Below are 52,916 nucleotides of genomic sequence, written 5' to 3' on the forward strand. Positions count from 1 at the left end.
ATCCATATAGGCGGTTGCCACAATCACACTCATTTGCGGTCTTTGTTTACGAATTTTGTTAATTAACTGCCAAAATTGGGCTCTGGAAAGTGGATCAACCCCCGTTGTGGGTTCATCAAGAATTAACAAATCAGGATCGTGGATTAACGCCGAACATAAGCTAACTTTTTGTTTCATACCACCGGACAGTCGCCCTGCCGGTCTTGATAAAAATGGGTATAATCCAGTACTACGCGTTAATTCATCAATACGGCGACGACGCTCAGCCGCATCATTACCAAACAAACGAGCAAAAAATTGCAAATTTTCTTCAACCGATAAAGTCGGATAAAGGTTTTTGCCCAATCCTTGCGGCATATAGGCAATACGTGTACAAACATTTTTACGGTGCGACTTATCTTTCATATCACCATCTAAAACATACACTAAGCCTTCTTGAATAACATGCGCACCAGCGATCAGCGATAATAAACTCGATTTACCCACGCCATCAGGCCCAATAAAGCCCACCATGCATCGCGGTGGAATGGTCAAATTAATATTATTGAGCGCACAGTTTTTTTTGTAATGTAGTGTGACATTGCTTACTTTTGCCACTGCATCATCAATGGATTTAGCTTCGTTTAATAAAACTAAATTCTTATTGTCTGAATCTGACATCTGCTATCTCCAATTATTTGGTTGGACATTTTGCAATATCAGATAAGCCAGCTGGCCATGGCGTTTTAGGATCAAGCTTAACCCAAGCCACACCAGGTAAGCCTGTTTTAACTTGAGTAATATAACATTTTAATAATTCAGGGCTTAATTGTGCTTTAACTCTAAACATCAATTTTTGACGTTCATCTTTTGTTTCAACGGTTTTTGGCGTAAATTGGGCAACGCTTGAAACAAAGGAAATTTTAGCTGAAATCGCTTTATCTGGTAACGCATCTAAAATAAGTCTGACTTCATCACCAATAGCCACCTTACCCGCGACAGTTTCAGGTAAAAAGAAAGTTAAATAAACATCATACAAATTAACTAAATTTAGTACTTTACCGCCCGACGGTAAAACTTCACCTAACTGAGCAATACGATATTGAATACGACCATCAACAGGCGCTATTAAAGTACTATCATCGATATCAGCTTGAATTCTTCTAATATTAGCGCTGGCAACATTGATTGCCGATGTGGCGCTATCAACACCCGCTTCGGCTACAGCAATTGCCGCATCAGCAGCAGTAACTTGTGATTTTGCAGAATCTAATGCTGCTTTAGCATTGTTTACTTTAGCAGTATCATCATCAAATTGTTGAATTGATATTGCGCCTTTTTGATATAGGGCGGTAGTTCGTTGTAGATGTTTTGAGGCGATATCTAAGTCACTTTCTTTTTGGCTTACACCTGCTTGTGCCGCAACTTTATCACTCATTTTTAATGCTACTTGCGCTTTAGCACTTGCCTCATTACTGACCGCTTGTCGATGTTGTGCTTGGGCTTCGTTAAGTTGTGCTTGTAAGGTATCCGTTTGCATGACAACTAAAGCTTGACCGGCTTTAACAAAATCGCCCTCATCAACATTAATTTTTTCTATTCTACCAGCTAATTTAGCTGAAATATTGATTTCAGTCGCTTCAATACGTCCATTGCCACTAATAAAATCTGATCCATATCCATCGGTTTTCAATTGTTGCCATAAAATAAAAATAACAGCAACAATGACAACTGCAATAACAATCCACTTCCTGCTTATATTTTTCATATAACACCTTATTTTTAAAACGATTCATAATAAATTTTAACGAGATAACAAATCGTTATAGTCTAATTAATTGCATTGTTTAAATAGTATCAAATGTTTATGGCAAATAATATCTGTTCATAAAACAATCGCAATAAAAGCTAAAAACTCTAATTTAAGCAGGGCGGTTTTATATATTATTAATAGTTCTGGAATTAATAACATCACTACATGACACACTAATGTATGATATACCTGTTGCTAATTGATAAGTTACCTATAATAACAGACTTATTATTTTATATTTTCAAATAATTTATTAACAATATGGTGATGTAATCAACAAATTTAATATTGAATTTAAGTCATAATCAGCTAACTATGCATTAGTTAATGTGCATATTGAATACCATCAAAACGTAAAACATCAATTGGGACAACAGGGTTATTTATATGCAAATGATAAAGTAAATGCTATGCTTATAAAATTCTTAATCGATATATCTTGATTGATTTCTTATAAGGTAATTTTATGACACTACCATCTTTTTTAACACTGTATAACGAGCTAATTTCAACACCAACAATTAGTAACGTTACTAACGAGCAATTAGATTATTCTAATAAACCACTTATCGATAAGTTAGCAAGTTGGTTTGAAGATTTAGGTTTTGTTATTGATATCCAACCCGTTCCTAATACTCGCCATAAATATAATATGTTAGCTACTTATTCAAACAGCGAAAATAAAACACAAGGCGGGTTATTGTTAAGTGGACACAGTGACACTGTTCCGTTTGACGATGGGCAGTGGACTAAAGATCCTTTTAAACTAACCGAAGAAAATAATAAGCTGTATGGGCTTGGTACCGCAGATATGAAAGGCTTTTTTGCCTTTATTTTAGATGCTCTGCGTGATATTGATCTTAAAAAGTTAACTAAACCCATTTATATCCTTGCCACTGCCGATGAAGAAACATCAATGGCTGGTGCGGCATTTTTTGCCAAGAATACCAAACTACAACCTGACTGCACTATCATTGGTGAACCAACATCGTTAATCCCAATTCGCGCACATAAAGGGTTTATCTCTAATTCTATTAAAGTGATTGGTAAATCAGGACATTCAAGCGATCCCGATAAAGGCATTAATGCTATCGAAGTGATGAATTTAGTCATTGAACGCTTGTTAGTGCTAAAACAAAAATTTAAAGAACAATATCATAATGACGGGTTCAGCGTACCTTACCCTACCCTAAATTTAGGTGTTATTCATGGCGGTGATGCGGCCAACCGTATTTGTGGTTGTTGTGAGCTTGTGATTGATATTCGTGCATTGCCCAATAACGATATTGATTCACTTTATCATGCACTTTGCGATGCGCTACAACCTGTTATGGATAAATACCCAAATCGAATCGAGATACAGTATGAGGTTGCGCCAATTCCGGGGTACGAATGTAAAAAAGATCATCCGGCATTACAGCATATTGAAAAATTAGTCGGCCATAGTGCCGAAACGGTTAACTATAGCACCGAAGCACCATACTTAAATCAAATCTCGCCGACAATTGTATTAGGACCGGGCTCAATCGAACAAGCACATCAACCGGATGAGTTTATTTCAATGGACTTTTTAAAACCAACCAAAGTAACTATAGAAAGACTAATTAAGGATTTTTGTCTTTAGTTAATTATCTCAATTCGCCGATAACCTCGGCGAAGTTCAATAAAAGAAAGTTGATTAATTAAACGCGAAAAGTTGCAAAATCGATAGCGATTTCAGTGTTAGCAAAGACATTTTTTGCTTCATTTACTAACTTGTCATTATCATTCAAATTATATCTAGGGCTAATATGCGTCATAATAAGTCTTTTTGCATTAGCTTGTTTGGCAATAGTTGCAGCATGTACGGTGGTTGAATGGCCTCGTTCAATTGCCTTTTCGGCTAAAGCATGTTCTTGTGTAGCTTCATGAACAAGTAAATCCACATCTTTAGCAAGTTCAATCGATGCCTCACACGCTATTGTGTCGCCTAAAATTGCTAATTTTCGACCGTTGTTAATATTACCTAAATAATCACTACCTTTAATGATTCGTCCATCGTTAAGCGTAATGGTTTTTCCTTTTTTCAAATCATCACAATGTGATCCCATCGGGATATTATCTTGTCGTAATTTTTCGATATCGAGATTTGCAGGCAGATCTTTTTCAATAATACGATAACCAAAACACGGCACACGATGTTGTAATAATTTTGCTTCAACTTGAAACTGATTATCTTCAAAAACAATACCGTTTTCTTCAAGTTCAATAATATTGAGCGGATAGGTTAACCAAGAATAGCTAATTTCATTAACTGTTTCGACAAGCTGCTTAATTCCTTTCGGAGCAATCAATGTTAAAGCTGATTGATTTTGCATTAAAGAACGGGATGTTAAAACGCCCGGTAGCCCAAATACATGATCACCATGTAAATGCGTTAAAAAAATGATCTCAAGTTTAGCAAGGCTAAATTTGGCTTTTTGCATTTGCATCTGAGTTGTCTCGCCACAATCAAAAAGCCATAACTTCCCCCTCTCTTGTCTAAGATCAAGCACAATACTACTTACATTGCGCTCTGCTGTTGGGGAACCAGCACTTGTCCCTAAGAAAGTTAAATTCATAAAGATTTAAACATTTTTACGCTCAATAGTTTGCTCACCCCAGAACAACTTATCGGCTTTAGTTTTAGAAAACGCAAGTTTCAACACTTCATCATTACCTTCCGACCAAATTTGTTCGGCAAGTTTTTCATCATGGTTAGCTAGCTCAAAAATCGCCTCTGCAATTTCAATCGAGGTTTCACGAACAGAAGCCCAAGATTTAATATCATGTATTTCTTTTTTATCGATGTTCATTTTGCTACTCCTTTGGATTGAATTAGATGTAAAATAAACCTATTTATTGCAAAATACAATAGGCTATATACGTTATGATAACAATTATTTCTCCAGCAAAAACTTTGGATTACCAATCACCATTATTAACCCAAAATCATACATTACCTCAATTTATTAACTCAACTAAAATACTCATTGAAGATTGCCAAAAATTAAGTGTTGAGAATTTGTCTAATTTAATGTCTATTAGCCAAAAATTAGCCGAACTCAATTATGAACGATTCAAAAATTGGCATAGTGATTTTAATCTTGAAAATGCAAGACAAGCCATACTTGCTTTTAAAGGTGATGTTTACGAAGGATTACATGTTGAAGATTTTACTGATAAAGATCTAAAGTTTGCACAATCTCATTTAAGAATATTATCGGGTCTTTATGGTATTTTAAGACCACTTGACCTAATTCAACCTTATCGTTTAGAAATGGGGATCCGCTTAAAAAATGGCGATAATACTAATCTTTATCAATTTTGGGGCGATAAATTAACTCAACACCTTAATAGCGAACTAGCCAAATCATCACATCGCACATTAATCAATTTAGCCTCAAACGAATATTTCAAAGCGATCAAACCAAAACAATTAAACGCAACTATTATTCAGCCTATCTTTTTAGATCAAAGTAAAGATACCTATAAAGTTATCAGTTTTTATGCTAAAAAAGCACGCGGACTGATGAGTCGATACATTATAAAAAATTGCATTGAAAAGAGTGACGATATTAAAAGTTTTAATCTAGAGGGCTATCAATTTGATTCAAAACGCTCAACTGACTTAGAATGGTACTTCATACGCAATCATCAATAAAATAATAACGATGGAATTTCTGACTACATTATGGGCGCAGTTTTTATCTACCCTGCCCCTTTTTATGCTAATTTTATTAGGTTTTTTAGCAGTTAAACTAGGTCGTTGGCAAAAAACAGTCACCGATAGCTTAACCAAATTTACCTTTTATATTGCATTTCCCATCATGCTATTTCAGATCATGAGTCATTTTTCTGAACATTCGCAAATCGATATAAAACTGTTATTCGTCTTTTTTGGTGGATCATTTATCGTCTTTGCGATTGGCTGCTTAATTGCATCTAAATTATTTAAATTAAATGGTTCAGAAAGTACAATGTTTGCTATGGGTAGTATTTACACCAATACCGTGTTTGTTGGTATTCCTATTATTAAAATGTTATTAGGCGATAATGCTATCCCCATTGTTGCCATTATCGTTATCTTTAATGCGTTAATTTTATGGACGCTTGCGACGGTTTCTATTGAATTTGTGCAAATGGGAAAATGTTCAACTAAAGGGCTTGTTAAAGCCTTTAAAAATGTTTCAAAAAATCCCATTATTATTGGAATTTTTACGGGCATTGTAGTGAATTTTATTGGTTTACCGTTACCTAACTTTATCGATAAATCAACAAAAATGGTGAGTGAGATGACAGCACCTCTTTCATTAATTGTTTTAGGAATGGGACTGGCTGAATATAAAATTCGAGATAAACTTTTAATTACAACAGCTATCTGCACATTAAAATTGACTGTGTTACCTATTGTTACTTATATTGTAGGTAAGCTCATCGGACTACCAACTTTAGAATTGCAAGTGGTGGTATTACTCAGTTCGGTTTCAATTGCGATAAATTGTTATATGATGGCAAGGCAGTTTGAAGTGTTGCAAGGCCCTATTGCTTCAAGCTTATTAATATCAACGACGCTATCTTCTATTACAACGCCGTTAATTTTATCAATTATGACTCATTTACCTTAAACGTTTATTTGTAGCAAAACAGCAGATTGCTTACACTTCATGATTCAAATAACCCGCTAATAATGCATAAAGCGTTTTACTTAAAATCAACTTATTTGGTTTAACCATATTATAAAAGTGAATAAATCATTTTCTATCTTTTGAATCTAACAAATAAAATACTACAGAGTCTTAATTAATCACCAAACGGTATAGAATCCTGAATATTTTTTACAAAACATATCACCTGAAAAATGACTGTTTGGCTTGCCGTCTTAATAGTTCTTTAATCTATTTTTCAATTTTAATCAGATGGTTAATGACATAATTGATGGTTTTATAGCGTTTATTGCTACCGGTTAAGAAGACAAATAGTTTCAATCAGGCTTTTTTAGCAGGTTACAAATGGTTGGACGACTCACCAAAACGTTTAGCCAAATCAGTGGCGGTTATTTTTCTTTATAATATAAGCCCATATCGCCAATCTTTGATTTGCGTTAGTTCTGTTATTTTATGTCTATTTATGACGGTCGCTTCTTAAATTACTGTCAATAACGCGAGTAATTCCTACAGATTATTGTTTTTAACTTAATGAGCGATTTTTAACTTTGTAGTGTAGCAGTAGTGCCAACATAATGACTACACTACCTAATATAAAGCGTACCCAGTCTAGTGATTGGTGCCAAATCACCACATTCACCAAAATCCCTGTTGGAATAACCATATTATTCATAATAGCCAAAGTACCCGAATCCACTTTAGTTGCACCATAATTCCACAAAAAATAACACACACCAGAAGCAACTACGCCAAGCCAAATAATAATTCCCCATTGCAAACTAATTGTTGGTAATTTTGATGCATCACCAAACAACAGCCAGCCTAAAATAGCAACAACCACAGCCCCTAAATAAACCCACGCAAAAGCTTGATGTTGGGGCATTGGATAAACTTCCATAATCCTTTTATATCCTACTTGACCTAATGCAAAAACGATATTAGCGCCCTGGATCAATAAAAAACCAATAATAAAATTAGCACTAATATGATCATAGCGAATAATAGCCGCGCCAACTACCGCAATAATTGCCATTAAAAGATAGCTAAGTCTTAATGGATGATGCTGCAATAAATCATAAATAACTGTGACATAAATTGGTGTAAAAATAGTAAATAACAGAACTTCAGGCACCGAAATATATTGAAAAGAATTATAATAAAAAAAGTACATAATCCCTAATTGACATGCCCCCACTCCCATTAAAAGCAACATCTGCTTAAAAGAAATATTTTTAAAACGTAAAAATGGAATAAAAGTCATAAAGGCAAGTAGCACTCGCATCACAACAGCAAACCAAGAATCCACTTGTCCACTTAAATAAACCGCAATAAAACTAAATGAGAATGACCAAATAATTGTTACAAAAATAAGGTAAAACATTATTGATTAATATAAAGAATGATAGATAGTCTGATCGTATCAATTCATATAACACTTGTAAACCTTATGATATATGAATTGATTACAACTGTTAAAATAATGATAAATGAAAACATTTACTTATTGATTAATTGTTTTTTCTATATATAAATATTTGTTTTCATCTGTTATTAACGTATCGTGATAGATGTAGTGTAGTTTCTACTTATTTTAAATAAAAAGTTATTATTTTTTATTATAAATTGAAATAAAAGCCTTCGGATTGATGTAGATTTCATCCCATTGAACCATAACGGCATTTACAATTGGTAATTGCTCATCGCCCGTGGATTTATTGTCAAAAACAAGCTTTTTGCCTTTATCAAACATAGAAATCAGTGCTAGTCCATGATCAATATAAAAATGACTAACTTAGTTTTATCCAGTATTAGCATATAGTAACCAGCTGTTCCCCCCATTCCTCCCCCCTATATAAGAATAACCTTATATAAATTATTGGATTAAATTTTGTATGAATATATTTTTATCAATTTCATTTATTATATAAAATCAACCCTATTGTCAGTTAAATTCCTATTGCTACATAACAACCTGTAACTTATAACATGATTAAAGTTTTTTAGTTAATCATCCCTATTAGCAAACTTGATAAATCGTACCACTCAGTTGGTATTCTTGTTCAATTAGGGCTAGCTCTTCTTTGGAACCCGCTTTCGAGGCTTTGTCTAACCCTTCAATTTGCCTTGAGGTGACTTTAATGCGCGGTTCAACATCCATAAAACTTCTGGCATCGTCTCGACTGTAATCTATATATCTTAAACCCGCTTTATTTAATGGCCTGTCCGTTCCATACTCCATAAAATGGCTGATCCAGTTCCAAGCATAAGCAAATTGGTTGGTTTCACCAATATAGATATATTCAATCGTTTCATGACTGTTTGGCTTACAAGCTACGCCAAACAACATATGGAGTTCAATTGTACCACCACTAGCAAAGGCACCTGTTGAACTTTGTAATACCGCATGAAAGTCTGCCCAATTATAAACTTTAATTTGATATTTTTTTAAATCCTTGAATGCACTAAATGGCAACCAAAATGTAGTCATCCATTTTATTGCCACTGCTTCGTAAAGATACACTTTACCTGTTTTTCGATTAAAGCGAATAGGATTGCTAAAGGGAGCAAAATAGGCAAAAAGAAAATTGAATAGAGTCTGATAAATAATGACACTTATTGTTATAATTATACAAAATACTCCAATCCCCATCACCCATAAATATCTTTTTACAAATAAAATGTGAAAAAAAGTAGAAACAAGTATAAAATCAGCAAAAACCATTAAAATCAATATACAACTTACTCCAATAAGTTTTCTATAACGATAAATTTCAAGATAGTTATCATTAGCACAAGCTATATAGTTTGCTTCGCTGATAATGCCCAATCCACTGGTTTTACTGAGGTCTTTACTCCAGCCTGATAGTTGCGGTTGATAGCGTGATGGCATATTTTTGTTCCTTTTTAATCTATTTATGGTTTAAAACCATGATCCCATAACCGTCAAATTCATAAAATTGATGAAGCGGTTGTGACTCTTCTATTTGGTCGCCATTTATGATATCGGGTTTTTTATAGTTAAGTTCAACGGTATAGAGTAATGATGTAATGGCTTTATGATTTACCTCGGCCAGCTTAAAGCGAATAACCAGATTGGTTTTTGTACCTTTTACTGGTTTTAATGTGTAATCACTATTATCGTTTTCAACCTCTTCTGATTGATATTTAAACATTCTACCTTTATCGTAGGTGAATATAATATAGGGACGACCATATAATTGTTTATTCAAACTATCTTCAAGGAGTTTCGGTTCCAGCATTTTACTTATATTATTATGGTTAAGTTGTATTTTTACCTTTAAGTCTGGGTTTCTTTTATCCATAATAGTGACAATAAATGCTAATTTATCGTTTTTCATATCGAAGTCATGAATGGTCATATCAAGGTAAAGCGAGCGATATATAAATTCAGCTAGTAAAATTTCTTGATTTTTATCGGGCTGTGCAAAGCGCAATTGCGGTGAGAGGCCTGATATCAACACCGAAAAATCATTTAGCGCTTGTTTGCATCCAGCGATTGTCATTGGGTAGCGCCCATTATCAATACCAAAGCCACAACGAGCAAACCAACGCTCTAGCTTGCTACGCTCAAATAATGTGGAGATGTAGAGAATAATGATACCAGCAATGGTAACAATAATACCCACAACTGGTACCATCGCTACCGGAAGCATTAAAGTCACCAATTTTAATGTCATTGCTGCACCAACCATTATGGCTAAACCTCCCACAATTTTAGAAACACCCGCAATACCATCTTCCTCATTAAAAATTAAATTAGTGCCTTTTAAAACCTCCATCGCGCCATCAACTATTGCTAATATACCAAGCCCTTTATCGACAAAATTGAGAAATTTGTTTGTGACATTAAAAACTTGCTTCATGCCATAAGCGAGTTTCAATTTTGGTGGTGTTAGTCGGCTTTCACCATAAGGATGACGTGTTAAAAAGTTAGTCATCTTAAGTGCGGTCATACCTGTTGCCATTTTGATAATATGCCCGCCAACTTCGGCCGCCATACCTGCGATAGCGATTAAACTCGAGGTTAAATCATAAAGCAGAAAGGCTTTTTGTATTGGATCGGTCTCGGTTTTGATTTTTTCCAGATTATTTTTAAATGCATTTAGCGTAAAGTGAATCATTACCAGATTTAAAAAGCATTTTGCTAAACCGCTGACAACAATTTTTTGGTTTTCAGTTTGAACATGATATATTTTTTTCGATTCTTCTAATTCTTTTAATAGCGATTGTTGTAAGTCGTCGCCATTTGCCATTACCGAAATTTCAACTTCTTTGGGCACGCGATTGGCAAATTGTCGAAATTTCTTAATTGATAAAACCTCTTCATTGGCTAACTTTTCAAATTCTTCCAATAATTTTGGGGTTACTCGAGGATTTTCGGTCACCATGGCTATTTCAAGTGACACGGTTTTTTGTCTTATTGTTTCGTATTCTTCACGGGTAAAGCTTCGGGATTTACCGTTTACATCCATAATGTAAAATTTAGAATCTGCTTTGTTAAAATATAAGTTATCACCTTGTGCGGTTTTTAAATTAGTTTTGAAATTGACGCCACCTGTTGCCGAAATTTCGCCAATTCGGTTAAATACTTCGGCAATATCGGTCATGCGAATATTTAAGGTTGTTTGTGTCACTTTACCATTTGCTATTTTTTCGGCTAAAAGTTTTAAACGCTCTGATATTAACGTTTGGTTAAGTAGAACTTTGCCATTACGGTATTCGGTTGCTATACCTTTGCTAATATCAGTTGCCAAAGATAAAATATGATTACGGATTAAATAACCAAGAAGAATATCCCCATCTGATGTACTGACTTCTGCACCAAATATTGCATTGACACTATCAACCATCGCTTTGTTAAACTCATCATCTGACGAATCATCTTCTGACGTGGAACCATCTGTTTTTGGGGGTTCGGTTGTTGATGAAGGATCACTACTTGCTGATGTATCACTGTCGGTTTCTAGAAACAATTGCTTATTATCACCCGCTATCACTCGATAGTAATAGCTGTTTTCGTCTGAGCACAGTTCGTCATATAAAGCTTTGACATCGTCAGTTGGTGGAATATGACTGGATAACATAATATGTGCATCATCAAGGTATAACTTATGAAACGCTTTAAGTTGATAATCAAATTCCACTTCCCAAAAACGGTTTTTATTACGTTCACTAATAACGGTTTGTGATAACTTGGAGTTTTTGCCTGCTTTACCAAATAGCCAACGTGCATAATAGGCATAATCTTTGGAATAGTCTAATAAACGGCTTTTGACCATACTTTGGTAGTCTCGCCTATCTTTTCGAAAAGTTTCAATTTTATTAGTATCAAGCTGTTTTTTTAATTTGTTCCAATTTTTTGCAAAATTTTCCTCGGCGGATTTATTTTCAGGAATAAATTCACAGGTACCATAATTAGTTAAAGGGTGATTACTACAGATATCAATTTCGCTACGAGTCAAATGGTTAACTGTGCTTCCTGACTCATCGATTGTATGGCGAATATATCCCGATGAACGCTCTTTATAAAATTTATCTATTGATTTTTCGTAAGCGTCGATGGTGTTAAGTATTGCATTTTTATATTCAAATTCATCAGTATGAATTAAGCTAAACACATAGGGGATCCCTGTGTTTTTGTCTTTTTTATGGATTAAATTTCTATCACCCGTAAAATTATTGTTGACTTCACGTTGATAGTTAAGCTCTTCAACAATACCAAAATTATCCTCAACCACTACCACAGGTATTTTGCAAAGAAGTTGGGATTCCATTGCAGATACATATTGATAGTAACCCCAATCAGAATCTTTACGGCTTTGAAAATGATGTAAACTGTAATACCCCGTTATTGTCAGATCCTCAAATACCAATTCGGGTTGTAACGGTGCCGAATCTGGGGGAAGCTCTGTATAGTTATCTTTTCTACGATTATAATCAACAGCCGTTTTAAATAAATTTTCCGCACTTATTTGATCTTTAGATAACGTTCGAGTTGCTTCGACACTCAGATCAACAAAGGTAAAACGACTTAAATCGGCTTTACCTGTGCGATATTGTTCTCGAACTTTTTTTGACCAAGGCTGCTTACTATAGGCAATCCACGCCTTTTTGTATAAATAATTATTAATGGTAATAAACGAAGCTGGTATATGGTGATTTTTTTTAGTACAAGATTGCGCCATAGAATCACATTTATTGACTACCATATTTTCAACTGGTCTATGTCTAAACACGCCTTCAGGAGTAACTTCATAACCAATAAACTCTTTTTTGCCTTCTATGCTTTCAACTAATACATAGATGTAACCTTGCCTTACATTACGCAGTACATATTCATATTTTTGTAATGCTTGAGATGGTTGTTTTGCTACGCCCTTAGGCACATTTTTAGACCAATCGACATCCCATGCTTTTTTTCTAATTACTGCCTTTCTGAGTAGATAAATGGGATAGCCATCACGCCCGCAAAGCCGACAGTTTTCTTTACTAAGCGAAACGAGTTCTGCTATTTTTTCGTTAACATCCTCAGCGTCTTTAATTATATCGGTTTCGTGATTATGTAAAACTTGTTCTTCTTGTTGTTTTGATTGTTCTTCCATTATTTTACTTGCCCCCATTGCGATTTTCTCAGTACCGATAAGTTTTGTTTTAATGTGCCTGGATTTTCAATTGCATTAAATACAGCCTGTTGCGTTTGTGCTTGATTCATTAAATCAATATTATAAAACAAGCTGTTGATGACAAATGCAAACTGATCTTCTAAATCGGCTAGACCTGTTCTTATGCTATCTAACCATTTATCAGCCACCATAATAAGTTGTCTATCGTCAGGTGTTTTGATCTGTTTATTTTCGATTAAAGTTTTAAAGCAAAGAAAAATTTGTTTAGCATATTGTTGATACGAAACCGTACGGTCACTTATTTGTGAAAAACCTAAGATTTCGTTTGGTTCGGGTTTTTGGATAATTTTAATTTTACGGCTTAAATTAAGATAACAATATTGTGCAATACCTTTTAACTGCCTAGGTAACCATTGTTGATAAATCAGGTTACTTTCATGTAATAATTGCATACGGAAAGGTTCGTAATAAGGAAAAAATCGACTATTTATTGTCAGTGCTTCTTTAGCCAAATTTTCTCCTATGGTGACTAATTCTTCAGCTAATTGTGTTAGCGGTAAATCACTTATAAGCCAAGCGCATATATAGCGCTTATCCATAAATAATTCACTACTAGCCTCTTTAAGAGAAAGTGCCAATAGTTCAGGGTTTATCGATTCGTTTTGATCTGCAATTAATATCAGATGCGGACAATGATCGGTATCATGACTCAAATCTGGCCTTAAAATGGGAACAATCCGCTCCTTTTTGGCATTTTTATCGGCTTGTTTATCGAAAAAGAATTCAAGAATATTGTCAACAGATATTAAATTATAATCCGGTAATGGTCTTAATTTATCAACTAGCAAATAACGATTCTTTTTGGAGTCATTCATTAATTTAACAAAATTATCTAAGTGGTATTTCATACTATTTCTATCCTTACCATTTTGTTTTGCATATTGCTCTATCCTGGCATTTGCTACTTTGATACAGTGGATACTTGTTATTATTTAAATTTAATATGGTTTTTATTCGATACTTTAGTTATTTTCAAACTTGATATATTTAATTATATCAATAGTTTAAACAATAGGATTATGGCAATGTAAAAATGATTGTCACTTTTTTGGCAATAGATACATCAGAATATGTAGATACTTAATTCAATCAATTGGAAAAATTAAACTAGCTAAATGATGCAATGCTAGATAGCAAAATATTACCAACAGACGACCCCATGACACCCAGCTCCTAACTATTTAAACCAACTTAAAATTTATGAATGTTTGTTTTGTAATTAATAACGATAATCAATTTAAGCAGACAAATTACGTTTTTTTACTCATTTTTGCAACTATTTTTTACTTTTTTTATCAAAAATTTCAATTTAAATTATAAGGATAAGTAATTATATCAACTGACTTGTAGGAATTATTCGCGCTGTTTACTGTAATCTAAAGAAATGCTGTCATGAATATACTTAAAAACAAAACTATATCCTTATTAACGACAAAATATTGAGCAACTGTATCATAAAAAAATAACTTTCACCGGTTTTACTGAATGTTTTATGGTCCGTTATTCAACCATTTATAACGTGATAACAAAGCTGTATTGTAGCTGTCTGTTCCATTGTTCAGTAAAGGCAAACGCTATAAAACATTAGAAATGTATTTATTCAAACAATTGACATGAATATCAAGGGGCTTGTGAATACCTATTTATTAAAACGATACCAATCAAAAATTCACTCAATCCCTCCAAAAAACGAACGGGAAAGCAGAAAACGTGATACGCACTTTAATGCGTATGCGGCATAATCAGCAAATATTCGAAGATTCAAAAGACAGGCAACAAAAACTTAAGCGATTTATTAACTATTATAATACAGTTAAACCGCATAAAGCGATTTCGGGAAAAACGCCTTATGCATTTTTAGCGGATTGATTTAATCAAGAAGTGCAAACAGTTCAATGTCTTTATATATATAAATATTAACAAACAATGAGTATTATGAAAATAATAAAGATAATTATTGATTCAATGAAAATTGAAAAATACAAAACAATTTAATAAATAAAATTAAATGTTAGCGATAAAAAATTAACTAACGTAACCTCTTTGGTGAAAATCCAAAACGTTGTTTAAAGTAAAAAGCAAAACGAGAGCCCGATTCATATCCCACTTCTTGGGCAATTTGTAGGATCGTTTTTTGGGTAGTTTGTAACAGCATTAAACCAAAATTCATTCTTATATCTAAGATAATTTTGGATAAATTATATCCTTCTAAAGCAAGATGTCGCCTTAAAGTTGATTCGCTCATAGCAAATTGTTTAGCAATTTCTGCTGCCTGCCACTTTTTGTCTGGCTGCTGGTTAATAATTTCGCGAATTTTTTGGCTGATTTTCGGGTTATTATTCAGGGGAAAATACACACCAAATGCAGATAATCTAATTAATAATTCAATAAATAAATGTTTAACAAGATTAGAATTGCATTGGTTATGTGTCAATAATTCTGTTTTAATTTGTATCAATCGAGTAATAAAAGTTTCAGGTAATATTGTTTCAACTTTAATTTTTTTAAGAATTTGACTACTCTGATAAAGATGAGATAAAGCAAATTGGTCTATTAACTGTGCATGCCAAGAATAACAGATGGCTTGATAATCCTTATCATCAATATAAAAATTATTGATATTCATTAAATTACCTGCTGGAATCAGGACTAATTGACCTGTTTTTACCTTAAAATATTCGCCCTCACATTCAATCTGTTTTTCGCCATTTATGACATAGACAATCATAGGATCATTGCTTTGAATCTGCTTTAGGGTTTGATTGCAACGTTGTGTTATATAAGTCACTCGACCAATTGAAGCAAAATCCATAATCCTAATAGCCTATTAACCAATATCAACGTGAGTAGGAGTAAATCATATCTGCCTTCGCTATTTGATGCGAATTAGCAATAAAACCAATTAGAGCTGGTGTGGTTTGTTCATCAACCTCAATGTGATCAATGTCTAGTGCATAAAGTGTAAATTGATATCGATGAGTCGAATTTAGCGGAGGACATGGACCACCGTAATTTATTACGCCAAAATCATTACGTACTAACCTACTTCCTTTAGGTAATAAATTGGGATTATTTCCTGCTGATTGTTTAATAAACGGCGTTTGTACAGGAATATTAACAATCACCCAATGCCACCAACCAGAACCCGTTGGTGCATCAGGATCATACATAGTTAATACTAAACTTTTTGTCGCTTTGGGTAGATTTTGCCATGAAATTTGCGGAGATATATTTTCGCCTTGGCAACCAAATTGATTGGATATAAACCGAGCAGTAAACCCTTTATCGATAAGATCAGTGCTAGTTAATTGTAATTGTGCCACATAACTGCAACTTGTGCTCAATAATAATGTACTATAAATAATGGCTTTCGCTTTGTACAAAATACGCATGTTAGCCTCTTTTGACTATTAAATAAAAGCCATCATAAGGAATTTTCAATCTATAATCAGCACAAATTAGCTTAAATCTGACACAAATTCGATTAATATTATCATTCTCTTGCGGCTAATACTCGTTCAACAGTATCAACAATGGCTTGAGTTTGTGAGTCAATTTCAATGTTGACTTTATCTCCGACTTTTTTAGCGTCTAATGTGGTAATTGTAAGTGTTTCAGGAATTAAATGGATATGGAAGCAATTATCGTTAACTTCGCCAACGGTCAAACTAGCGCCGTCGATTCCAATAAAGCCTTTATATAATACATATTTGCTAAATTGTGGTGGCAACTTTAACGCCATATGGCAGTTTGTTGCGGTTTTTTGAATATCAATAATGGTTGCGGTGCAAGAGATATGCCCAGACATCACATGTCCACCAATTTCGTCACCATATTTGGCGCTACGCTCGATATTGACGTAATCATTGATTTTTTTATCACCTAATGTGGTCAATGCAATGGTTTCTTCCATAATATCAAAAGATACGACATCTTTATCAAAGCCTGTCACAGTTAAACAACAGCCATCATTGGCTATTGAAGCACCAATTTCAATTTTATCGGTTAATTGATGCGGTAATTTGACTTTATATGTTCTTAATTTATCTTGATCTTTAATATCAATAATTTGACCCACTCCTTGTACAATTCCTGTAAACACAATATTTCCCCCTTTGCTATATCAATTTTTAATGGCTATTTTAGCCTAATCAAATCATAATTTCCTAATGATTAAATTAATTGTATAGGCAAATCATATTAAGTCCTGACTTTATTTATTATTATTCAATAAACACAAAAATAAAACTTGGATAAAACGATATTCGTTTCTATCTTCTATCGTTATAATCATAACTAAATTTTTTGTTAATTAATGTGATGTTTACCTTAACGTGTTAATTATTGTAAGTAAAAGGCTGCATTTTATCTTAATGCGGTTAGATTTCGCTTTTGCTAATTAAGGATTATCTATGTTGAAACTTATTTTAGCCATTTCAGTTGGCTCTGTGGCAGGTGGTTTATTGCGTTGGTTTTTATCGCTTAAATTGAATATTATTGCTTTTGCAATTCCGCTAGGCACACTACTGTCTAATTTAGTTGCAGGTTATATTATTGGCTTTGCTATTGCTTTCTTTAATCACTCTAATCTTTCAGCCGAATGGCGATTACTTGTGATAACGGGTTTTTGTGGTGGTCTGTCAACTTTTTCAACTTTTTCAGCCGAAATTGTTAACTTTTTACAAGGAGGTCGAATATTTTGGGGATTAACAACAATATTTATACATGTTGTTGGATCAGTCTTAACAACTTTTTTAGGAATCTTGTCATATCAATGGTTGCGTCCGTGATGTTGTGCTATTTATAAATAATACAAAAAATGTTCATAAATAGAGTTTACAACGCCAAAACACTGTATTAATATACACTGTATATAGAAACAGTGTCGAGGTTATTATGTTAATTGAACATTCATCACAACAACTTATGGCTATTCACTTTGAATCGCCTTTCCAACAACTGTTACAACAACAGCGACCTTTATTAAAATCATTGAATAAAGCTAAAAAATGGCAATTATGGCTATCAAATCGGCCAATGTTAAAACGTGCATGGATCAATACTGCTGGACTCGACAAACAAAAAGTTATTCATTTAAGTAATTTAAAAAATGAAAATTTAATATCGACGATAGAAAAGGCTTTACGAAGCAAAACCTGTAGTTATATCGTTGCTTGCATTAACGATCTTAATGAACACGACAAACAACGCTTACAACAAGCGGTATTATCAAGTAATACCTGCTTACTTTTGGTGCACGATGAACAATTTAAACAATCCATTCAATACCACTAAATACAAGAATATTGCTAGCAAGATAAATGTAAATTTTTTCGATTTTAGAATGTGAAATTTGAACGTGAATACTCTATTATTAACGTTGTTAAAATCATCATAAATATTGTCAATAAAAGCTGAACATTATTAAATGTTCAGCTTTTATGATGTTAACTTAAAATAGCCATTTATTGAATAATTTCAGTATAAAATTAATATTAAATAAGTTAATGCAATAAATTTTAATGGCTCGCTTTAATTGAGTTAATAAATCATGATTCAAATTTAGCTTTACATGCTGTTTAACAAGGACCGATAAAACAGCCAATCATCATCAGTGGAACAACAATTGGTAATATAATTAACCCGGCTACGTCGCCAGTTATATCATCATTTGAGTCTAGTTCATGCTTTGTCCTAATTGATACTTTAATTGGTTTTGGCAATAAATATTGATCGGATATCGTATTGGCTTGTTTATAGACTTTTCCTTTAGTTTTAAAGTGCACTTGATAATAACCATCTTTCAAAATTAATTTTGATTTATATTTTGCCAATAAGTTTTTATTGTTTAAGATTTTTGTTTCTGAGATAAAACTACTATATCGAGCAATAATTTCATCACTTAAACTTTCTTGATAAAATCTAATTGATACACTTTCAATATCATCTTTGGTTTCAGACAAAAATCCACGATAGCTTTTGAGTTCTTTAATTGCATCATGGCTAGTAAATTGGTAAGAGTATTCCTTTGATTCGGCAATAACCCCAGCACTTTCATCAACAATTAATTTTATAATCGTATCATGACTAGGCAAGCTTTGTAATTGCTTGTGCGCACAACCATAAAGACAAAAAATGAGAATAAAAACAAACTTTTTCACTATAGTTTCCTACTTCAAATATCTAAATAGAGATGAATCATCATTTTATATTGTCTGCTTTTTTATAAAATCTCTTGATTTTTATAATAGAATAATGACTAAGCAAAATTGTGGCGCTGAGTTATTTTCGATATCCAATCAAATTTTCGACGCATCTTGTTTGGCTTGATTAATGATTGCTTTAGCTATCCATTGCGATAGCGATATTACAGACTGATCATCAAGCTTCCAGATGTCTTTGAGTACCATAAATATTTCAGAGCCATAAATGATTGAAATAGCATAAATTACTTTATCATAAAGTTCTTCAGGCAGTTCAGTTTTAAGAGGTAACAATATTGTTGAAAGGATTTCTTTGCGATTACCCCGCACCAAGTTTTCGGTTTGTGGTGATAATGAGGCTCGTTCTGTTGCCCATTGTTGTAATGAGACCTTTATCGCAGCACGCAATGCCCCTTCATGTTTTAACATTTGTGGAAAAGCAAAAGCTAAAAAATCATGAATACGTTCTTCTGCATTTTGTTTTTTTGATCGCCAACTAAAAATAGGTTCTAATGAACTTTCAACCACAGCTGTAATTAAAGCACTTTGTGTCGGAAAATAGCGGTATGCGGTTGCTCGGGATATACCAGATTTATCAGCAAGTTCGGTTATAGTGAGTTCACAGCCCTGTTCTAATGCTTCTAATGCAGTATTAATTAAACGTTCATAAGTTCGTTTTTTTACGCCAGTATATATTGAGGAAGGTACTAAAGTCTTTTGAATCATTGATATATCTTTAATTTGTAGTAATCGTAAACATGATACCGCATTTTAATAAATTAGTTAAAATTTATCACTCCACAAAAAATGAGACTTAAGTCTCATTTTTGATATGTAATGTATGACAATTCATCATCCTTTTGTTACAAGTATCTACCTAATTAACTTATTTAGGAATAATAAATGGCATCAGCTCGTACAATTTATTTAGTTGCAACATTAGATACAAAAAGGGAAGAAATCGTTTATATCAAAAATCTTCTCGATTTGAAAAACCTTAACTGTAAAATTGTCGATATTTCTACACAACCTCATCAATATAATCATTTAGCCGCTATCGTCGCAGAAACCGTTGCTAGTTACCATCCAAATGGTAAACAAGCTGTTTTTTGCGGCGATAGAGGCAAAGCAATTGTTGCAATGGCTGATGCGTTCAAATTATTTTTGATGGCTCAAAATGATGTAGAAGCCATACTGGGTTTAGGTGGTTCAGGTGGAACAGCATTAATTACTCCTGCTATGCAATCACTCGCTGTTGGAATTCCTAAACTGGTGGTATCAACAATGGCATCTGGCGATATTTCGGGTTATATCGGTGCAAGTGATATTGCAATGATGTATTCTGTTACTGATATTGCTGGAATTAATGTTATATCAAGAAAAGTTTTAACCAATGCGGCTAACTTTATTGCTGGCTCGGTTCTATTTAAAGCCCAAAATACGATTAAAGATAAGCCTGCAATTGGATTGACTATGTTTGGTGTCACAACGACATGTGTTCAATCCTTATCAGCTAAATTACACGATCAATATGATTGCTTGGTTTTTCATGCTACAGGCAGTGGTGGTAAAGCGATGGAAAAACTCGCTGATAGCCATTTATTGCATGGGGTACTTGATATCACAACAACTGAAGTAGGTGATTATTTATTCGATGGCGTTTTAGCTTGTGATGAAGATCGTTTTGGTGCCATTACCAGAAGCCAAATACCTTATATTGGATCGTGTGGCGCACTTGATATGGTAAATTTTGCTAGCCCTGATACTATCCCACAAAAATATAAAGATCGTCTGTTTTATCCACATAATCCACAAGTGACCTTAATGCGAACAACGCCAGAAGAAAACAAAAAAATGGCTAATTGGATCGCAAATAAACTTAATCAATGCCAAGGTTATGTCACTTTTATTATTCCTGAAGGTGGATTTTCGGCTTTAGATATTGAAGATGGTGCTTTTTGGTCACCAAAAGCTAATCAAGTATTTATTGATGAATTTGAAAAAACCTTTATTCAAACTGAAAAAAGAAAGTTAATAAAAACCTCCTATCATATAAACTCACCGCAGTTTTGTGATCTGATCATCAACGAATTTACAAAGATAATGAAATAAATATTTGGAGAATATAATGAGTAGTCAACGAACTCAATTGTTAAAAAAATTCCACGATATGATTGCTAAAGGTCACCCAATTATCGGTGGTGGTGCGGGTACAGGATTATCAGCAAAATGTGAAGAAGCTGGTGGTATTGATCTTATTGTTATTTATAATTCTGGACGTTACCGTATGGCTGGTAGAGGTTCATTAGCTGGGTTACTTGCTTATGGCAATGCTAACGAAATTGTAATGGATATGGCTAAAGAAGTATTGCCGGTAGTTAAAAATACGCCGGTGCTAGCGGGTGTAAATGGCACAGATCCTTTTTGTCAATTTGACCAATTTTTAGATCAATTAAAGGAAACGGGATTTGCTGGCGTACAGAACTTTCCAACTGTTGGGCTTATTGATGGTAACTTCAGAGCAAACTTAGAAGAAACAGGAATGGGATACGCTTTAGAAGTTGAAATGATTCGCAAAGCACATGCAAAAGATCTGCTTACAACACCTTATGTATTTAGCGAACAAAATGCGATCGATATGGCTAAAGCGGGTGCAGATATTTTAGTACCCCATATGGGACTAACAACAGGTGGAAGTATTGGTGCAGAAACGGCATTGAAACTAGCTGACTGTGTGCCGTTAATCAATCAATGGGCAAAAGCGGCTAAAGCTATTCGTCCAGACATTATTATTTTATGTCATGGTGGTCCTATTGCTACTCCAGAAGATGCTGAATATATCTTAAAAAATTGTCCTGATTGTAATGGATTTTATGGCGCAAGCTCGATGGAGCGTTTACCAACAGAAATTGCATTAAAGCAAACGACAGAAAAATTTAAATCGATTCAACGACACTAACAATAATATAAGCAATAACGGTGCGACTTACGCGTCGCACTGCTATTATTTAAATAGTTGCGCGATTAATTAAATGCTAATTTGAGAAAACGTTATAATATCAATATCCACGCATATTTGTTTAGATTTAACAGAAACAAAAATCCTAACCATGACAATCATATGCATAGATAGCGTTAACAAATTAGTAAATAGCAAAACTATCAATCAACTTTCAGTGCTATTTTCAATTTAAAATAATCGTTTAATAAAATTATTCAAATAATAAAAAATAAGATTAGCCTAACAATTCATCCCCAAAAAGATTAAAATTGATAAATATTATTGGCAAACTGGCGAATATTTTTACCGGTTCAGCCTTAAATTAATCGCAGAGTAATAGTGCTAAGCAGGAACAGATGAATACGCCCCAAAAATGGTTAAGATTGTTAATTAATGAGGATTGCTCATTTGAGCAACTATTAGCCAAGCTTGCGCAAGCCTTTAACAGTACATTCACCTACAAAAATGATAGTAGTATCGCTAAAGCTAAGTTAAATGATTTTACTATAGTGGTTTATGACAAAATCGATCGCATTTTTGATATTGTTCTTAGTCCATCTTATATTCTTACCTTTATGATAACGGAAGATGAATATCTTAATAGCCACGATGAGTATATTCAAACCACCTTAACCAATCATGGTATCACTTATCAATGCTCACAAGCCAAAGATCATGCCTATCCCATTGAACTTCCTTTTTGGCAAGCCCCCAACGATGACATTGTCATAAATTCCAAAGGCGATACGTTAACCGCCTATTGTAAAATATGGTATAAACCTGCAAAGTATTCTAAATTTACGGGTATATTCCAGTTTTCTAATGTTTGGGCAATGCGTTTTGAACGAAACAAACAGTGCACTTACTACAGCCATTGTGATAGCGATGATGTTAATTCTTGTTATTGGGTTATCCCTGAATCATCATGGCTTGAGCAATTAGTCAATGAAAGACAATCTCATTTCCCTAATTGGCAACAATATGATCGCGGTGACTATTGGCATTACATTATTCAAAGTGATTCATTCTACGTAGAAGTCATCGCTAAACAGATCAAAATATCAAAAAAGCAATTAAAAGGTATTTTTTAAGATAAAATGGCAATATATAAACGTCAAATCATAACTTGATATTCAATATACTATGAATCATCTAAATTTTTTTATAAACAACTTTATAAAGAAAGATAAAAAACAACGATATCACTTTCTAATTAATGGAAAGTGGCAGAAATTTGCCAATAACATCAAACATCTTGATAAACATTTGAATCACCATTGTGTAAGAATTGATAACAATGCTTTTGAAAAATTTACTCAAATTATAAAGCACTATACCATTAAATCAGGATATTATTATGATGCCTATACCAATGGGATAGAAATATCAACCCATTGTCTAGATAATATTCATGATGATAGCCTACTTATCTGCCCTGATAACAATATTGCATTCTATTTTCATCATGATAATTGGATATGGTTTTGCCAGATAAAACTTTGAGCAACATCATAGATAAAACAGGTAACCCGAAATATGCACTCATTTAATGATATAAATCAGTTTTTAACCGACTGCATTAATCTACAGGATAATTTATTAAATAAACTCTATTTATTAGCTAATCAGCCTAAAGCCGTTGAATTAATTAAAACACACTTAACCCAAAAGTTTGATCCCTTGTTATTACACTTGATCAAACAATTTCCTGAAGCAATCAAAATAAGCTTATTACCTGAAATTATCAACATTATGCGATATTTAGATGGCAATACAAAATTATGCCAAGAGATTATTTTAAGTATCGATACACAGTGGCTAGAAAAACATATTTGGAATTATATTACACCTATTTTAGGGCAACAGGATTATCAAACATTTGGTATATTGATGTATTTATTCAATTCATTTAGCCAGAAGTTATCAAAAAAATTGGCGATTTTAGCTTTACAAAGTGACGATAAAGATGTGCAAGAAATCGGTGAATTCTATTTATCAAATAATAGATGTCTTTTAGATGATGTTTGAAGTAGTTAATGATGCAAGTTGAGCGTGACAACATTTACATACGATAACTTTGATTATTTAGAGCAACTGCATGTTAGTGTTCAAGTATTTAAACGATAAGATATAGGAAAACAAAACCCAATCACCGCCACGATTGGGGGCGCTGTACGTGGGGTTTGAGGCTTTGGCAGAAGCTGCCCATACATAGTTAAACAAGTATAGGTGAAAAAATGAATGGCGTAAATGTTGACTTTAATATAAAAACTTTCTTGATATGCTGATTACAACAGAATCGTTTTTTGAGTTAATTGTACAAAGTAAAAAAAGGGTTAATCATGCAGGGATTTTTTGATAGATTAATGTACGGTGAACTAAAGGATGTAATGATCGCTGGCTATGTTGATTATGCTACTCTACCGATTTTTCACCCGCTTTATGATAGATTATATTTTATTATTGATAAAGTTATTTTTGAGTTATATTTAAATGAAGCAGGTATTATACAATATAATGAATTAACAGAAATTAAAGCATGGTTTACTTTAGATGATGATGACCATTTTTCATTAATGTCAATTTATTCACAATTATTCAAAACCGAGCAGGCCGTAAGTATCACCGATATAACATACTCATCAATACCCTTTTCCTCAATGAGTATAACTTACTTCAATGGTCAAGACTGTGGTAATTTACTTTTTGACCCAAATCATTTTTTTGGTTTTACATTTTTATAAAGGTTATAAATGTTAGATATTATTGATTTTATTGAATCATCATATAAAGATAATCCAGAGTTAAAACACAAACTAGCATTAGTCAAAAAATTAATTATCTACTTGTCTGAACATGATATTGAAAGATCTGTTGGTGAAATTATACCTATCTTGGGCAGTAATACAGGTTATAGTGAATATCGAATCATTAATGACTGTGAATCGGATAACCCTTCCCTGTGGTCTGAGTACCAATATAATGGCGAAAAGGTAAGGCTGAATTCTGGCGATATTGTACTCACAATGAAAAAATAAATTTTTGATAATGGGTTAGCACTATCGATAAGTAAATTAAGCAATAAATTAAGTGATAAAATGAATATAAAAAAATAAACGCACTATTTAAAAATAGACGTTTATTTTATTAGATTAATTTTGCTGGCAAGTTAAGTATTTATGCAGTTGCATTATTGCTATTTATTTCAACTACCAAAACATGACCTTGATCTTTCAAAAAGTATTCATCATCTTGTGGAGCGCGTAATGACATCATTTTATTATCGCCCACATCCATGGTATCGCCTGGACTCATTGTTGCACCACTATCACGTAGATACTCTAGGATATTACCAAACATTTCAAAATAATATTCCCCCTCATCATGGTTATTGGCTAATACAGCAAAATCAGGTAAGCCAAAAACATCCGCACCATAAGTACGCATCCATACCCCTTTAACACCTTCAACTTCATATTTCACAAATCCGCAAAAGAACGAGGGTAAGCAATGGCATAAACTATCAATTCCACCTTTATCTGTAACCAACCCACGAATAGTATTTATTGGTAGCGAAGAATGCCCATTTCCGTTAATCACAGCCAAAGCGTTAAACTCCTCCAAACCAGCAGCTAAACGGGTTAAAGCTAGGTATTGCTCAAGCACATCTTGCTCATACCCAACATAATATAAAATTAAATGGCTATCATTATTGCGAATTTGCGCTTTGATATCCTGATTATAATGTGCAGGTGCTACACAAGTTTCTAAAACCTCAGCAGGATATGGGGCATTGATTCCAAATAGCTTAATCACATGTTTTCCCCAACCAACTAAGATATAACATCCATCATCTAACTGTCCAAATGGCTGTTGACATTGAATGTCTTTCATTGATGAATCTATATTGCGTAATTTATTTAATAAATTATCTTCCTCAAAACAAAATTGCCCTTTAAACACAACACCTAATGCTAATGCTTCCTTAATATCTGGGTTTTCAACTAGTGCCCCGCTAGCTTGTTGTGGCTGTGACTTTTTACCAAATAGACGTGAAAAAATATTCATTTATTCTTCCTTAATATTAAATTTTTCTAAAATCGATGATTATCAAGAGGATGTTAATCGTTATATAAATAAATCTGATTTATTGCTGAAGATTACTCAACAAGGTATTCCATCACCAACACCATTCCACCATTTTGTAAAAAAGATTCTTGTGCTGATGGGCTACGTAATAACATTTTTTTGCCTTCGGTATCTTCTGTAGTATGACCTGCTTGTATCGCTGCCCCACTATCCCGCAAATAAAGCAATAAATTATTGAACATGTTCATATACTTCTCGCTATCTTCATAACTATTGGCTAATATAGCCAAATCGGGCAAACCAAAAGCGTCTGCACCATAAGTACGCATCCATACGCCATCAAAATGGTCAACATTAAATTCCACAAATCCAATAAAAAATAGTGGTAAACAATTACGTAACAAATAGACACCTTGTTGTTCATTTGCCAGTGCGCTAGCAACATGTGTTGCTAAAATTTGATGAGCCTTTGCATTAATAAGCGCGCTCATATCGCAATATTCAAATCCAACAGCAAACTGTGTTAAAGCAACATATTGCTCAACTAAATCCTCTTCAAATCCAACATAGTATAAAATTACATGGCTTTGGTGATTAGAAACTTGTTGCTTAAGCTCTTGCGTGTTTTGACTATTTTCAATACACGGCTGTAAAATTTCGGAAGGACAAGGGGCATTAAAACCAACAATTTTGATAATATGCTGCCCCCATGCCACAAGGGTATCAGCGCCATCAGTTATTTGTTCAATGGATGATGGTAATCGGATGTTTTTCATTGACGAATCGACTTTGCGTAATGTTTTTAATAATTTATGTCGATTAAAAGAGAGATTGTCATTGAATAGCACTACCAAAGATAGAGGATTTTCAATAGAAGAATTTGCAACTAAAATGTCATCCGATTGCCGAATTTTATTATCCCAACGACTAAATAGACGGGAAAATAGACTCATTTTATATTCCTTATTAAATTTATTTTTTTAAATTTATTATCCCAATTTATTACCAAAATAATAAAAGGCTATTTAATGCAGTTTTTGATACATTATATGTATATTACAAAGTATTTCAAACAATACGTAATCCATTTCTCAACAAACTAACCTTCGGTAATCTTTAAGTTCACCGATTAAAAAATCGATTAAACAACGTGTTCTAAGTGGTAACAATTTACGGCTTGGGTAAATAGCATAAATATTCAAATCCTCGACATTATAATCTAGCAAAACACGAACCAACCTCTTCATTTTAATATCTTGACCAATAATAAAATCGGGTTGTAGTGAAATACCGCCATTTTGTAACATAATTTGGCGACAAGTATCGCCATTATTACAATAAATATTCGCTTTTAAATTAACTGAGTCATAAGTATTATCTTTGTAAAAATGCCATTGTTCTTTTTTAGCCCATTGGCTATACATAATAATTTTATGATTTAATAATTCATCAGGATGATTGGGCATGCCATATTTGGCAACATAATCTGGTGAAGCTGCTGCGATAATTTGTGTGGTTGCCAGTTTTCGACTAATGAGTGATGAATTTTCTAATCGACTAATTCGAACAGCAAGGTCATACCCCTCTTCAAGTAAGTCAACCACACGATCAGACAGTGTAATATCCAACTCTATATTGGGGTATTTATCGATAAATTTTTGCCATAAAGGCGCTAAATATAAAATACCAAAACTAACAGGTACATTAATGCGAAGCATACCTTGGGGACTTACTTTATTCATGCTTATTGCATTTTCTGCCTCTATGGTTGCATTAATAATAGCTTTTGCTTGCAAGTAAAACGTTTGTCCTTCGTAAGTAATGACCATTTTCCGGGTAGTTCGTTGCAACAATCGCACTTGCAAACGATCTTCTAACGATTGAATATAACGCGACACAGCCTGCTTAGACATATTCAATTTATTTGCAGCCTCAACAAAGCTATTACAATCAACAACGGTTACAAATACTGTCATTTCTAATAATTTATTTGAGCTATTCATCTAACTCCACCCTATTATTCCATTTTATGAGACAATAAGTCACATATTACCCTATTTATACATAAATAAATAACCATTAATATAAATACATAACTATCGAACAATGTTAATTTATTTACTTATAGGAACAATAATATGAAACCATATCAAACTGATATTGCATCACTTTTATTGCGTATAGCGTTAGGCGCTATGTTTTTGGCGCATGGATTAACTAAACTCCTTGTTTTTACCCCTAATGGCACAGCTCAATATTTTGAATCACTGGGCTTGCCAGGATTTGTCGGTTATTTAACAATTGCTTTTGAAATTGGTGGTGGCGTGTTATTACTGTTAGGGGTGCTAACTCGTATGATCAGCTCACTCGCTGTTATTCAAATGATTGTCATTAGTTTCATTCATTCAGTAAATGGCTGGTCATTTAGTAATGCCGGTGGCGGTTGGGAGTATCCTGCTTTTATGGCACTAAGCGCCTTTAGTTTGGCGTTGTTGGGAAGTGGTCGATTTAGTGTATTATTTAAAGATACGAAGTATGAGTGAGATAAGATGAAAGTTATTTTTTGTTAGTACTATACCGTAGTTTTTCTAATTACTGTAAACAATGCGAATAATTCCTACACATAGTATATAAATTATTTTTTCTAAACCGCCTATACGGCGGTGAACGGCGGTGAACCTGCGCATCGGCTAATTTTTTCTGTTCTATACCTATACGGCGGTGAACGGCGGTGAACTAGAAGCCAATATACTATAAAGCTTGTTTGGCAAAAGGCAAATAAGATTTTTATTTTTAAAAACCCTTTTTTATCAGCAATATTTAATTATTTGTTTTTATTTGCTTTTATTTATTGATAAAAAAAAGGGTTAGATAAAGTTTTCATTTTTTGACAATGAGCAAATATTATTATAAAACTAACAGTTAGATAGAAATTTGATTTTATTTGTTTTTTATTTTCCCATAAACTATTGATACGTTGTATTTCCCTCAAGATAAAAATATCCCTTATTGCCTATAATCAATAATAAAATTACAATAATTTTTCTTTAAACCACTTACAGCAAAAAAACATGATCACTTACCACGATGCTACATTAGAAGATTTACCATTTATTGTCGATGTTTATAATTCAACAATTGCTGGTCGCCAAGTGACTGCTGATACGGTGCCTGTTTCTGTTGAAAGTCGATTAGAATGGTTTTACCAACATAACCCTCAAAATCGTCCGCTTTGGTTAATAAAATATCAAGACCAGCCTTGTGGTTGGATTAGCTTGTCTTCGTTTTATGGTCGCCCTGCTTTTTATAAAACGGTTGAGATTAGCTTATATCTTCATCAAAATTTTCGGGGTAAAAAAATTGGTCAATTTATGGTGGATAAAATTGAACAATTCGCTAAACAAGTAGGAATTGAGGCAATTTTTAGCTATGTGTTTCGGCATAATTTACCTAGTGTTAATTTATTTAAAAAAATGCAATATCAACAATGGGGGCTTCTTCCAAAAATTGCAGAATTGGATAATATTCAGCGTGATTTAATGATATGGGGTAAACGGTTAGATTAACCCACCTATTATCAATAAAATTCAACTATTCAAAAGGTTTTTTAATGAGTACCTTAAATGATATTAAATATTACGCTAGTCAATCTAAAATCACCTCGACTTTAGTGGTAATAAATATCCTTTGCTTTTTTGTCTTCCGGTTACTTGATAGTCGTGGTTTTTCGACACTTTATGAAAATCACTTTCTGATTGATTGGGGTGCCGATGTTGCAGGATTGACCTTTTCTGGCCAATATTGGCGTATGTTCACCAATTTATTTATGCATGTCGGTTTTACCCATTTAGCTATGAATATGCTGGCATTATGGAGCATTGGACCAATTTTAGAAAAGCGCATTCCCGCCATAGCTTTTTTGGGTATTTATCTTTTTTCAGGTCTAGTAGGCAGCTTATCAAGTGATATAGCCACCATTAATCAAAATATAATCAGCTGTGGTGCTTCGGGTGCTATTTTAGGCATTATTACCGCCTTACTAGCTTATTGCTTAGTATTTAAGGCTAATATACAAGAAATGCCAGTCAAAGTGATGCTGATCAGTTTAATTTTGACGGCAGGATTAGGCTTATTACCTTCGATCGACAATATGGCACATATCGGTGGCGCTTGCGCTGGGTTTGTGCTTGGTGGGCTGATTTCGTTATGCATTAAAACGTTCAAATATCCAAGCAAGTTAACCTTACTTATTATTAGTTTACTATTTATTGTTACGGCATTAGGGTTATATATAGTCTATATGCACTATGCTTTACCCAGTGATTATTATATTTACAATTAAAAACAAAAGGCACTGATGATAAACAATCAAACAGCGCCTTTTTATGCAGCTCAATTCTAGAAACTATTTAAGATTCGAGCTGGTTCGACTTTACAAGCACGCCTAGCGGGATAATAGCTAGCAATTAAGCTAAGTAACATGGAAGTTATAAACACTACCAACACATCAAATAGATGAATTTCCGAGGGTAAAAAATCGATAAAATAGATATTACTATTCAAGATTTTATGCCCCATTAATGACTCAACAAATCCCATAATATTCGACAGTTGCCAAGACAATATCACGCCCAAAATTACCCCGATTAAGCTACCAATTAATCCAGAAATCACCCCATACCAAATAAAAATATGTTTAATTAGTTGGTTGGTTGCACCTAGCGTTTTTAATATAGCAATATCGCGCTGTTTATCTTTTACGGCAATCACTAAAGTTGACACAATATTAAAACAAGCAACGCCAATAACCACAATCATGGCCAGATACATGATTTGCCTGATCATTTGAATATCACGATACATAAAGCCAAATGAGTTTTCCCAACTAGTAAATGATAGGTTTTCTTCTAGATTTAACGAAGCTTGTCCAATAATCTGATTAGCTTGGTAAACATTATTTACATTAATCATGATACCTGTGACACTGTCACCTATATTAAGTAACTTTTGCGCATCGGTTAAGGGTAGTAAGGCAACATTATTGCTTAAACTACCGCTTAACTCTAATATACCTACCACCTGCAAACGAACCCTTTTCGGTGGCTTAAGTTGGTTTGGAGTGCTCGAAGCAGGAATTAATAAAGAAACCCATCCCCCTTCACTCACCGACAAGCTTTTGGCAATTCCCGCACCAATAATGATGCGTTGGCTATCAGGTTTGAAATCTTGCCATTTATTATTCAGCACATAATTAGGCAGTGCACTGATTTGCTTTTCTTGTTCAGGATCAATCCCTTGTACTTCAACAGCACCGAGTCTACTACCATTTTCAATAAGCCCAGTAAAACTTACAAAGGGTACTGCCGATACAATATTGTTACTGTTTGTAAGCTCTTGTTGCACATGACGCCAATTATCTAAATTGCCATATTCTGGATATAATTGACCATGTGGTACGACCGATAAAACCCGATTATGTAGCTCCCGCTCAAAGCCATTCATAGCACTTAACCCAATAATTAATGCAGCAATACCAATAGCAATACTGAGTGTTGAAATGATCGAAATTAACGACACCATACCACTTTTGCGACGTCCTTTCCGAAATTTGAGAGCGGTAATTAAAGATAAATTCATATTAATTATCCATTAATTGATTATCTGATAATGTGCTATCAGAAAGTTGCCCGTCTCTCATTACCCATTGTTTATCAAGTTTATTGGCTAATTCAAGATCATGTGTAACAACCAAAAACGCAGTACCGTGTTCACGGTTTAATTTAATCAACAGTTCAAAAATAGAATCTGCCGTTGATTTGTCAAGGTTACCCGTTGGCTCATCAGCCATCACTAAAGCTGGGTTATTAATTAATGCACGCCCTATTGCCACGCGTTGACGTTCCCCTCCCGAAAGTTCAGAAGGTCGATGATGAGCTCGTTTGACTAAGTTAACTGACTCTAGCATTGCCATAGCCCGCTTTTTAGCTTCATTTGACGACATACCACCAATTAACAATGGCATTGTCACATTTTCAAGTGCCGTAAAATCAGGCAATAAATGGTGAAATTGATAAACGAAACCGATTTCTTGATTGCGTAGACGTGCCTTTTCTTGTTCAGATAATTGACTTAGCTGATGAGAATTAAAAATAATTTCGCCTGAGGTTGGTTTATCAAGTCCACCGAGCAAATGCAATAAGGTGCTTTTACCTGAACCGGAACTCCCAATAATGGCGAGTAATGATTTTGGATAAATATCAAATGAGACATTTTTTAATACCTCGGTCACCATTTTGCCTTCTTTATAAGTTTTATAAAGATTTTTAGCTGAAAGCAATTTTTCTGTATTATTCATAACGTAAAGCCTCGGCAGGTTGGATATTGGCGGCGCGATATGCAGGATAAAGAGTTGAAATTAACGATAACATAAGCAATCCGATAATAATAAAAATAATTTGCGTTGGTTCAACCAGTGACGGTAGCAAAATACCAGCTAAAGATAAACCTAACACTTGCATGATTTCATTTAAGTTAACAGCAAGTAGCAATCCTACGGCACTACCTAATAGTGTACCGATTACGCCCGAACTTGCGCCTTGAATAATAAAAATTAACATAATTTTAAATCGCGATAGCCCTTGGGTTTTTAAAATAGCCACTTCACCTTGCTTTTCCATCACCAGTAAGCTTAACGAAGTAATAATATTAAAAGCGGCTACAATTACAATCAGGCTAATAAGTAACCCCATGACGTTTTTTTCCATTTTAATGGCTTGGAATAATTCACCACGTTTTGCTCGCCAATCGTTAAACACTAAGCCTTCAGGTAATTGAGTATTCGTTACTAATGCAATATCAAGCGGTTTATCTAGAAACAGACGCCAACTGCTAATCATATTGGCTGGATAACGTAATAGATTTTTAGCGTCAGATTGATTGACATAAATAAGCGCTTGATTGATATCATGGTTAACAGAAAACAACCCTACAATGTTAAATAAACGCTGTGACGGTATACGACCAACTGGGGTGATTTGACTAGCATCTGTTACCATTAAGCGAATTTTGTCTCCAACGGTTACGCCTAATTGATTAGCTAATGTTTGTCCAATAATGACATTGTACTGCCCCGCTTGTAGATCAAATACCGATCCGCTATAGATATAATCATTGATAGGATCATTATCTTCTGGTGTAATCCCCATCAACGTACTCACAGTGATACTTTGTTCACTTTGCAATACCACATCGCTAGTGACTAAAGGCGTGATACGATTAACGCCCTTAATCTTTTCAAATGATGAACTAGGGTTAGCACTTGGATCAAGTCTACCTTTAATAGAAGTGATTTGCGCCTGAGGAAAGAATCTTAGAATACTGTTTTGCATCTGGTCTTCTAATCCATTCATTACAGATAACACAACAATTAGACCAATAGAACCCAGCATAATGCCAATCATCGACAGCCATGATACAAAGCGACCAAAGCCATCCGTTTTTTGGCCATAGACATAACGCAAACCAATATAAAATACTAATGGACGAAATATTTTTGACATAAACGTATATATTACCTGAAACTTTTTGACAAAGTTTTGCTAGTTAAATGCAAGGTGCTTATCATACAGGATTAAACAGTTATAGAAAACAACCACGTACTTACGTTATAATCTGATGATAATTTTTCAACGATATCAACAAATTCATCATGCCTAAAACAGTTAATATTTCAAACATAATTCCCCAAAAATCAGGTGAAGTAAAGCAAATTGGGCAGCTTGTTGGCTCATCCTTATCACAATTTTGTGCAAAAGCAATAGACTCACATGAAGGTTTAGTTGTGATTGTGACCGATGATATGCAACAAACCTCGCGTATTTACGAAGAACTTAAACAATTTTCACCATTTCCTTCTATTATCTTTCCTGACTGGGAAACATTACCTTATGATAGCTTCTCACCCCATCAAGATATCGTATCAGAACGTCTGTCTTGCCTTTATCATCTTGGACATTTAACCAAAGGGGCATTAATTTTGCCCATTAATACCTTAATGCAAAAAGTTTGCCCACAAAGCTATTTGGGTGGACATGTGTTTATGATGAAAAAAGGCTTACAAATTAGTCGTGAACATTTACGTCTTCAACTTGAAAATGCTGGCTATCGCTCAGTCAGCCAAGTAATGGAGCATGGCGAATATGCCACTCGTGGTGCTTTGTTTGATATCTACCCTATGGGCAGTGATAAACCCTATCGTATCGATTTTTTTGATGATGAGATCGACAGCATTCGCACTTTTGATGTTGAAACACAGCGCACCTTTGATGAAATCACTGAAATACAATTGCTACCAGCGCACGAATTTCCTTTTGATAAAACAGCTATCGAACTGTTTCGTAGTCAATGGCGAGAACAATTTGAAGTCAGATTAGATGCAGAAAGTATCTATCAACAAGTGAGCAAAAATATTTTGCCAACGGGTATTGAATATTGGCAAGCACTGTTCTTTAACGAACCGTTAACACCACTATTTTCTTATTTTTTAGCTAATACCTTAATTATCAATACTGTTAATATTGAGCAATATGCTAATAAGTATTGGCAAGACATTACTCAGCGTTATGAAAGTCGCAAAGTCGATCCTATGCGGCCATTACTTGCACCAAGTGTTATTTGGTCTAAAACTGACGAAATTTTTGCCAATTTTAAAAACTATCCAAGAATGGTTGTATCGCATGTGGCAACAACTGAATCAAGTAAAAACGTTAATTTACCTTATGCAACATTGCCTAACATTGCTATTGAGATCCAACAAAAAGATCCTTATTTGCAATTTCAAAAATTTGTTGATGATTTTTCAGGAAAAATCATCTTTTCGGTTGAATCAGAAGGACGCAAAGAAGCTTTACAAGAAATTCTTGGCAGAATTCGTATTCATCCAACTACCATCAAGCAGCTCGATGAACCCAACAATGCGAATAGCCGATTTTATTTAATCGTTGGCGCTAGCGAGCAAGGTTTTATTAATCAGCAAGATAATTTTGCGTTTATTACCGAAAATGAGTTACTAGGTCGACGTGTTATTCGTCGTAAAAAAGAAAGTAAACAAGCCATCAATACCGATTCATTTATTCGAAGTTTAGCTGAACTCACACCGGGTAAACCCGTTGTTCATTTAGAACATGGCGTTGGCCGCTATGCGGGGCTCACCACATTAGAAACGGGCGGTATTACAGCAGAATATCTCGTTTTGTTATATGCTAATGAAACCAAACTTTATGTGCCAGTTTCGTCATTAAACTTAATAAGTCGTTACTCAGGTGGCGATGAAGAAAACGCCCCACTGAATAAATTAGGCACTGATGCTTGGAGTAAGGCTCGGCAAAAAGCGGCCGAAAAAGTGCGTGATGTCGCAGCGGAGTTACTCGATATCTATGCTGAACGTGAAAGCAAACCTGGATTTCAATTTCAACAAGACCGTGAGCAATATGAACTATTTTGCCAAGGATTCCCTTATCAAGAAACTGATGATCAACAAAATGCTATTGGTGCAGTAATTGGCGACATGTGCTCGCCTTATGCCATGGACCGATTAGTCTGCGGTGATGTGGGTTTTGGTAAAACCGAAGTTGCTATTCGTGCTGCGTTTTTAGCCGTGATTAATCATAAACAAACAGCGGTTTTAGTGCCAACTACCCTGCTTGCTGAACAACACTACGAAAGCTTTTGCGACCGTTTCGCCAATTGGCCTATCCGTATAGAGAGTCTGTCTCGCTTCAAAACAGCCAAACAACAAAAAGCCATTATAGAAGCTCTTGGCGAAGGCAAAATTGATATTGTGATTGGTACGCATAAATTGCTACAAGAAGATATCAAATGGAAAGATTTAGGTTTACTAATTGTTGATGAAGAACACCGCTTTGGCGTTCGTCAAAAAGAACGCATTAAAGCAATGCGAGCAAATATCGATATTTTAACGCTAACAGCAACCCCAATTCCACGAACGCTAAACATGGCAATGAGTGGTATGCGAGATCTTTCGATTATCGCAACACCACCTGCTCGACGACTGGCGGTAAAAACCTTTGTTCGAGAATATGATGATCTTGTGATTAGAGAAGCCATTTTACGTGAAATTTTACGTGGTGGTCAGATTTATTATTTACACAATGACATCTCTGATATCGAAAAAGTCAGCGAAAAACTGGCAGAACTAGTGCCCGAAGCACGCATCACCATTGGACATGGGCAAATGCATGAACGCGATTTAGAACGTGTGATGAATGACTTTCATCATCAACGCTTTAACATACTTGTTTGTACTACCATTGTTGAAACGGGTATCGACATTCCTAACGCTAATACCATTATTATTGATCGTGCCGATAAATTCGGTTTAGCTCAGTTACATCAACTCAGGGGGCGAGTTGGACGTTCTTACCATCAAGCCTATGCTTATTTATTAACGCCACACCCTAAATTGCTCACTAAAGATGCTAAAAAGCGCTTAGATGCGATCGCATCCCTAGAAGATTTAGGTGCAGGTTTTGCCTTAGCTACGCACGATCTTGAAATTCGGGGTGCAGGCGAGCTATTGGGTAGTGATCAAAGTGGGCAAATTGAAACTATTGGCTTTAACCTTTATATTGAATTGCTTGATGATGCAGTCAAATCATTAAAAGAAGGCAAAGAACCGACACTAGAATCATTACTTAATAGCCAACAAACCGAAGTGGAATTAAGATTGCCAACATTAATTCCTGATGACTTTATTCCCGATGTCAATACACGCTTATCGCTATATAAACGCATTGCTAGCATTGATGATCTAGACGAGCTAACCGACATTCAAGTCGAAATGCGTGATCGCTTTGGGAAATTACCCGATGCAGTACTATTTTTATTAGAAACCACTAAAATCCGTTATCATGCAAGCCAATTAGGCATTACCAAAATAGAATTTGGCGAAAAAGGCGGTTATATTGAATTTGGGAGTGACAATAAGGTATCGGTCGATTATTTAATTGAAATAATTCAAAAAGAACCAAAAAATTATCGCCTAGAAAGTTCAAATAGATTGAAATTACAAAAATCAGAATTACAACGCATCGATCGCATTGAATATATTAAAAATTTATTGATTGATTTTGCAGAACATCAAGAATAATAATTTAAAATATCATGAATAATTAAGAGAACTATAATGAAAAAAAACACACTTGCTATAGGAATAATTGCTGTATTGGGTATGGCTTATGTAGGTACATCATGGTACACCGGTAGCATGATTGAAAATCATATCGACAACCAATTAGCCCAAGTCACAAACAAAGTTAATCAGATTCAAGACGTTTTCACATTTTCCGTTACGAAAAGTCGTTATGAAAAGGGTATCTTTTCAACTAAAGTACATCTAACTGTGACAGCGTCACCAAATGAATCTATTATCCAAGATGCTACTTCAAAAATCTTATTTGATGACGATGTCACTATCCATCATGGCCCTTTCCCTATTGCTGCACTTGCCAAAGGGACTTTTGCCCCACAAATGGCTTGGTTAGAATATGAAATGAGCCAACAAGCTAATCCAACGCTTTGGAAACTAGCAGGCAATCGGCCGTTTATTAGTGGGCATACAGGTATGAGTTATGGCGAATATATCACCGTTAAACTTGCAAGCAAAGCGATAAAAGCCTCACAGAACGAAATCCCGGCCATTCATGATGGTATCTTAGATATCAGTAACGGCAGTTATACCTTTAGTAGCTATACCAATGGTTCTGACATCAAGACTGAAATCAAACTGGATAAATTAGTTTTTCTTTCTGACGATACCCATTTTAACTTTGATGACTTTAATCTGTCATTAAAGCCACTCAGTACCACTGAAGACATTGATTATGAATTTAATATTGGCAATATTAAATACAGTTTTGATAGTTTTATCTCAAAAGGAAATTTTGATGTCAACAATTTCAAATCCAAAGGTCGCGTTAACTACAAAAATCAAAATATTGATGAGCAAAGCAGTATTGATAAAATTACATTAAATATGAAATCATCCACCCCAAAAATTGAGTCGGTGATTATTAATAAAATCGTGATGAGTCAAAAAAATGTCTTAAATGACACCAACAATACGATTGAGGGTTCGCTTGTAAGTAGTATTGGTTCGATTATTTATGGTCAACAAAATCTGGGCAATGGATCGCTTGATATTAACTTCAAGGGGGTTGATAAACAATTTTTCAATTATCAATTTAAAACACATGCTCCTGACATAAGTGAGAACGACAAACATAATATCGAATTTTCGTTAAATAAATTCAATTGGCACAATGCTGGTGGCGATATCAATGTTAACTTTTTGTTTAATATATCAGATATTAATAACGCAAGTATTAATGAAAAAGATTACGACAAAATCAACACATTTAAATTCAAGCTCGAAGCACCATATGACGTGTTAGCTCGTTTATCAGCACAAATCGAAAACCCTAACGCTAGCCATGTTACAGCAGAACAAATTGCAAAAGAAAACTTTGTAATAAAAACCAAATCAAAAAAGCTTTTTAGTCAATCATCATTTTTTACCTTTAATAAAGATCAAACAGAAGGTTTCTATTCTGATGTGCAGTACACAAAAGGCAGTCAAAACGTAAATGTAAATGGGCAATTACTAGATAAAAAAGATTTTTTTAAAAATTTATAATTTGTTTTTGTAACACTCATATGGTTATAAATTGTTTCAGTTATTTTGGTTAACTTGGCGATTATTTTAAACTCAAGCTTAATGGTTAATAATGTATTCATCATAATACAGTAAGGTATCAATTTAAACTTGTGTTAAATGCGTTTTACAAAAAGTCAAAAAACTATCGCCTAGAAAGCTCAAATCGATTAGAATTATAAAAATCAGAATCACCGCAAATCGATCGTATTGAATATATTAAAAATTTGTTGGCTGATTTTGCAACTCATCAAAAATGATAATTTAAAATATAATGAATAACTAAGAGAACTATAATGAAAAAAACCACACTTGCTATAGGAATAATTGCTGTATTAGGGATTGCTTACGTAGGCACTGCATGGTACACCGGAAACATGATCGAAAATCATATCGACAACCAGTTGGCACAAATCACAAACAAATTTAACCAGAGTCAAGACGATTTTGTAGTGTCCGTGATAAAAAGTAATTATGAAAAGCATATCTTTTCAACTAAATTACATTTAACCGTTACAGCATCACTGCAAAATGCTACAGGAGAAGATGCTCAACCGGAAACCCTATTTGATGATGATGTCACTATCCATCATGGTCCCTTCCCTGTTGCAGCCCTAGCCAAAGGAACCTTTGCCCCACAGATGGCTTGGTTAGAATACGAAATGGCCGAGCAAGCCAATCCAACACTTTGGAAACTAGCGGGTAACCAGCCGTTTATTACTGGGCATGCGGGTATAAGTTATGGTGAATATATCACCGTTAAATTAGCAAGCAAAGCGATTAAAGCCACTCAAAACGAAATCCCAGTCATTGATGGTGCATTTGAAATTGGAAAAGGTAATTACACCATTAGTAGCTATACCTCGGGCTCTGATATTTCAACTAAAGTGGAAATCGATAAAATCTCATTAACCTATCCTATATCATTAAGAGCAAATCCTGTTTCGATTGTTATTAATAAATTTGTTATGGACCAAAAAAATGTCTTAAATAACGCCACCAACACCGTTGATGGTTCGTTTTTTAGCCGCGTTGATTCAATTATTTTTGGTCAACAAAATTTGGGTAATGGTTCATTAGATTTTGACTTTAAAGGTCTTGATAAACAACTATTTAGCAATCAATTGGGAATGGATTATCCTGACTCAGGTGATACTAACAAAAAACACAATATCCAATTTTCGTTGAATAAATTCAATTGGCATAATGCTGCTGGCGATCTTAATGCTAACCTAAAGTTTGATATTTCTGATGTTGATAGCTCAGCCATTGATAAAGCTGATTACGAAAAAATCAACTCCCTTAAATTAAAGCTGGAAGCACCATTTGATGTGTTAGCTCATTTGTCAGCGCAAATTGAAAACGCTAACGCTAGCGAGGTAACGCCAGAACAAGTTGCTAAAGCAAAACAAAATCTACAATTTATGTCGGCATTTTTAGTCGGTAACGCTAAATTCTTAACTTTAAGCAATGACAAAACTCAAGGTATCTATTCTGATGTTAGCCTAACCAAAGATAGTAACGAAGTTAGCGTAAATGGCAAAACAATGACAAAAGAAGAATTCTTTGATCACTTATAGCTAGCCAATTGCTTTATCAAACTAACCTATTCCGCCTATTATTCAGGCGGAATTTTATTTTATAACTAAAACAAAAAGTATACTTATGAATATAAATTCATCATCTATAACCGAAAATCAATTCAAACGCACCATGAAAACTCGGCATCTTATTATGCTATCACTTGGTGGCGTTATTGGTACGGGTCTCTTTTTTAACACTGGCTACATTATTGCTACCGCAGGTGCAATTGGCACAATTATCGCATATCTAATTGGTGCATTAGTGGTCTACCTAGTCATGTTATGCCTTGGAGAACTCGCTGTCGCCATACCAGAAACAGGTGCCTTTCATACTTATGCCTCGCGGTTCATTAGCCCTGCAACGGGTTATACTGTTGCTTGGTTATATTGGTTAACTTGGACTGTCGCACTCGGCTCAAGCATTACCGCAGCAGGATTTTGTATGAAGCATTGGTTTCCAAATACACCTATTTGGGTCTGGTGTTCTACTTTCTGCACCGTGATTTTGGCATTAAACATCGTTACCGCACAATTTTTCGCTGAGAGTGAATTTTGGTTTTCGATTATCAAAGTGATCACCATTATTATCTTTATTATTGCTGGTGCAGCAGCTATTTTTGGCTTTGTCCCTATGAAAAATGACATCCCTGCGCCCTTTTTACACAATATTACCGATAATGGTTGGTTCCCGAATGGCATTACCCCGATTATTATGACGATGGTATCGGTTAATTTTGCCTTTTCAGGCACGGAACTTATTGGTATTGCCGCTGGTGAAACAAAAGAGCCAGAAAAGACCATTCCGTTAGCAATAAAAACCACAATTCTAAGACTTATCATCTTCTTTATTGGCACCGTTTTTGTCTTAGCAGCCTTATTGCCAATGGATCAAGCTGGCGTTATCGAAAGTCCCTTTGTTACCGTTTTTGAAAATATCGGCTTACCTTATGCTGCCGATTGTCTTAATTTTGTAATTTTAACCGCCATTTTGTCAGCTGCAAATTCGGGACTTTATGCTTCTGGACGCATGTTGTGGTCGCTTTCCAACCAAGGTACATTACCAAAATGCTTCAGTAAACTTAATCAGACAGGCGTTCCAGCCTTTGCTATTTCCATCAGTATGTTAGGTGGCTTATTGGCATTACTCACAAGCATTATTGCGCCTAACACGGTTTTTGTTGCCTTGACAGCTATTTCAGGATTTGCCGTGGTGGCCGTTTGGCTAAGTATTTGCGCTTCACACTTCTTTTTTAGAAAAAGTTTAACTCGTGAGGAGCAAAACAATCTAAAATATAAAGCCCCATTTTACCCACTTGTACCTATTTTAGGCTTTATTTTATGTTTAATTGCTTGTATTGGACTCGCATTCGATCCAGAACAACGTATTGCACTTTATTGTGGTATTCCTTTTGTGGTTGTCTGCTTTATTGCCCACCACTTTACCCAAGCCCATCAAAAGCGAGTGGCAAAAAATGAAAAATAATAATCCAATTAGTACACTGTTAAAGCAAAAAAAATACATCATTATTGATGGCGCACTAGCCAGCGAGTTACAACGTCGTGGCTGTGATCTTAACGACAGTTTATGGTCAGCAAAAGTGTTAATCGAAAGACCAGAACTGATCCGCCAAGTCCATTATGACTATTTTAAAGCTGGTGCTGATTGTGCGATTACCGCTAGTTATCAAGCCACACCATTAGGGTTTGAACAAAAAGGAATTACATTTGATGAATCAATCAAATTAATTAAAACTAGTGTTGAACTTGCAAAGCAAGCTAAGCAGCAGTATTTAAATGAAACAAACCCAAATAAAATATTACTAATTGCTGGTTCAGTCGGTCCTTATGGAGCATATCTTGCTAATGGTTCAGAATATACGGGTAACTATCAACTTACCGAAGCTGAATTTATTGCTTTTCATCGTGATCGCATTGAAGCTTTAATTGACGCTAAGGTAGATATCCTTGCTTGCGAAACCCTGCCTTCATTTTCCGAAATCAAAGCATTAGTTAAATTGATACAGCAGTTTCCAATAATCAACGCTTGGTTTTCGTTAACGTTAAAAGATGCCCAGCATCTTAGCGATGGCACGGCATTATCACAAGTTATCGATTATTTAAATAATATCGAACAAATTGTGAGCATTGGTTTTAACTGCATTGCATTAGAAAGCGTAACACCAGCGTTACAGGTACTAAATAAACTTACCACCAAACCGCTAATTGTTTATCCAAATTCAGGTGAACAATATGATCCAACCACCAAACAGTGGCACAAAAATTATCAACATAATTGCACTTACAGCAATCAACTGCCAACTTGGGTTAAATTGGGCGCTAAATTAATTGGTGGCTGCTGCCAAACAACACCTAATGATATTGAAGATATTGTGGGGTTATTAAAAGATTATTAATTTTAGAGTGGTTGGTTTTGATCGTTATGGAATATTATGAGCTGGTCATCATATCCCCAACAGCCTCAAATCTAACCACAGCAAAACAGCCAACGCTGTCAAAAAAAACTTTGATTTGCTTTATCTTATATAAATAACAATAAAGCGTTAAATGCTATATATTGACAAATATCGCAATTTCTAAATCACCTACACAGCGGTGAACTTGGAAACTTAATAAGCTTTATTTTAAAAATATTAAAAAATTACAATTTTCCGCTGATAATGTATAGCGCAAGAGTTCAGGTTCCGAAATTTTTGTTAATAACCATTTTGGTGTACAAACCATTACATCAAAATAATCAGCCTCATTACTATCGGCTAAACCTATAGATAGATTTAATGTGATACAAAAATTATCATTTTCTTCGGGAATATATATAGTTGGATCATCATCAATGTAACCAAATGATTTTAATATTATTTTTATTTTTAATTATTAATATTCAAATGCACATTACCTATCTTTATTCTTCGACCGTCAAACTCATTCTCCGCCAGCACCGTGACCTTTTCACCCGATAATAATGCCCCGTCCGTCGTTAATTGTGGGCGGTTATTTTGTAAAAATAATTCAGGATTCTATACCGTTTCATTTTATTAAAATTCAATAACAGCTTATCACTTGACGATTTGCATTAAGAGGGATAGGGTAAATAAAGTACAGTATAGCCTTATAATCTTGTGAGATCCTAAATTGACTAACTAATCATTGAATGTCATCTGTATTATTTTCTGGAAAGTACGCAAGATGAATCGGTTAAAGTGAGATTTCAAGATCAGGCATGTTAAATATAGAATTTGGTGATAGAATTAACTGTCACCTTTAACGGGAAAATACACAAAATTTAGGATGAAGTCTAAAAATCAGACCACTCTGAATATTCAATATCTTCAGGTGTTAATTCGGTAACTCCATCTTGTTTTAAGATCTCATTAAAGTAATTAATTGTATCCTTTAAAGCTTCTTCAACAGTATCTCCCCAACCAATAGCTCCTTCGGGACTACCATCAAATTTTCGTTTTACTCGCAAGTCTGTTGTTCCTGAAAATCTTCCTGATTGATTTTCATAAATTTTAATTTTCATTTTTGCATACGGTAAAATAGGCATCCAAATAACAAATTCTGCAACATTTTTTTCAATTTTTACCACATTATCAATAACTAAATCATGCCACATATTTAAGTTCCTTTATTGTTTACCAAATGAGATAATTTTATCTCCTAATTTATCTAAATATTTTCCATTTTTATAATATCTAATAACACCTGGAGTCGGGTCATTAATTTTTACTTTCCTAGCACCTTTTAGGTTTTTTTCAAATTCTGTTGCTTTACGAAGATATTGTTCAATATTATCCGCACCAACTTCTTTACCATGTTTATCAAAATGGTATTTTAATGAGCCTTCTGGAGAATCAAAAGTACCTTTATCCCAAGAATTTTCAACATTTTTACGATTTTGTTGGTTACTACTTGATGACTCAGACTTATTACTGGTTTTAGAGTTATCTTTATCATCGTCATCATCAGGCGGTAATCCAGAAGCCCCGCCTGCTGAACTACTTCCAACTCCTGTTAACGTATTATTATCTTTATTACCATCTTTCTCTTTTAGGTAATCATTATAATAACGTTCATAAGTTTTTAGTACTGCATCTTCAAGGAATTGATCTCCCATTGGATCAACTAATGCAAGTTCAATTAGTCGCCTTTGTTCCAAATTTAGACTTTCTAAAAATGCTTTTGATTCCGCTGCTGTAAGACCTTCAGCCATTAATACATCTACCGCATTAATACTAACTGGTGCACCAATTTCACTCGGGCGTACTAGATACCACGCAGCTCTAGCTAAATTGTTATTCTCAACCGCATTTTTCCCCGCAGCAACGCCAGTATTCACATCTTGAATATCACCACCGGCAGCAGCTATCGCAAGGCCGGTCGCTAGTTGTGATAGGGCGCTGACTTTTTGTCTCTCTTCTTGGCTTAGGTCTTTGATGTCTTTATCGGGGTAAAGGATTCCCGCAATAACTTCAGCACCGCGTTCACTTGCTACAGCGCCTAAGCCACCCACAAGTCCTGAGTTACCTTGCAGCTCAGCAACCACCTCGCCGAGTATGGCATGGCTGACCGTGTTGGCGACGGTGTTCCCTTCGGTCTGTTGTTTGATGATAGTTGCTATCTTCGGCGCTAATGCCCCTGCGGCTGCCCCTTTTATGTCGCCACTGATTAAGCCGTTGATAAGGCTTACCGCCATATCAATGCCTTGACGGGTTTCACTGCCCATCGCCGACATCCCTTGGCTCATGGCTTTTTCGTAGATTTTTTGTAAGTAAATAGTGTTTTTTTATGTTTTGAAGAAAAGGAGATATGACACAATGAGCAATACAGCAAGTAAGCTTTATTTACTACAATAGTACATAAAAATAATAATGGCTAAAGTGCATACTAAGCAAAAATTGGCAATTAAAAAAATTAATTATAGAATTTAGTGACAGAATTAACTGTCACTTTTTAATAACGAATACACTAATATAGACTAGGATTGTCAGGTTGAGTTTGAGCTACTACACCTAATTTTACATATCTAACTTATCTGCTATATATCTTAAAAGACTAGACAACTTTCTCAAATTACCACTAGTAAGTATATCTTGACTTATAGAATAAAGTAAAAATTGATAATCTTCGCTTAATTGCCCCATATCAAGTTCTTTAGGTTCATTATAAAGATCATATAGCAAATCAGACGGTATATTCCAATAAAAATCATAATCGATAGGTATGTTGTGAATACCGTTACCTTTTAATTCTTTTATAATTAAATTAAAAAAATTTTCTATTCTATCAAGTTCAATATTCATAACTAATTTATCCTTTATTTTTTATTTTATTAATATTATTTTTAAAAGTATTAATTGCATGTTCTAAATGTTTAATTCTAGCATTTATAATTTTTTGTCTAACTTCTTCATTTGGTGCATTTTTTAAATGCCCTTTATTATCAAAAGAATATGGATCTCTTTTATATTCTGCTAATTTTTTTTCATGTAATCTTATTTGTTCTTCAAGTGACCTAACTGCCCTTTGTTCACTTACACTTAAGGATTTTCCTACATTATCATTCATCTTTCCAGCTTTAGATAATGTTTTTAACCGCGCCACCTGTTGAATAATTTCCGCAGAAGCACCACCTATGACATAGCTGGAACCAACTTCTCCTGAAAGTTTACCCTCAAAATGCCCCATCATTTCACCAGCTAGTGCTGGATCATTCTTTAATGCATAATCATAGAGATCTAGCCACTCAGTAAAAGAAATTTTAATTGCTTCATAAACTTTATCTGGATTGGTTATAGCATCATAAATGCTAGTAACAGTATCTATTGGATGTAAAACCGTATTGACTGTTCCATCTACCGTATCTATTATACCATCTACTGCACCGCTAGCTTCAGCTCGTTTTTTTCCTAGAACATATTCCCAAGCTTTATCTTCATCTCCTCCAAATAATCTTTTAGCTTGCTCAATCTCATCCAAATCTTTTTCTGTTTCAGTTCTGTAATGATCTAATATATTTAGTCCATTATTCTCAACCGCATTTTTCCCCGCAGCAACGCCAGTATTGATATCTTGGATATCACCATCTGCCGCCGCAATGGCAAGGCCGGTCGCTAGTTGTGATAGGGCGCTGACTTTTTGTCTTTCTTCTTGGCTTAGGTCTTTGATGTCTTTATCGGGGTAAAGGATTCCCGCAATAACTTCAGCACCGCGTTCGCTTGCTGCAGCGCCTAAGCCACCTACAAGTGCAGAGTTACCTTGCAGCTCAGCAACCACCGCACCGAGTATGGCATGGCTAACCGTGTTGGCGACGGTGTTCCCTTCGGTCTGTTGTTTTATGATAGTTGCTATCTTCGGCGCTAATGCCCCTGCGGCTGCCCCTTTTATGTCGCCACTGATTAAGCCGTTGATAAGGCTTACCGCCATATCAATGCCTTGACGGGTTTCACTGCCCATCGCCGACATCCCTTGGTTCATGGCTTCTTTGTAAGCGTCTTCGTAGATTTTTTGTTGTTCTTCTTCTGTTAATCCCTTGTTTTTATTTTTTTCTTTTTCCTTTTCAACCGCTTTTTTCGCTTCTGATTCTGCTCGCATACGGTCTATATGGTTGAGCATCGTTAACGTTTCACCACCTATCTCACTCACTAACTGTGTTTGCTCGATGATGTCTTGCTCTTTCTCTTTGTTAAAGATATGGTTGAGCTCGTTATTGGCATGCTCCGTATCCCGACTTAACTCGTTGATATCTTGTTTTTGTTCATCCTTATTGCGGATAATTATCGTCCCTTCCGATACCGCTGAATGCGTGGTCGAACGTTCACTTTCGCTTTTGTTGCGACTGGTTGGCATCGATGGCATGCCATTGGTGTTGATGCTCACACTGCTCTACTGACTTTGTAGTCCGCTTTGTTTTTGATATCACTAAAGCTGATTGTGCCCGTGTCTAGGCGGTTTTGGCTCTTGTCTTCCGCTTCTGAGGCTATCACGGCACAGCTAGCACAAAAAAACACCAAGAAAAATTTAAATAAATCAATACGTTTTCTGACTAATTTTTTGTAAGTAAAGTAGTGGGTTAGTGCTTTTTTTTGTTTTGAATAGAGGGATGACACCATGAACAATACAGCAAGTAGGTTTTATTTATTACAAAAGCACATAAAAATAATAATGCTTAAAAAGTGGTACTAAGCCAAAATTAGTAATTAAAAAATTAATTATAAAATTTAGTGACAGTATCAACTGTCACCTTTAACTGAAAATACACAAAATTTAAGATGGTTATAAATCTGTAACATAAGTGTAACATGATTAATTATATGATCACTAATTATCATTTTTAAAATTATTACATCAAATTAATGAGGAATAAATTTTATAGTTATCAAGTTCATAGCATACAATATTTATTTTTTTTAAATTATGATATTTAAATAAACTAAATTTAATTAGTTGTAATGCTATTTCAGCAGCTTTATCTTTTGGAAATTTGTAAATACCTGTACTTATATTAGGGAATGAAATAGTGGTTATATTATTTTCATAAGCAAGTTTAAAGCAATTCAAATAACAGTTTTTTAATAATTGAACCTCATTATTATCTCCACCATTCCAACGAGGTCCTACCGTATGAATCACAAATTGTGCCGGTAAATTTCCAGCAGTCGTAATAACAGCATTGCCAACTTTACAACCACCTTGTTTAGAGCGTATCTTTTGACATCCTTCTAAAATTTGTTTACCACCTATACGATGGATAGCTCCATCAACACCACTTCCACCTAGTAGAGAACTATTTGCTGCGTTTACAATAGCGTCAACAGTGATTTTAGTAATATCACCATGTATAATTTCAATTTTATTTTTCATTTTAAAAGTGTTTCTATAAATTTTAGAATAGCATTATTTTGTTCTATTATTTCAGAAGGATCCAACAAGATATTCATTATTTGATCATCTAAAACTAAATCATAAATATCAATATCTAGCCAACCTTTAGACCAAAAATCAATACCAGCAATTTTATTATTTCCTTCTATGACAACTCGTTCCAGAGAACCAAAATCCCCATTGGGATATGAACTATAAGTTAATTTATAATTTTTTAATCTAGGCGCCAATTCTTTTTTAAAATAATTTATATTCATATTTTATATCTTCTATTTTTTGTCAACTACTTTAATATTACTTACATTTGGTGTCAAAGTTCCACCTTGTTTATTTAAAAGGTGTTTTTGTGAAGGTTTTGCATCAGGACCTAACATTTTATACCATCCTTCTTTACCTCCTTTAATTAAGCTTCTAGTTGGGACATCGAATTCTACATAAACTGAACCTTTTGCAGCTGCACCTTTAAAATCATTAACTCCATTAATAGAGATAAATGTTTGTCCCCCTCCACCTTGAACAATTTTTCCTGTACTTTGCATTTGTGCGAGCTCTTGAGGGGACATCCATCGTCCAACCCTTGTAAAACTTATTTCATTAATTATTTGTGTTTCACCTAGTTTTAGTGAAGAACCAATATTATTGACACTATTCACCCCCTTTCCAGCTTTAGGTGGAACAATATCATCAATCTTATTAACAACCTTTCCGGCGTTTCCTGCTAATTTCGATGGCATTAATATACTGGTTAAAATTGAAGCCATTTCTTCTAGTGAACGTTGATCTCCTTTTTGTGCTTTAGCAAAAACATCACGAACATGATCCCACGCATCACCATTGATTAATGAAATCATTGCATCTGATGCTGTTTTATTAGCTTTCTTTAAATCATCTAATGCCGTATCGCAATAAGATACCCCAACTGTACAACTTCCTAATGCAAGTATAGCATCTAATCCAGTATCTGCTACAGCAGCACCAAGATCAACAGTATCACCATATGATATCAATATCCCATTAAGAATTTGTGATACTGTATTTTCACCAATTTTTTCTCTAATTTCAGTTTTCCAGGATTCAATACCGTTTTTATGTCCTTCACGAAACCAATCACCAAGCAACGAATTATTCTCAACCGCATTTTTACTCGCAGCTACCCCAGTATTGATATCTTGGATATCACCACCTGCAGCGGCTATCGCAAGGCCGGTCGCTAGTTGTGATAGGGCGCTGACTTTTTGTCTTTCTTCTTGGCTTAGGTCTTTGATGTCTTTATCGGGGTAAAGGATACCCGCAATAACTTCAGCACCACGTTCACTTACGGCAGCGCCTAAGCCACCCACAAGCGCGGAATTGCCTTGCAGTTCGGCTACCACCGCACCGAGTATGGCATGGCTGACGGTGTTGGTGAGGGTGTTTCCTTCGGTCTGTTGTTTGATGATAGTTGCTATCTTCGGCGCTAATGCCCCTGCGGCTGCCCCTGTCATATCACCACTGATTAAGCCGTTGATAAGGCTAACGGCCATATCGATACCTTGACGGGTTTCACTGCCCATCGCCGACATCCCTTGGTTCATGGCTTTTTCGTAGGCTTTTTCGTAGATTTTTTGTTGTTCTTCTTCTGTTAGTCCCTTGTTTTTGCTTTCTTCTTTTGCCTTTTCAACCGCTTTTTTCGCTTCTGATTCTGCTCGCATACGGTCTATATGGTTGAGCATCGTTAATGTTTCACCACCTATCTCACTCACTAACTGTGTTTGCTCGATGATGTCTTGCTCTTTCTCTTTGTTAAAGATATGGTTGAGCTCGTTATTGGCATGCTCCGTATCCCGACTTAACTCGTTGATATCTTGTTTTTGTTCATCTTTGTTGCGGATAATTATCGTCCCTTCCGATACCGCTGAATGCGTGGTCGAACGTTCACTTTCGCTTTTGTTGCGACTGGTTGGCATCGATGGCATACCGCTCGAGCTAACGCTTGCACTGCTGCTACTCACTTTGTAGTCCGCTTTGTTTTCAATATCACTAAAGCTGATTGTGCCCGTGTCTAGACGGTTTTGGCTCTTGTCTTTCGCTTCTGAGGCTATTACCGCCCCTTTTAGGTCGGTGTTGTTGCCAACCTTGATGTCAAAGCCACCCTTGCCCGCAAAAATACCCGATTGGTCAGTGACACTTTGCCAGTTGCTGTCCATCTTGGTCTTGCTTGCAGAAGCATTGAAACTACCGCCACCCCCTAATGAAACACTGCCCCCTACCGAGGTCGAGCTGCTTTTTGAGTGGAACTCGTCGCTGTCTTGTTTCGATTCAATATTGAGGTCATGACCAATATCAGCAACCACCCTATCACCTTTGACTTGTCCAGCGATAATGTTGGCGTCATTACCGGTGATAATAGTAAGCTTGTTACCCGCTTCAACCACGCTTTCGGTCCAGTCTGTGCCATTGCCTTTTTCGCGTGATTTGCTTTGGCTGGCACTGGCCGAGATGTTAAAGCCATTTTTTTGTCCACCAAAGTTATAACCCACACCCACCGAACCACTGCTATTCTTCTCTTTAGTGTCTGTTTTGGTCGTGTTTTCTTGTCCGATGATGTTTACATCATGGTTCGCCTTGAGCATCGCATCATGACCCGCTGACACCTGACTGCCGATGATATTGATATCGCCACTCTCTTTTTCACCATTGCCCGTCGCAATAATGCTGACATTGCGACCCGCAGATATCGAGGAGCCCACTACCGTATGTTGCTCTTGGTTTACCGTCCGTTTGGTCTTTTCACTGCCCACGCTGACATTAATCCCAATTGAGGCTTCTGGCGTACCATTTTGTAAATTAGCCCCCGCCTCTAATGCTGCATTGCCCGCTTGTAAACCCGCTTTGATGTTCATCAATGCTTTGGTTTTGTCATTTTTCTGTTTTTCCGCTTGCTTGCGGGTTTGATTGGCGTTGTAAATATCACTGACCGTGCCGGTAACTGCCACCGTCACCCCTGATTTTTTGCGTTCATACTCTTCTTGATACGTCGTTTTCGCATCTAATGCTTCGATATTGACGTTTTCGCCTTGCATTCTAATATCACGCTGCGCAATAACATCACTGCCTTTGATATTAAGGTCTTTGCCCGCTTGTATCTTCACATTGCCATCAGTACTGCCAATTACACTGCCCACAAAGGCTTGTTCGGTGTTGGTCTGTTTTAAGGACTCTTTTTCTTTACCCGCCGTAAAGCCTATCCCGCCACTGCCCATTAACCCCGATTAATACACTAATATAGGCTAGGATTGTCGGATTAAGTTTGAGCTACTACAGCTCAACACAACTAACTATCAAGGGGTTAACTATAGCTAAGATACATTCTAAGATAACATACTGTTTTTTTTTAAGCAGGATTATATTATCCATGATTTATATAAATGGCTTGAGACTTACTAGGTATAATTTTCTCCCATTTCATTATAGATAATATATCTATAGCCATTTCTCTCATCCTTTGCCATTCCTCACTCTGGCAAAGAGCTATATTATTCCAATATTGAATATTATTTGGTCCACTAATGGAAAGCATATAGTCGTCTAATTTCTTGATAGTATTGAGCTGCTGATCTGTGATTAAAGAGGTAATATTTGGATCATTCAATTCATCCAAAGCCATCTCCCACTCAACAGCAAGTTCATCAGCTACATTAACAAAATCAGGAAATAAACTTTTCTGTATATCACAAGATTGTGCTATTGCTTGAGTAACCCATTTTATTTTATTCATATTTTATTCCTTTGATTTATTAAATATTTTTGCTTTTTCACCTGCACTTGGTTTATATGTGCTTGGATCAACAACTTTTATTGTACCTTGTGTTGTAGTCGATACTTTATAATAACTTCCACCATGACGTCCTCCTCCTGGATGTATTTGTATCTGACTAATTTCAGGATGTCCTTTTACCTCAATAATAACAGCTTGACCAGATCCTCTTGAAGACTGTCTTACATTAACCTGATAGCCAGCCGCCCTGAAATCTCCTACCAGATCCTCAACAGAACGTCCCCAAATAGATTGAGGTGAATGTGTAAAATCATTTGCAATATTACCTTTAGCAGGAGCTATTCCCTTTCCAGCTGCACTATTTTTTATAACTGTTGTTTCAATTTGTTTTGACTGGCTTGCAGCTTGATTCATCAAGCGATTACCTTCAGCAACATTCCCCGCTTTATATGCTACTTCCGCTTCTTTTA

48 protein-coding genes and 2 pseudogenes (1 of these 50 only partly in view) are annotated in these 52,916 nt (G+C 34.9%); 20 read left to right on the forward strand and 30 right to left on the reverse strand.

Annotated elements, in window-relative coordinates; translation table 11 throughout:
* Positions 1-660, reverse strand: the 5' portion of a protein-coding gene (gene rbbA / locus GYY69_RS09375; protein ID WP_174797427.1) for a ribosome-associated ATPase/putative transporter RbbA. Its footprint begins 2,139 nt before the window's first position; 660 of the gene's 2,799 nt are visible here — the first part of the coding sequence; it begins with the start codon at positions 658-660; its stop codon lies off the left edge, out of view.
* A 13-nt stretch (positions 661-673) separates the two neighbouring features.
* Positions 674-1,747 carry an HlyD family secretion protein gene (locus GYY69_RS09380; protein WP_174797428.1) on the reverse strand — a complete coding sequence of 358 codons (1,074 nt, stop codon included), beginning with the start codon at positions 1,745-1,747 and terminating at the stop codon, positions 674-676.
* Positions 1,748-2,258: 511 nt separating this feature from the next.
* Here GYY69_RS09380 and argE point away from each other — a divergent pair.
* Positions 2,259-3,416 (forward strand): acetylornithine deacetylase, encoded by a 1,158-nt coding sequence (gene argE / locus GYY69_RS09385; RefSeq protein WP_174797429.1) that lies wholly within the window; start codon positions 2,259-2,261, stop codon positions 3,414-3,416.
* A 58-nt stretch (positions 3,417-3,474) separates the two neighbouring features.
* Here argE and rnz read toward each other — a convergent pair whose 3' ends face one another.
* Both rnz and GYY69_RS09395 read right to left on the reverse strand, forming a co-directional pair.
* Positions 3,475-4,392, reverse strand: a complete 918-nt coding sequence (gene rnz / locus GYY69_RS09390; RefSeq protein ID WP_174797430.1) for a ribonuclease Z — start codon at positions 4,390-4,392, stop codon at positions 3,475-3,477.
* 6 nt (positions 4,393-4,398) lie between these two features.
* Entirely contained in the window at positions 4,399-4,626 is a 228-nt protein-coding gene (locus GYY69_RS09395; RefSeq protein ID WP_174797431.1) for a YccJ family protein, read from the reverse strand.
* 74 nt (positions 4,627-4,700) lie between these two features.
* On the opposite strand from GYY69_RS09395, the gene yaaA reads away from it, so the two are divergent.
* Complete coding sequence (gene yaaA, locus GYY69_RS09400) at positions 4,701-5,474, forward strand: peroxide stress protein YaaA (protein ID WP_174797432.1); 774 nt, start codon at positions 4,701-4,703, stop codon at positions 5,472-5,474.
* Positions 5,475-5,484: 10 nt separating this feature from the next.
* On the forward strand, positions 5,485-6,438 hold the full coding sequence (locus GYY69_RS09405) for an AEC family transporter (protein WP_174797433.1): 954 nt from the start codon (positions 5,485-5,487) through the stop codon (positions 6,436-6,438).
* Between the two features lie 562 nt (positions 6,439-7,000).
* On the opposite strand, the gene GYY69_RS09410 is transcribed toward GYY69_RS09405, so the two are convergent.
* From GYY69_RS09410 to GYY69_RS09430, 5 genes are all read right to left on the reverse strand, one after another.
* Entirely contained in the window at positions 7,001-7,858 is an 858-nt protein-coding gene (locus tag GYY69_RS09410; protein WP_174797434.1) for a carboxylate/amino acid/amine transporter, read from the reverse strand.
* Between the two features lie 225 nt (positions 7,859-8,083).
* The gene (locus tag GYY69_RS09415; RefSeq protein ID WP_174797435.1) at positions 8,084-8,227 is read right to left on the reverse strand and encodes a hypothetical protein; all 144 of its coding nucleotides are present in this window, start codon (positions 8,225-8,227) and stop codon (positions 8,084-8,086) included.
* 267 nt (positions 8,228-8,494) lie between these two features.
* Entirely contained in the window at positions 8,495-9,367 is an 873-nt protein-coding gene (locus GYY69_RS09420; protein ID WP_174797436.1) for a DUF6708 domain-containing protein, read from the reverse strand.
* 19 nt (positions 9,368-9,386) lie between these two features.
* On the reverse strand, positions 9,387-13,118 hold the full coding sequence (locus tag GYY69_RS09425) for a toxin VasX (RefSeq protein WP_174797437.1): 3,732 nt from the start codon (positions 13,116-13,118) through the stop codon (positions 9,387-9,389).
* Entirely contained in the window at positions 13,100-14,029 is a 930-nt protein-coding gene (locus GYY69_RS09430) for a hypothetical protein (RefSeq protein ID WP_174797438.1), read from the reverse strand. The genes GYY69_RS09425 and GYY69_RS09430 overlap by 19 nt, the downstream gene beginning before the upstream one ends.
* Before the next feature lie 850 nt (positions 14,030-14,879).
* Here GYY69_RS09430 and GYY69_RS09435 point away from each other — a divergent pair.
* Positions 14,880-15,050 (forward strand): annotated as a pseudogene (locus GYY69_RS09435) (integrase core domain-containing protein); the annotation flags it as partial.
* A 160-nt stretch (positions 15,051-15,210) separates the two neighbouring features.
* On the opposite strand, the gene GYY69_RS09440 reads toward GYY69_RS09435, so the two are convergent.
* From GYY69_RS09440 to GYY69_RS09450, 3 genes are all read right to left on the reverse strand, one after another.
* A complete protein-coding gene (locus GYY69_RS09440) occupies positions 15,211-15,993 on the reverse strand; it encodes an AraC family transcriptional regulator (protein ID WP_174797439.1) in 783 nt (260 codons plus the stop codon).
* Between the two features lie 25 nt (positions 15,994-16,018).
* Positions 16,019-16,573 carry a YbhB/YbcL family Raf kinase inhibitor-like protein gene (locus GYY69_RS09445; protein ID WP_174797440.1) on the reverse strand — a complete coding sequence of 185 codons (555 nt, stop codon included), beginning with the start codon at positions 16,571-16,573 and terminating at the stop codon, positions 16,019-16,021.
* Positions 16,574-16,674: 101 nt separating this feature from the next.
* Positions 16,675-17,283: a riboflavin synthase subunit alpha gene (locus GYY69_RS09450; protein ID WP_174797441.1), complete on the reverse strand. Its 609-nt coding sequence runs from the start codon at positions 17,281-17,283 to the stop codon at positions 16,675-16,677.
* A gap of 310 nt (positions 17,284-17,593) precedes the next feature.
* Here GYY69_RS09450 and crcB point away from each other — a divergent pair, with 310 nt between their 5' ends.
* Positions 17,594-17,971 carry a fluoride efflux transporter CrcB gene (gene crcB, locus GYY69_RS09455; protein ID WP_174797442.1) on the forward strand — a complete coding sequence of 126 codons (378 nt, stop codon included), beginning with the start codon at positions 17,594-17,596 and terminating at the stop codon, positions 17,969-17,971.
* Between the two features lie 106 nt (positions 17,972-18,077).
* A complete protein-coding gene (locus GYY69_RS09460) occupies positions 18,078-18,476 on the forward strand; it encodes a SulA-like leucine-rich domain-containing protein (RefSeq protein ID WP_174797443.1) in 399 nt (132 codons plus the stop codon).
* Positions 18,477-18,760: 284 nt separating this feature from the next.
* Here GYY69_RS09460 and GYY69_RS09465 read toward each other — a convergent pair whose 3' ends face one another.
* Together GYY69_RS09465 and GYY69_RS09470 are read right to left on the reverse strand one after the other, a co-directional pair.
* Complete coding sequence (locus tag GYY69_RS09465; RefSeq protein WP_174797444.1) at positions 18,761-19,342, reverse strand: hypothetical protein; 582 nt, start codon at positions 19,340-19,342, stop codon at positions 18,761-18,763.
* Between the two features lie 138 nt (positions 19,343-19,480).
* Entirely contained in the window at positions 19,481-20,110 is a 630-nt protein-coding gene (locus GYY69_RS09470) for a TetR/AcrR family transcriptional regulator (RefSeq protein ID WP_174797445.1), read from the reverse strand.
* 177 nt (positions 20,111-20,287) lie between these two features.
* On the opposite strand from GYY69_RS09470, the gene GYY69_RS09475 reads away from it, so the two are divergent.
* The 6 genes from GYY69_RS09475 to GYY69_RS09500 all read left to right on the forward strand — a co-directional run bounded on the left by GYY69_RS09475 (position 20,288) and on the right by GYY69_RS09500 (position 25,423).
* The gene (locus GYY69_RS09475; protein ID WP_174797446.1) at positions 20,288-21,496 is read left to right on the forward strand and encodes a Tm-1-like ATP-binding domain-containing protein; all 1,209 of its coding nucleotides are present in this window, start codon (positions 20,288-20,290) and stop codon (positions 21,494-21,496) included.
* A gap of 16 nt (positions 21,497-21,512) precedes the next feature.
* A complete protein-coding gene (locus tag GYY69_RS09480; RefSeq protein ID WP_174797447.1) occupies positions 21,513-22,343 on the forward strand; it encodes a phosphoenolpyruvate hydrolase family protein in 831 nt (276 codons plus the stop codon).
* 398 nt (positions 22,344-22,741) lie between these two features.
* Positions 22,742-23,476 carry a hypothetical protein gene (locus tag GYY69_RS12685; RefSeq protein WP_202984990.1) on the forward strand — a complete coding sequence of 245 codons (735 nt, stop codon included), beginning with the start codon at positions 22,742-22,744 and terminating at the stop codon, positions 23,474-23,476.
* A gap of 445 nt (positions 23,477-23,921) precedes the next feature.
* Positions 23,922-24,413: a hypothetical protein gene (locus GYY69_RS09490; protein WP_174797448.1), complete on the forward strand. Its 492-nt coding sequence runs from the start codon at positions 23,922-23,924 to the stop codon at positions 24,411-24,413.
* 314 nt (positions 24,414-24,727) lie between these two features.
* Complete coding sequence (locus GYY69_RS09495) at positions 24,728-25,129, forward strand: hypothetical protein (protein WP_174797449.1); 402 nt, start codon at positions 24,728-24,730, stop codon at positions 25,127-25,129.
* Between the two features lie 9 nt (positions 25,130-25,138).
* Positions 25,139-25,423 carry a hypothetical protein gene (locus GYY69_RS09500; protein WP_174797450.1) on the forward strand — a complete coding sequence of 95 codons (285 nt, stop codon included), beginning with the start codon at positions 25,139-25,141 and terminating at the stop codon, positions 25,421-25,423.
* Between the two features lie 139 nt (positions 25,424-25,562).
* Here GYY69_RS09500 and GYY69_RS09505 read toward each other — a convergent pair whose 3' ends face one another.
* From GYY69_RS09505 to GYY69_RS09515, 3 genes are all read right to left on the reverse strand, one after another.
* Positions 25,563-26,453 carry a DUF4261 domain-containing protein gene (locus GYY69_RS09505; RefSeq protein WP_174797451.1) on the reverse strand — a complete coding sequence of 297 codons (891 nt, stop codon included), beginning with the start codon at positions 26,451-26,453 and terminating at the stop codon, positions 25,563-25,565.
* Between the two features lie 92 nt (positions 26,454-26,545).
* A complete protein-coding gene (locus tag GYY69_RS09510; RefSeq protein ID WP_174797452.1) occupies positions 26,546-27,427 on the reverse strand; it encodes a DUF4261 domain-containing protein in 882 nt (293 codons plus the stop codon).
* Between the two features lie 138 nt (positions 27,428-27,565).
* Entirely contained in the window at positions 27,566-28,477 is a 912-nt protein-coding gene (locus GYY69_RS09515; RefSeq protein ID WP_174797453.1) for a LysR family transcriptional regulator, read from the reverse strand.
* A gap of 135 nt (positions 28,478-28,612) precedes the next feature.
* Between GYY69_RS09515 and GYY69_RS09520 the strand changes: the two genes are divergently transcribed.
* From GYY69_RS09520 to GYY69_RS09530, 3 genes are all read left to right on the forward strand, one after another.
* Entirely contained in the window at positions 28,613-29,017 is a 405-nt protein-coding gene (locus GYY69_RS09520; RefSeq protein WP_174797454.1) for a DoxX family protein, read from the forward strand.
* 528 nt (positions 29,018-29,545) lie between these two features.
* Positions 29,546-30,040, forward strand: coding sequence for a GNAT family N-acetyltransferase (locus tag GYY69_RS09525; protein ID WP_174797455.1), 495 nt, complete (start codon positions 29,546-29,548; stop codon positions 30,038-30,040).
* 44 nt (positions 30,041-30,084) lie between these two features.
* Positions 30,085-30,816, forward strand: coding sequence for a rhomboid family intramembrane serine protease (locus tag GYY69_RS09530; protein ID WP_174797456.1), 732 nt, complete (start codon positions 30,085-30,087; stop codon positions 30,814-30,816).
* Between the two features lie 56 nt (positions 30,817-30,872).
* Here the strand turns inward: GYY69_RS09530 and lolE are convergent, their stop codons facing one another.
* Genes lolE through lolC form a run of 3 tightly spaced genes read right to left on the reverse strand, consistent with a single transcriptional unit; the run spans position 30,873 to position 34,024 of the window.
* Positions 30,873-32,111, reverse strand: a complete 1,239-nt coding sequence (gene lolE, locus GYY69_RS09535) for a lipoprotein-releasing ABC transporter permease subunit LolE (RefSeq protein WP_194240629.1) — start codon at positions 32,109-32,111, stop codon at positions 30,873-30,875.
* Between the two features lies 1 nt (position 32,112).
* Entirely contained in the window at positions 32,113-32,829 is a 717-nt protein-coding gene (gene lolD / locus GYY69_RS09540; RefSeq protein WP_174797457.1) for a lipoprotein-releasing ABC transporter ATP-binding protein LolD, read from the reverse strand.
* On the reverse strand, positions 32,822-34,024 hold the full coding sequence (gene lolC, locus GYY69_RS09545) for a lipoprotein-releasing ABC transporter permease subunit LolC (RefSeq protein WP_174797478.1): 1,203 nt from the start codon (positions 34,022-34,024) through the stop codon (positions 32,822-32,824). Before lolC ends, lolD begins: the two co-directional genes overlap by 8 nt.
* A 158-nt stretch (positions 34,025-34,182) precedes the next feature.
* On the opposite strand from lolC, the gene mfd reads away from it, so the two are divergent.
* From mfd to mmuM, 5 genes are all read left to right on the forward strand, one after another.
* A complete protein-coding gene (gene mfd / locus GYY69_RS09550) occupies positions 34,183-37,641 on the forward strand; it encodes a transcription-repair coupling factor (RefSeq protein WP_174797458.1) in 3,459 nt (1,152 codons plus the stop codon).
* Between the two features lie 36 nt (positions 37,642-37,677).
* Complete coding sequence (locus GYY69_RS09555) at positions 37,678-39,186, forward strand: YdgA family protein (RefSeq protein ID WP_174797459.1); 1,509 nt, start codon at positions 37,678-37,680, stop codon at positions 39,184-39,186.
* A gap of 314 nt (positions 39,187-39,500) precedes the next feature.
* Positions 39,501-40,784: a YdgA family protein gene (locus tag GYY69_RS09560; protein ID WP_174797460.1), complete on the forward strand. Its 1,284-nt coding sequence runs from the start codon at positions 39,501-39,503 to the stop codon at positions 40,782-40,784.
* Between the two features lie 85 nt (positions 40,785-40,869).
* Positions 40,870-42,270: an S-methylmethionine permease gene (mmuP, locus tag GYY69_RS09565; RefSeq protein ID WP_174797461.1), complete on the forward strand. Its 1,401-nt coding sequence runs from the start codon at positions 40,870-40,872 to the stop codon at positions 42,268-42,270.
* Positions 42,260-43,201 carry a homocysteine S-methyltransferase gene (mmuM, locus tag GYY69_RS09570; protein ID WP_174797462.1) on the forward strand — a complete coding sequence of 314 codons (942 nt, stop codon included), beginning with the start codon at positions 42,260-42,262 and terminating at the stop codon, positions 43,199-43,201. Before mmuP ends, mmuM begins: the two co-directional genes overlap by 11 nt.
* A 223-nt stretch (positions 43,202-43,424) precedes the next feature.
* Here mmuM and GYY69_RS13150 read toward each other — a convergent pair whose 3' ends face one another.
* From GYY69_RS13150 to GYY69_RS09620, 10 genes and pseudogenes are all read right to left on the reverse strand, one after another.
* Positions 43,425-43,670 (reverse strand): Imm8 family immunity protein, encoded by a 246-nt coding sequence (locus GYY69_RS13150; protein ID WP_174797479.1) that lies wholly within the window; start codon positions 43,668-43,670, stop codon positions 43,425-43,427.
* A 430-nt stretch (positions 43,671-44,100) separates the two neighbouring features.
* Positions 44,101-44,421: a hypothetical protein gene (locus GYY69_RS09580; RefSeq protein ID WP_174797463.1), complete on the reverse strand. Its 321-nt coding sequence runs from the start codon at positions 44,419-44,421 to the stop codon at positions 44,101-44,103.
* 12 nt (positions 44,422-44,433) lie between these two features.
* Entirely contained in the window at positions 44,434-45,552 is a 1,119-nt protein-coding gene (locus GYY69_RS09585; RefSeq protein ID WP_174797464.1) for a VENN motif pre-toxin domain-containing protein, read from the reverse strand.
* Positions 45,553-45,823: 271 nt separating this feature from the next.
* Positions 45,824-46,108, reverse strand: a complete 285-nt coding sequence (locus GYY69_RS09590; protein ID WP_174797465.1) for a hypothetical protein — start codon at positions 46,106-46,108, stop codon at positions 45,824-45,826.
* Between the two features lie 7 nt (positions 46,109-46,115).
* The gene (locus GYY69_RS09595) at positions 46,116-47,684 is read right to left on the reverse strand and encodes a VENN motif pre-toxin domain-containing protein (protein WP_174797466.1); all 1,569 of its coding nucleotides are present in this window, start codon (positions 47,682-47,684) and stop codon (positions 46,116-46,118) included.
* 468 nt (positions 47,685-48,152) lie between these two features.
* Positions 48,153-48,668: an O-acetyl-ADP-ribose deacetylase gene (locus GYY69_RS09600; RefSeq protein ID WP_174797467.1), complete on the reverse strand. Its 516-nt coding sequence runs from the start codon at positions 48,666-48,668 to the stop codon at positions 48,153-48,155.
* The gene (locus GYY69_RS09605; RefSeq protein WP_174797468.1) at positions 48,665-48,946 is read right to left on the reverse strand and encodes a hypothetical protein; all 282 of its coding nucleotides are present in this window, start codon (positions 48,944-48,946) and stop codon (positions 48,665-48,667) included. The genes GYY69_RS09600 and GYY69_RS09605 overlap by 4 nt, the downstream gene beginning before the upstream one ends.
* 12 nt (positions 48,947-48,958) lie before the next feature.
* Positions 48,959-51,931 (reverse strand): hemagglutinin repeat-containing protein, encoded by a 2,973-nt coding sequence (locus tag GYY69_RS09610; RefSeq protein ID WP_174797469.1) that lies wholly within the window; start codon positions 51,929-51,931, stop codon positions 48,959-48,961.
* A gap of 146 nt (positions 51,932-52,077) precedes the next feature.
* Complete coding sequence (locus GYY69_RS09615; protein ID WP_174797470.1) at positions 52,078-52,446, reverse strand: hypothetical protein; 369 nt, start codon at positions 52,444-52,446, stop codon at positions 52,078-52,080.
* 3 nt (positions 52,447-52,449) lie between these two features.
* Positions 52,450-52,916: pseudogene (locus GYY69_RS09620) on the reverse strand (hypothetical protein); the annotation flags it as partial.

Origin of the sequence: Gilliamella sp. ESL0250, assembly GCF_013345045.1 — a bacterium.
Lineage (GTDB): Bacteria > Pseudomonadota > Gammaproteobacteria > Enterobacterales > Orbaceae > Gilliamella > Gilliamella apicola_H.

Excerpts from the sequence above, each read along its gene's own strand:
- GYY69_RS09410 (WP_174797434.1), bottom strand. The coding sequence starts at position 7,858 with ATGTTTTACCTTATTTTTGTAACAATTATTTGGTCATTCTCATTTAGT.
- GYY69_RS09615 (WP_174797470.1), bottom strand. The coding sequence starts at position 52,446 with ATGAATAAAATAAAATGGGTTACTCAAGCAATAGCACAATCTTGTGAT.
- GYY69_RS09600 (WP_174797467.1), bottom strand. The coding sequence starts at position 48,668 with ATGAAAAATAAAATTGAAATTATACATGGTGATATTACTAAAATCACT.
- GYY69_RS09415 (WP_174797435.1), bottom strand. The coding sequence starts at position 8,227 with ATGTTTGATAAAGGCAAAAAGCTTGTTTTTGACAATAAATCCACGGGC.
- GYY69_RS09495 (WP_174797449.1), top strand. The coding sequence starts at position 24,728 with ATGCAGGGATTTTTTGATAGATTAATGTACGGTGAACTAAAGGATGTA.
- GYY69_RS09420 (WP_174797436.1), bottom strand. The coding sequence starts at position 9,367 with ATGCCATCACGCTATCAACCGCAACTATCAGGCTGGAGTAAAGACCTC.
- GYY69_RS09460 (WP_174797443.1), top strand. The coding sequence starts at position 18,078 with ATGTTAATTGAACATTCATCACAACAACTTATGGCTATTCACTTTGAA.
- GYY69_RS09405 (WP_174797433.1), top strand. The coding sequence starts at position 5,485 with ATGGAATTTCTGACTACATTATGGGCGCAGTTTTTATCTACCCTGCCC.
- GYY69_RS09505 (WP_174797451.1), bottom strand. The coding sequence starts at position 26,453 with ATGAATATTTTTTCACGTCTATTTGGTAAAAAGTCACAGCCACAACAA.
- GYY69_RS09430 (WP_174797438.1), bottom strand. The coding sequence starts at position 14,029 with ATGAAATACCACTTAGATAATTTTGTTAAATTAATGAATGACTCCAAA.
- lolD (WP_174797457.1), bottom strand. The coding sequence starts at position 32,829 with ATGAATAATACAGAAAAATTGCTTTCAGCTAAAAATCTTTATAAAACT.
- GYY69_RS09555 (WP_174797459.1), top strand. The coding sequence starts at position 37,678 with ATGAAAAAAAACACACTTGCTATAGGAATAATTGCTGTATTGGGTATG.
- GYY69_RS09380 (WP_174797428.1), bottom strand. The coding sequence starts at position 1,747 with ATGAAAAATATAAGCAGGAAGTGGATTGTTATTGCAGTTGTCATTGTT.
- argE (WP_174797429.1), top strand. The coding sequence starts at position 2,259 with ATGACACTACCATCTTTTTTAACACTGTATAACGAGCTAATTTCAACA.
- GYY69_RS09605 (WP_174797468.1), bottom strand. The coding sequence starts at position 48,946 with ATGAATATAAATTATTTTAAAAAAGAATTGGCGCCTAGATTAAAAAAT.
- GYY69_RS09590 (WP_174797465.1), bottom strand. The coding sequence starts at position 46,108 with ATGAATATTGAACTTGATAGAATAGAAAATTTTTTTAATTTAATTATA.
- GYY69_RS09610 (WP_174797469.1), bottom strand. The coding sequence starts at position 51,931 with ATGGGCAGTGGCGGGATAGGCTTTACGGCGGGTAAAGAAAAAGAGTCC.
- GYY69_RS09440 (WP_174797439.1), bottom strand. The coding sequence starts at position 15,993 with ATGGATTTTGCTTCAATTGGTCGAGTGACTTATATAACACAACGTTGC.
- mmuM (WP_174797462.1), top strand. The coding sequence starts at position 42,260 with ATGAAAAATAATAATCCAATTAGTACACTGTTAAAGCAAAAAAAATAC.
- crcB (WP_174797442.1), top strand. The coding sequence starts at position 17,594 with ATGTTGAAACTTATTTTAGCCATTTCAGTTGGCTCTGTGGCAGGTGGT.
- GYY69_RS12685 (WP_202984990.1), top strand. The coding sequence starts at position 22,742 with ATGAATACGCCCCAAAAATGGTTAAGATTGTTAATTAATGAGGATTGC.
- GYY69_RS09425 (WP_174797437.1), bottom strand. The coding sequence starts at position 13,118 with ATGGGGGCAAGTAAAATAATGGAAGAACAATCAAAACAACAAGAAGAA.
- GYY69_RS09585 (WP_174797464.1), bottom strand. The coding sequence starts at position 45,552 with ATGAGCCAAGGGATGTCGGCGATGGGCAGTGAAACCCGTCAAGGCATT.
- GYY69_RS09520 (WP_174797454.1), top strand. The coding sequence starts at position 28,613 with ATGAAACCATATCAAACTGATATTGCATCACTTTTATTGCGTATAGCG.
- GYY69_RS09445 (WP_174797440.1), bottom strand. The coding sequence starts at position 16,573 with ATGCGTATTTTGTACAAAGCGAAAGCCATTATTTATAGTACATTATTA.
- lolE (WP_194240629.1), bottom strand. The coding sequence starts at position 32,111 with ATGAATTTATCTTTAATTACCGCTCTCAAATTTCGGAAAGGACGTCGC.
- mmuP (WP_174797461.1), top strand. The coding sequence starts at position 40,870 with ATGAATATAAATTCATCATCTATAACCGAAAATCAATTCAAACGCACC.
- GYY69_RS09580 (WP_174797463.1), bottom strand. The coding sequence starts at position 44,421 with ATGTGGCATGATTTAGTTATTGATAATGTGGTAAAAATTGAAAAAAAT.
- GYY69_RS09480 (WP_174797447.1), top strand. The coding sequence starts at position 21,513 with ATGAGTAGTCAACGAACTCAATTGTTAAAAAAATTCCACGATATGATT.
- GYY69_RS09470 (WP_174797445.1), bottom strand. The coding sequence starts at position 20,110 with ATGATTCAAAAGACTTTAGTACCTTCCTCAATATATACTGGCGTAAAA.
- GYY69_RS09560 (WP_174797460.1), top strand. The coding sequence starts at position 39,501 with ATGAAAAAAACCACACTTGCTATAGGAATAATTGCTGTATTAGGGATT.
- GYY69_RS09530 (WP_174797456.1), top strand. The coding sequence starts at position 30,085 with ATGAGTACCTTAAATGATATTAAATATTACGCTAGTCAATCTAAAATC.
- rnz (WP_174797430.1), bottom strand. The coding sequence starts at position 4,392 with ATGAATTTAACTTTCTTAGGGACAAGTGCTGGTTCCCCAACAGCAGAG.
- GYY69_RS09515 (WP_174797453.1), bottom strand. The coding sequence starts at position 28,477 with ATGAATAGCTCAAATAAATTATTAGAAATGACAGTATTTGTAACCGTT.
- mfd (WP_174797458.1), top strand. The coding sequence starts at position 34,183 with ATGCCTAAAACAGTTAATATTTCAAACATAATTCCCCAAAAATCAGGT.
- GYY69_RS09510 (WP_174797452.1), bottom strand. The coding sequence starts at position 27,427 with ATGAGTCTATTTTCCCGTCTATTTAGTCGTTGGGATAATAAAATTCGG.
- GYY69_RS09475 (WP_174797446.1), top strand. The coding sequence starts at position 20,288 with ATGGCATCAGCTCGTACAATTTATTTAGTTGCAACATTAGATACAAAA.
- yaaA (WP_174797432.1), top strand. The coding sequence starts at position 4,701 with ATGATAACAATTATTTCTCCAGCAAAAACTTTGGATTACCAATCACCA.
- GYY69_RS09500 (WP_174797450.1), top strand. The coding sequence starts at position 25,139 with ATGTTAGATATTATTGATTTTATTGAATCATCATATAAAGATAATCCA.
- GYY69_RS09525 (WP_174797455.1), top strand. The coding sequence starts at position 29,546 with ATGATCACTTACCACGATGCTACATTAGAAGATTTACCATTTATTGTC.
- GYY69_RS09490 (WP_174797448.1), top strand. The coding sequence starts at position 23,922 with ATGCACTCATTTAATGATATAAATCAGTTTTTAACCGACTGCATTAAT.
- GYY69_RS09395 (WP_174797431.1), bottom strand. The coding sequence starts at position 4,626 with ATGAACATCGATAAAAAAGAAATACATGATATTAAATCTTGGGCTTCT.